Source organism: Micromonospora sp. NPDC049679, from assembly GCF_040659735.1.
In the GTDB taxonomy this organism is placed as follows: Bacteria; Actinomycetota; Actinomycetes; order Mycobacteriales; family Micromonosporaceae; genus Micromonospora_I.
The window spans coordinates 1-53,138 of the sequence record NZ_JBFANZ010000037.1; the positions used below are offsets into that span (position 1 = coordinate 1).

50 protein-coding genes are annotated in these 53,138 nt (G+C 71.0%); 30 read left to right on the plus strand and 20 right to left on the minus strand.

Annotation, left to right across the window (positions count from 1 at the left end; genetic code table 11):
- Positions 1-194 precede the first annotated feature (194 nt).
- The 5 genes from AB0J06_RS21080 (at position 195) to AB0J06_RS21100 (ending at position 5,935) form a co-directional block, all read left to right on the plus strand.
- Positions 195-1,133: a GNAT family N-acetyltransferase gene (locus AB0J06_RS21080; RefSeq protein ID WP_357430648.1), complete on the plus strand. Its 939-nt coding sequence runs from the start codon at positions 195-197 to the stop codon at positions 1,131-1,133.
- Positions 1,134-1,369: 236 nt separating this feature from the next.
- Positions 1,370-2,863 (plus strand): peptidoglycan-binding domain-containing protein, encoded by a 1,494-nt coding sequence (locus tag AB0J06_RS21085; RefSeq protein ID WP_357430649.1) that lies wholly within the window; start codon positions 1,370-1,372, stop codon positions 2,861-2,863.
- Entirely contained in the window at positions 2,860-3,618 is a 759-nt protein-coding gene (locus tag AB0J06_RS21090; protein WP_357430650.1) for an ABC transporter ATP-binding protein, read from the plus strand. The genes AB0J06_RS21085 and AB0J06_RS21090 overlap by 4 nt, the downstream gene beginning before the upstream one ends.
- A complete protein-coding gene (locus tag AB0J06_RS21095; RefSeq protein WP_357430651.1) occupies positions 3,615-4,856 on the plus strand; it encodes an ABC transporter permease in 1,242 nt (413 codons plus the stop codon). Before AB0J06_RS21090 ends, AB0J06_RS21095 begins: the two co-directional genes overlap by 4 nt.
- A 107-nt stretch (positions 4,857-4,963) precedes the next feature.
- Positions 4,964-5,935 carry a quinone oxidoreductase gene (locus AB0J06_RS21100; protein WP_357430652.1) on the plus strand — a complete coding sequence of 324 codons (972 nt, stop codon included), beginning with the start codon at positions 4,964-4,966 and terminating at the stop codon, positions 5,933-5,935.
- Here AB0J06_RS21100 and AB0J06_RS21105 read toward each other — a convergent pair whose 3' ends face one another.
- A complete protein-coding gene (locus AB0J06_RS21105) occupies positions 5,936-6,580 on the minus strand; it encodes a LysE family translocator (RefSeq protein ID WP_357430653.1) in 645 nt (214 codons plus the stop codon).
- Between the two features lie 127 nt (positions 6,581-6,707).
- On the opposite strand from AB0J06_RS21105, the gene AB0J06_RS21110 reads away from it, so the two are divergent.
- Positions 6,708-7,373, plus strand: coding sequence for a DUF5701 family protein (locus AB0J06_RS21110; RefSeq protein ID WP_357430654.1), 666 nt, complete (start codon positions 6,708-6,710; stop codon positions 7,371-7,373).
- Between the two features lie 14 nt (positions 7,374-7,387).
- A complete protein-coding gene (locus tag AB0J06_RS21115; protein WP_357430655.1) occupies positions 7,388-7,774 on the plus strand; it encodes a VOC family protein in 387 nt (128 codons plus the stop codon).
- Here the strand turns inward: AB0J06_RS21115 and AB0J06_RS21120 are convergent.
- The gene (locus AB0J06_RS21120; protein WP_357430656.1) at positions 7,758-8,693 is read right to left on the minus strand and encodes an alpha/beta hydrolase; all 936 of its coding nucleotides are present in this window, start codon (positions 8,691-8,693) and stop codon (positions 7,758-7,760) included. The genes AB0J06_RS21115 and AB0J06_RS21120 overlap by 17 nt on opposite strands.
- Before the next feature lie 94 nt (positions 8,694-8,787).
- On the opposite strand from AB0J06_RS21120, the gene AB0J06_RS21125 reads away from it, so the two are divergent.
- The 3 genes from AB0J06_RS21125 (at position 8,788) to AB0J06_RS21135 (ending at position 10,513) form a co-directional block, all read left to right on the plus strand.
- A complete protein-coding gene (locus AB0J06_RS21125) occupies positions 8,788-9,063 on the plus strand; it encodes a DUF2087 domain-containing protein (protein WP_357430657.1) in 276 nt (91 codons plus the stop codon).
- A 194-nt stretch (positions 9,064-9,257) separates the two neighbouring features.
- Positions 9,258-9,656 carry a PadR family transcriptional regulator gene (locus AB0J06_RS21130; RefSeq protein ID WP_357430658.1) on the plus strand — a complete coding sequence of 133 codons (399 nt, stop codon included), beginning with the start codon at positions 9,258-9,260 and terminating at the stop codon, positions 9,654-9,656.
- Positions 9,653-10,513, plus strand: a complete 861-nt coding sequence (locus tag AB0J06_RS21135) for a hypothetical protein (RefSeq protein WP_357430659.1) — start codon at positions 9,653-9,655, stop codon at positions 10,511-10,513. The genes AB0J06_RS21130 and AB0J06_RS21135 overlap by 4 nt, the downstream gene beginning before the upstream one ends.
- Before the next feature lie 170 nt (positions 10,514-10,683).
- Here AB0J06_RS21135 and AB0J06_RS21140 read toward each other — a convergent pair whose 3' ends face one another.
- Positions 10,684-10,947, minus strand: coding sequence for a hypothetical protein (locus tag AB0J06_RS21140; protein ID WP_357430660.1), 264 nt, complete (start codon positions 10,945-10,947; stop codon positions 10,684-10,686).
- Between AB0J06_RS21140 and AB0J06_RS21145 the strand changes: the two genes are divergently transcribed.
- The 5 genes from AB0J06_RS21145 to AB0J06_RS21165 all read left to right on the plus strand — a co-directional run bounded on the left by AB0J06_RS21145 (position 10,946) and on the right by AB0J06_RS21165 (position 16,038).
- On the plus strand, positions 10,946-11,326 hold the full coding sequence (locus AB0J06_RS21145) for an ATP-binding cassette domain-containing protein (protein WP_357430661.1): 381 nt from the start codon (positions 10,946-10,948) through the stop codon (positions 11,324-11,326). The genes AB0J06_RS21140 and AB0J06_RS21145 overlap by 2 nt on opposite strands.
- 508 nt (positions 11,327-11,834) lie before the next feature.
- Positions 11,835-12,461 (plus strand): GPP34 family phosphoprotein, encoded by a 627-nt coding sequence (locus AB0J06_RS21150; protein WP_357430662.1) that lies wholly within the window; start codon positions 11,835-11,837, stop codon positions 12,459-12,461.
- A 36-nt stretch (positions 12,462-12,497) separates the two neighbouring features.
- Positions 12,498-14,027, plus strand: coding sequence for an APC family permease (locus tag AB0J06_RS21155; RefSeq protein WP_357430663.1), 1,530 nt, complete (start codon positions 12,498-12,500; stop codon positions 14,025-14,027).
- Positions 14,028-14,047: 20 nt separating this feature from the next.
- A complete protein-coding gene (locus AB0J06_RS21160; protein WP_357430664.1) occupies positions 14,048-14,650 on the plus strand; it encodes a GNAT family N-acetyltransferase in 603 nt (200 codons plus the stop codon).
- A gap of 740 nt (positions 14,651-15,390) precedes the next feature.
- Entirely contained in the window at positions 15,391-16,038 is a 648-nt protein-coding gene (locus AB0J06_RS21165) for a C39 family peptidase (RefSeq protein WP_357430665.1), read from the plus strand.
- A gap of 45 nt (positions 16,039-16,083) precedes the next feature.
- Here the strand turns inward: AB0J06_RS21165 and AB0J06_RS21170 are convergent, their stop codons facing one another.
- Positions 16,084-16,794, minus strand: a complete 711-nt coding sequence (locus AB0J06_RS21170; protein ID WP_357430666.1) for a pentapeptide repeat-containing protein — start codon at positions 16,792-16,794, stop codon at positions 16,084-16,086.
- Between the two features lie 307 nt (positions 16,795-17,101).
- Here AB0J06_RS21170 and AB0J06_RS21175 point away from each other — a divergent pair, with 307 nt between their 5' ends.
- The 6 genes from AB0J06_RS21175 (at position 17,102) to AB0J06_RS21200 (ending at position 24,087) form a co-directional block, all read left to right on the plus strand.
- On the plus strand, positions 17,102-18,718 hold the full coding sequence (locus AB0J06_RS21175; RefSeq protein ID WP_357430667.1) for a DASS family sodium-coupled anion symporter: 1,617 nt from the start codon (positions 17,102-17,104) through the stop codon (positions 18,716-18,718).
- Complete coding sequence (locus tag AB0J06_RS21180) at positions 18,718-19,773, plus strand: tartrate dehydrogenase (protein WP_357430668.1); 1,056 nt, start codon at positions 18,718-18,720, stop codon at positions 19,771-19,773. Before AB0J06_RS21175 ends, AB0J06_RS21180 begins: the two co-directional genes overlap by 1 nt.
- A 521-nt stretch (positions 19,774-20,294) precedes the next feature.
- Positions 20,295-20,822 carry a hypothetical protein gene (locus AB0J06_RS21185; RefSeq protein WP_357430669.1) on the plus strand — a complete coding sequence of 176 codons (528 nt, stop codon included), beginning with the start codon at positions 20,295-20,297 and terminating at the stop codon, positions 20,820-20,822.
- 153 nt (positions 20,823-20,975) lie between these two features.
- Positions 20,976-21,476, plus strand: coding sequence for a MarR family transcriptional regulator (locus tag AB0J06_RS21190; protein WP_357430670.1), 501 nt, complete (start codon positions 20,976-20,978; stop codon positions 21,474-21,476).
- A gap of 96 nt (positions 21,477-21,572) precedes the next feature.
- Positions 21,573-22,568, plus strand: coding sequence for a glutathione S-transferase C-terminal domain-containing protein (locus AB0J06_RS21195; RefSeq protein WP_357430671.1), 996 nt, complete (start codon positions 21,573-21,575; stop codon positions 22,566-22,568).
- Between the two features lie 16 nt (positions 22,569-22,584).
- Positions 22,585-24,087: an LLM class flavin-dependent oxidoreductase gene (locus AB0J06_RS21200; RefSeq protein ID WP_357430672.1), complete on the plus strand. Its 1,503-nt coding sequence runs from the start codon at positions 22,585-22,587 to the stop codon at positions 24,085-24,087.
- Between the two features lie 127 nt (positions 24,088-24,214).
- Here AB0J06_RS21200 and AB0J06_RS21205 read toward each other — a convergent pair whose 3' ends face one another.
- Entirely contained in the window at positions 24,215-24,967 is a 753-nt protein-coding gene (locus AB0J06_RS21205) for an alpha/beta hydrolase (protein WP_357430673.1), read from the minus strand.
- Between the two features lie 24 nt (positions 24,968-24,991).
- Positions 24,992-25,309, minus strand: a complete 318-nt coding sequence (locus AB0J06_RS21210) for a hypothetical protein (protein WP_357430674.1) — start codon at positions 25,307-25,309, stop codon at positions 24,992-24,994.
- A 126-nt stretch (positions 25,310-25,435) separates the two neighbouring features.
- On the opposite strand from AB0J06_RS21210, the gene AB0J06_RS21215 reads away from it, so the two are divergent.
- The 5 genes from AB0J06_RS21215 to AB0J06_RS21235 all read left to right on the plus strand — a co-directional run bounded on the left by AB0J06_RS21215 (position 25,436) and on the right by AB0J06_RS21235 (position 30,825).
- The gene (locus AB0J06_RS21215) at positions 25,436-26,002 is read left to right on the plus strand and encodes a dienelactone hydrolase family protein (protein ID WP_357430675.1); all 567 of its coding nucleotides are present in this window, start codon (positions 25,436-25,438) and stop codon (positions 26,000-26,002) included.
- Between the two features lie 310 nt (positions 26,003-26,312).
- Positions 26,313-29,213 (plus strand): BTAD domain-containing putative transcriptional regulator, encoded by a 2,901-nt coding sequence (locus tag AB0J06_RS21220; protein ID WP_357430676.1) that lies wholly within the window; start codon positions 26,313-26,315, stop codon positions 29,211-29,213.
- A gap of 90 nt (positions 29,214-29,303) precedes the next feature.
- Entirely contained in the window at positions 29,304-29,597 is a 294-nt protein-coding gene (locus AB0J06_RS21225; RefSeq protein ID WP_357430677.1) for a DUF2218 domain-containing protein, read from the plus strand.
- Between the two features lie 25 nt (positions 29,598-29,622).
- A complete protein-coding gene (locus AB0J06_RS21230) occupies positions 29,623-30,489 on the plus strand; it encodes a class III extradiol ring-cleavage dioxygenase (protein ID WP_357430678.1) in 867 nt (288 codons plus the stop codon).
- Between the two features lie 135 nt (positions 30,490-30,624).
- Positions 30,625-30,825 (plus strand): hypothetical protein, encoded by a 201-nt coding sequence (locus AB0J06_RS21235; RefSeq protein ID WP_357430679.1) that lies wholly within the window; start codon positions 30,625-30,627, stop codon positions 30,823-30,825.
- 126 nt (positions 30,826-30,951) lie between these two features.
- On the opposite strand, the gene AB0J06_RS21240 is transcribed toward AB0J06_RS21235, so the two are convergent.
- Positions 30,952-32,265: a GDSL-type esterase/lipase family protein gene (locus tag AB0J06_RS21240; RefSeq protein ID WP_357430680.1), complete on the minus strand. Its 1,314-nt coding sequence runs from the start codon at positions 32,263-32,265 to the stop codon at positions 30,952-30,954.
- The gene (locus tag AB0J06_RS21245; RefSeq protein WP_357430681.1) at positions 32,262-32,477 is read right to left on the minus strand and encodes a hypothetical protein; all 216 of its coding nucleotides are present in this window, start codon (positions 32,475-32,477) and stop codon (positions 32,262-32,264) included. Before AB0J06_RS21245 ends, AB0J06_RS21240 begins: the two co-directional genes overlap by 4 nt.
- Positions 32,478-32,556: 79 nt before the next feature.
- Between AB0J06_RS21245 and AB0J06_RS21250 the strand changes: the two genes are divergently transcribed.
- Positions 32,557-33,723 carry a GGDEF domain-containing protein gene (locus AB0J06_RS21250; protein WP_357430682.1) on the plus strand — a complete coding sequence of 389 codons (1,167 nt, stop codon included), beginning with the start codon at positions 32,557-32,559 and terminating at the stop codon, positions 33,721-33,723.
- A gap of 74 nt (positions 33,724-33,797) precedes the next feature.
- Here AB0J06_RS21250 and AB0J06_RS21255 read toward each other — a convergent pair whose 3' ends face one another.
- The 8 genes from AB0J06_RS21255 to AB0J06_RS21290 form a co-directional block, all read right to left on the minus strand.
- Positions 33,798-35,738: a polysaccharide biosynthesis protein gene (locus AB0J06_RS21255; protein WP_357430683.1), complete on the minus strand. Its 1,941-nt coding sequence runs from the start codon at positions 35,736-35,738 to the stop codon at positions 33,798-33,800.
- A 213-nt stretch (positions 35,739-35,951) separates the two neighbouring features.
- Entirely contained in the window at positions 35,952-37,526 is a 1,575-nt protein-coding gene (locus AB0J06_RS21260; RefSeq protein WP_357430684.1) for a hypothetical protein, read from the minus strand.
- A gap of 30 nt (positions 37,527-37,556) precedes the next feature.
- Positions 37,557-37,766, minus strand: coding sequence for a hypothetical protein (locus AB0J06_RS21265; protein ID WP_357430685.1), 210 nt, complete (start codon positions 37,764-37,766; stop codon positions 37,557-37,559).
- Positions 37,767-37,928: 162 nt separating this feature from the next.
- Complete coding sequence (locus AB0J06_RS21270) at positions 37,929-39,134, minus strand: glycosyltransferase (protein WP_357430686.1); 1,206 nt, start codon at positions 39,132-39,134, stop codon at positions 37,929-37,931.
- Positions 39,135-39,483: 349 nt separating this feature from the next.
- Positions 39,484-40,599: an LCP family protein gene (locus AB0J06_RS21275; RefSeq protein ID WP_357430687.1), complete on the minus strand. Its 1,116-nt coding sequence runs from the start codon at positions 40,597-40,599 to the stop codon at positions 39,484-39,486.
- Positions 40,596-41,675: a hypothetical protein gene (locus tag AB0J06_RS21280; RefSeq protein WP_357430688.1), complete on the minus strand. Its 1,080-nt coding sequence runs from the start codon at positions 41,673-41,675 to the stop codon at positions 40,596-40,598. The genes AB0J06_RS21275 and AB0J06_RS21280 overlap by 4 nt, the downstream gene beginning before the upstream one ends.
- 274 nt (positions 41,676-41,949) lie before the next feature.
- Complete coding sequence (locus AB0J06_RS21285) at positions 41,950-43,554, minus strand: asparagine synthase-related protein (RefSeq protein WP_357430689.1); 1,605 nt, start codon at positions 43,552-43,554, stop codon at positions 41,950-41,952.
- Entirely contained in the window at positions 43,554-45,275 is a 1,722-nt protein-coding gene (locus tag AB0J06_RS21290) for a hypothetical protein (RefSeq protein ID WP_357430690.1), read from the minus strand. Before AB0J06_RS21290 ends, AB0J06_RS21285 begins: the two co-directional genes overlap by 1 nt.
- A gap of 290 nt (positions 45,276-45,565) precedes the next feature.
- On the opposite strand from AB0J06_RS21290, the gene AB0J06_RS21295 reads away from it, so the two are divergent.
- Positions 45,566-47,041 carry a polysaccharide biosynthesis tyrosine autokinase gene (locus tag AB0J06_RS21295; RefSeq protein ID WP_357430691.1) on the plus strand — a complete coding sequence of 492 codons (1,476 nt, stop codon included), beginning with the start codon at positions 45,566-45,568 and terminating at the stop codon, positions 47,039-47,041.
- Here the strand turns inward: AB0J06_RS21295 and AB0J06_RS21300 are convergent.
- The 4 genes from AB0J06_RS21300 to AB0J06_RS21315 all read right to left on the minus strand — a co-directional run bounded on the left by AB0J06_RS21300 (position 47,022) and on the right by AB0J06_RS21315 (position 51,346).
- Complete coding sequence (locus tag AB0J06_RS21300) at positions 47,022-47,615, minus strand: low molecular weight phosphatase family protein (RefSeq protein ID WP_357430692.1); 594 nt, start codon at positions 47,613-47,615, stop codon at positions 47,022-47,024. The two genes, AB0J06_RS21295 and AB0J06_RS21300, sit on opposite strands and share 20 nt — an antisense overlap.
- Before the next feature lie 404 nt (positions 47,616-48,019).
- Positions 48,020-48,352, minus strand: coding sequence for a hypothetical protein (locus AB0J06_RS21305; RefSeq protein WP_357430693.1), 333 nt, complete (start codon positions 48,350-48,352; stop codon positions 48,020-48,022).
- Positions 48,353-48,480: 128 nt separating this feature from the next.
- Complete coding sequence (locus AB0J06_RS21310; RefSeq protein WP_357430694.1) at positions 48,481-50,037, minus strand: glycoside hydrolase family 43 protein; 1,557 nt, start codon at positions 50,035-50,037, stop codon at positions 48,481-48,483.
- A gap of 211 nt (positions 50,038-50,248) precedes the next feature.
- On the minus strand, positions 50,249-51,346 hold the full coding sequence (locus tag AB0J06_RS21315) for an endo-1,4-beta-xylanase (protein ID WP_357430695.1): 1,098 nt from the start codon (positions 51,344-51,346) through the stop codon (positions 50,249-50,251).
- Positions 51,347-51,609: 263 nt separating this feature from the next.
- On the opposite strand from AB0J06_RS21315, the gene AB0J06_RS21320 reads away from it, so the two are divergent.
- Positions 51,610-52,632 (plus strand): LacI family DNA-binding transcriptional regulator, encoded by a 1,023-nt coding sequence (locus AB0J06_RS21320; protein WP_357430696.1) that lies wholly within the window; start codon positions 51,610-51,612, stop codon positions 52,630-52,632.
- 313 nt (positions 52,633-52,945) lie between these two features.
- Positions 52,946-53,138: BatC protein (locus AB0J06_RS21325; protein WP_357430697.1), on the plus strand; the 193-nt coding region annotated here is incomplete at its 3' end.

Consider the following 53,138-nt stretch of genomic DNA (forward strand, 5'->3'; position numbering starts at 1 on the left):
GGCCAAGCGCCTCGGCATCAAGTTCCGCGCCCAGAGCGACGCGGACATCGCCAACAACACACAGTGGGCGCTTCCCCGACCGGGGAAGCGCCCACTGGCGTATCCGCATCCGGAACGGCGGGCAGGTCCACCGCCGTGACGGCAGGCGGAAATCCGGCGGCGACTCTTCGTTGACGGCCGTATCGTCCCGGCTCATGACGTTGATCGTGCGCGAGTTCCAGCCGGGCGATGCCGGCGCGGCAGCCGATATCCTGCGGGCGGCCATGCCGTACTTCGTCATGACGCCGGAGACCGTGGCCTGGCAGGTCGCCAGCGGGCCCGCCGCACAGCACTACCGGCTGCTCATCGCGGAGGCCGACGGTGAGCTGCTCGGCATCTCCCGCACCGGCATCATGTTCGACACCAGCGTCCCCGGCCAGGCCTTCGCGAACATCAGCGTGCATCCCGCGCGGCGCGGCAGGGGAGCCGGCACCGCGCTACTGGCCGCCGCCGAGGAGTACGTCACCGGGCTCGGCGCGTCCGCCATCTACGCCTGGACCGCCGACGACGAGCAATCGCTCGCCTTCGCCGCGCGGCACGGCTACCGGCGCGGACGCTCCGCGCACTTCCAACGGCTGGACCTCGTGCAGGGGCTGCCTCCGGTGCCGCCCCTGCCGGAGGGTGTCGAGCTGCGGACGGCCGCCGACTTCATCGGCGACCCGGCCCCGATCTACGCCGCGGACGCGGAGAGCGCGCTGGACGAGCCGTCCGACGTCGCGGTCGACGCCATCACGTACGAGGACTGGCTCACCTATTTCTGGCATCGCCCCGACCTGGACCGCGATCTCACGTCGGTGGCGGTGGTCGACGGGGTCGTCGCCTCGGTGACGCTCGCCCAGACGGACGGCGGGAGCCGGTACTGGACCGGCATGACGGGGACTCGGCGCGCCTACCGTGGCAGGGGACTGGCGAAGCTCGTCAAGACCCATTCGCTGCATCGTGCCCGGGCCGTCGGCTACACCGAGGCCTTCACCAACAACGACGCCGGCAACGTTGCGATGCTCGCGGTCAACCGGTGGCTCGGCTACCGCCCGAGCGCCACGGAGTGGCGGTACATCCGCGAGCTGCCGGGTCCATCCACGTTCGCCGGATAGCGGCTGACGGGCGAGACGCCGGGCGTATCGTTGACTGCGTCGAGACCGCCGGCTCGCGTCCGTACGAGGCATCGAGCGCTGTGCGGGTCCGGACCGGCTGACCGAGGCGCGATCCAAGCTCACCGTCCTTGGTTGCGGGACGGGACGTGGAAGGCCGGCAACATGGATCTCTACGGGCAATGCTGAGAATCAGGCGGGTTCCTCGGCAATCACCTGACCCGGCAGACGACGGCGCCGTGGACGACGGCGACCGTGCCGCGGGGTCGACCAAGAGTCTTCGCTGGCGCACCGTGACGGGCGCGCTCGCCGCGATGGCGATCCTGGACGGGCGACGGGTTGACTGGCCACAACCGGGCACGGCGGGAAGCGATGCCGACACGACCCCGCAGCGATCCGCCACCACGGTTGCCCGGCGTCGGCTCGGCGCCGCGGTCCTCGCGTCGATCGTCATCACGATCGCGGCCATAGCGACGGCCTCGCAGCTCAGATCTCCGGCCCAGAAGGCAGCGGAGACCGCGCCGCCGCCGCGATCCGTGCTCACCGCGGCCGTGGAGAAGCGGGTCCTGACCGCCACGGTTGTGGTGCGCGGTCAGGTCGGCGCTGAGCAGACCGTCGATGTCGGCGGCCGGGACGGGACCGAAACGGCGCGGATCGTGACGGCGGTCAAGGTCAAATACGGTGACCGGGTGAACCCCGGTCAGGTCCTGATGGAGCTCTCCGGGCGCCCCGTTCTCGCGTTGCCCGGCGGCGTTCCGTCCTACCGCGACCTGCGTCCCGGCGCCACCGGCAGTGACGTCGCCCAGTTGCAGGCCGCGCTGGCGTCGCTCGGTTTCGTCAGCGACGACCGGGCGGGCACGTACGGCACGGGCACCAAGCATGCGGTGCTCGGGTTCTACCGGTCGAAGGGGTACGAGCCGCTACCGGCCAGCGAGGAGGACGACACGCTGCTGTCGCGGGCGCAGCAAGCGGTCACCGTCGCCGAGCGGAGACTGCGCGACGCGCGGATCGCCCTGGAACGCGCGCAGGGGGCGGGGGAGGCACGGATCGCGGCGGCCCGGCTCGCCGTCGCCGACCGTACGCAGGATCTGACCCAGGCCACGAACGAGCGCGACACGGTGGAGCGACGCACCGGTCCGATCGTGCCCGCCGCGGAGGTCGTATTTCTGCGGGGATTCCCGGGCCGGGTCGACGCGGTCGTCGCCTCCGTCGGCGCGCGGGCCAAGGAGAAGTCGTTGACGGTATCCGCCGGCCGGCTCGTGATCAGGGGAGAGCTCACGTCCTACCAGCGGGGCCTGGTGCGCAAGGGGCTGCCGGTGCGGGTTCTCGCCGACACTTCCGGGACGACCGCCGACGCGACGGTGCAGAGTGTGGCCGACACGCCGCGCCAACCCGAGGCGGCGACCGATGGCGCGGAGAACCGGCATGCCCAAACCGTCGGTGTCACCTACGAACTGCTGGCCGTGCCGCGCGGCACATTCGATCCGCGCCTCGCCGGGCAGGACGTTCGGCTGGCCGTGGTCGCCGCGTCCAGCAAAGAACCTGTCCTTGTCGTCCCCGTCGCCGCGGTCTCCGGCGGCCCGGACGGCAGGACATCCGTCACGGTGGTGACGGATGCCGAGCGCCGTCGCGTCGACGTGACCGCCGGCCTCGTCGGTGACGGATACGTGCAGGTGACGCCGCTTCATGGGCACGATCTCACCGCCACCGACCAGGTGCTGGTGGGCACGTGACCGCCCCCGGGCCGACCGATGCTGCCGCAGGTGACGCCAGGGCCCCCGACCGGGATCTCGTGTCGCCGCCGGTCATCCGCTTCGAGGGGGTCGCGCTGACCTATCCCGGCCCGCCGCCCGTCCACGCGCTGCGGCCCTGTGACCTCACGGTGCACCGCGGAGAGTTCGTCACCGTGGTCGGTCCCTCGGGCTCCGGGAAGTCAACCCTGCTCAACGTCGCGGGGCTGCTCGACCGGCCGTCGCAGGGGCGTTACGAGTTGGACGGGATCGACACGCGGCGACTCCGCGACCGGGAGCGGGCGGCCTTACGCGGGCAGCGGATCGGCTTCATTTTCCAGTCGTTCCATCTGCTGACGAACCGGACGGCCGAAGAGAACGTCGCACTCTCGATGCTCTACAACCCCGTGCCGAGGGCCGAGCGGCGCGCGCGTGCGCGCGACGCGCTGCGCCGGGTGGGGCTCGAACATCGGATGGAGGCGCTGCCCCGGACCATGTCCGGCGGCGAGCGGCAGCGCGTCGCGGTGGCCCGCGCTCTGGTCAACCGGCCGAGCCTGCTGCTCTGTGACGAACCCACCGGCGCGCTGGACACCGCCACGGCCGACGGCGTGCTCGAGACGCTGGACCAACTCCACGCAGGGGGAATCACCGTCGTCGTGATCACACACAACGTCGCGGTGGCCGGACGCGGAGGACGCACGATCGCGATGAGCGATGGCGTGCTGCGCGAGGAGTCGGTCGCGACGGTGACCCGATGAGACCGGGTAACCGACCAGAGACCGAGATCCGGCCGGGTCGTGTCGGCGCCCGGGACCTCGTCGCGGAGGCGCTCGCCGGAATCCTGCAGCGACCCGGCCGCTCGCTGCTGACGTCGCTCGGCACCGTGCTCGGCATCGCCGCGTTCGTCGTCGTGCTCGGCGTCACCGCGACCGCCTCCATCCAGATCAACAGCCGCTTCAACACCGTGACCGCGACCGAGGTCATGGTGGAGGCCGCCGGCAGTCCGGACGCGGACGTGCTGCGCGACCCCTTCCCGATCGACGCTGAGGCGCGTCTGGCCCGGGTCAACGGGGTGACCGGCGGCGGCGTGTACTGGACGGTGCCGCAGCGCGGGCAGGCCGTACCCGCGGCGTCGGTGGACGCCAACGCGGCCGGTGAGCAGATCCCCATCGTCGCCGCGTCGCCGGGGCTCGTGGCGGCCGTCAATCCGCACCTCGCGTCGGGCCGGGTCTTCGACGACTTCCACAACCGCACCGGGGCGCGGGTCGCCGTCGTCGGTTCAGCGATCGCCACCCGCCTCGGCGTCGGGTCGCTCGACTCGCATCCCGCGGTCTTCATCAACGGCATCGCCTACCCGGTCATCGGTGTGCTCGACCGCGTCGAACGCCTGCCCGACCTGATGCTGTCGGTCACCATCCCGGTCGGTTCCGTGCGCGCGATCGCCCCGACCCCTACCGGCGATGAACGGCCGAAGATGCTGGTCACGACGCGGGTAGGGGCGGCCCGACAGGTCGCGGACGAATTGCCGGTGGCGCTGCGCCCGGACGCACCCGACGCGCTGCGGGCCGTCCCACCACCGGACCCCGGCAGCCTCCGTGGGCCGGTCAGCACGGATCTCGCCGCGCTCTTCCTCCTGCTCGCCGGAGTCTGTCTGATCATCGGGGCGGTGAGCATCGCCAACACCACGCTGGTCGCGGTGCTGGAACGGGTGCCCGAGATCGGACTGCGTCGGGTGGTCGGGGCGCGCGGGCTGCACATCACCAGCCAGTTCCTTACGGAGTCGGCCGTTCTCGGGGCGCTCGGTGGACTCTTCGGATGCAGCCTTGGTGTGGTCACCGTCGTCGCCGTCGCGGCGTGGCGCGACTGGACGCCCGTGATCGAGCCGTGGACCGTTGTGGTGGCGCCGGTCATCGGGATCGCCGCCGGGTTGGCCGGGGGCGCCTACCCGGCGATCCGCGCCGGTCGGATCGAACCGGTCGAAGCGCTCCGCCGGTAGCCGCACGAGACGGTAGCCGCACGAGACGGTCGTCGGACGCGCCAACGCCGGGAGCGCCGGCTGGCGTATCCGGGGCGCGGGCTCACCTGATCAGGGAGGATGGCCGCATGCGCGCAGTGGTGGTGGAGCGGCACGGCGGGCCGGAGGTGCTGGCTGTGGCCGAGCGTGCGGATCCGAAGGCGGGCCCCGGTCAACTCCTCGTCGACGTGGTCGCCGCCGGAGTGAACTTCATGGACATCTACCAGCGCGAGGGACGGCCGCCCTATGCCAGCGGCGTGCCCTACGTGCCGGGGGCTGAGGGCGCCGGCTCGGTCGTGGCAGTCGGCGCGGAGGTCACCGAGTTCGCTCTCGGTGACCGGGTGGCGTGGACCGGGGTGCCCGGCAGCTACGCGGAGCAGGTCGTGGTGCCCGCCGACCGGGCGGTGCCCGTACCCGATGGGGTTGAGCTGGAGGCCGCGGCGGCCGTCATGTTGCAGGGGATGACTGCCCACTACCTGTGCCACAGCACCTACCCCGTCGCGGCGGGCGATGCGGTCGTGGTGCACGCCGCGGCGGGCGGAGTGGGGCTGCTGCTCACGCAGATGGTCAAGATCCGCGGAGGCGTCGTCGTCGGCACCACGTCGACGGCCGAGAAGGCGGGGCTCGCCCGGCAGGCCGGCGCCGATCATGTCGCGGGCTACGGGGACTTCGGGCGGGTGGTGCGGGACGTGACGGACGGCGCGGGCGCCGCGGTGGTCTACGACGGCGTGGGGCGCGCGACGTTCGACGACAGCCTGGACTCGCTGCGGCCGCGCGGTTACCTCGTGCTCTACGGGGCGGCCAGTGGACCCGTGCCGCCGCTGGAACTGCAGCGTCTCGCCGCGGCCGGATCGTTGTTCGTCACCCGCCCCACGCTCGGGCATTACATCGCCCGCCGCGACGAACTGCTGGGCCGCGCCCGGGCGCTCTTCACGTGGATCGGGCGCGGCGACGTGAATGTCCACATCGGCGGGACGTACCCGCTGGCGGATGCCGCACGGGCCCACGACGATCTGGGCGCGCGGCGGACGACCGGAAAGCTGCTTCTGCTGCCGCGCTGATCAGGCCAGTGCGGCGGCTCGGCTCCGGTCGGCGAGCAGCCGTACGGCGAGCGCCCCGAGCACGGACGCCATGAGCCAGCGCTGAAGGCGGAGCCATCCGGGCCGGTCCGCGAGCCACCGCGCGATGCGACCGGCGGCGAGCACGATCAGAGCGTTGACCGTCACCGCGATGGCGATCTGGACCACGCCCAGGATCAGCCCCTGGGTCGCCACGTGGGTGCGGGTGGGATCGATGAACTGGGGGAGGAGCGACACGTACAGCACGGCGATCTTCGGGTTGAGCAGGTTCGTGACGAGCCCCATCGTGAAGAGCCGGCGCGGCGAATCCGGTGCCAGTGGTTGGGCGACGAAGAGGGATCCCCTGCCGCGCAGGCTCTGCCACGCCAGCCAGAGCAGGTATCCGGCGCCGAGCAGTTTGACGGTCTCGTAGAGGAAGGGCACCACCGCGAAGAGCGCGGTCAGGCCGAGCGCGGAGCCGAGCAGGTAGATGAAGAATCCGACGGCCACCCCCAGCAGTGAGACGAGGCCGGCGCTCCGGCCCTGGGCGAGGGTGCGCGACACGAGGTAGATCATGTTCGGGCCGGGGGTGAGCACCAGCCCGAGTGCCACCAACGCGATGCCGAGTACGCCTGCCGGATCGACCACGGGTGCCCTCCACCGTCGGAAGCGTCCAGCGTCGCGGATCGGCACGGGGCCAGCGAGAGCCAATTCCGAGGTGGCGGTCCCGGCGTTACCCCGTACCCTGTACGTATAAATCGACGAAGGGATCCACGTGACCGCGACGCCGTTCGACGCCGGGGCAGAGTTCGACCGTCAGGTCCGTACCTTGCTCGACAAGGGATACCCGGAGTTGTGCGGGCTCGCGGAGGAGGCGCTCGTCGAGCTCGTCGCCCCGCTGCGGCAGACCGCCGTCACCCGCGCCGCGTCGCTGGCTCCGCCGACCGAGGCGCGCGTGCCGTTCGTGCTGGTGATCACGAAGCAGTTGGCGCCCGCCGGCCGCGCGATGCCGCTGACCGCGCTGAAGGGCAAACCGGGGTACGTGGACTTCGAGCCGGAGGACATCGGCCGCTTCGACGCCATCAAGGAGTTGGAGATCCCGGACGGCCCGGCGTACCTCGTCTTCGACATCGACCGCGGCGCGGAGACCCGCAACGTGACGCCCGACGCGGCGATGGTGACCATCACCGCGCAGGGCCGCACGCCGCTCACCGTCGACGAGGGGATCGCGTTCATCACGCACCATCCCGGGTCGTTGCAGAAGAACAACTGCTTCTCCCTGGTCGGCTCGCGCTGCGGCGACCGACGGGTCCCCGCGCTCTGGATCAGCAAGGGCGCCCCGAAGCTGGGCTGGTGCTGGGCGGGGAATCCGCACACCTGGCTCGGATCCGCGTCCTGCGACGCCCGTGCCGGGTCGTCGGCGGTGCCCGTGTCGGCGTAGGGGACGATGACCGGATGCCGCAACTGGGACTGGTCGCCCTTCTCGTCCGCGACTACGACGAGGCCATCGCCTTCTACGTCGACGCCGTCGGCTTCGAGCTCATCGAGGAAACGCCCCGCGATGACGGGTCGCGATGGGTCGTGGTCGCACCGCGCGGAGCGGGCGGGACCGCGATCCTGCTCGCCCGGGCGAGCACGCCGCGGCAGGCCGAGCGGGTGGGGGACCAGACGGGTGGGCGTGTCGGCATGTTCCTGCACACCGACGACTTCGATGCCGACTTCGCGCGGATGACCGCGGCCGGGGTGCGGTTCGAAGAGCCGCCGCGCCGGGAGGCGTACGGCAGCGTCGCTGTCTTCCAGGATCTCTACGGAAACCGGTGGGATCTCATCCAGCCCGCGTGACGGCACGGTCGAGGACGAAATCGCGGATCAGTCGCGCGACTGTCGCCGGCTCGTCGAGCTGCACCATGTGACCCGCGTCGGGTAGGCGGAGCGCCCGCACCCGGCCACCCTCGGCGACGAGCGCGTCGATCTGCGCGGTGATGCCGGCGACGAGCGCCGCGGTGAGTTCGCGCAGGTCCTCGGGGAGATGGTCGAGCGGGGGCGTACGTCCGCCCTGCACCACAAGGGCGTCGCAGGTCAGGTGCCGCAGGCGGCCGAAGGCGTCCCAGCCGGTGAGCGGCGCCATCATCGCGCCGACTGCGGCGGGACGGGGCCGGCGGGCATAGCGGCCGTCGGGCAGCGGCACGAGGCCGCGCCGGGCCGCCGCCTCCTCGTCGTTCGGGTCCCAACCGACCATGGTGGCGACGGCACGCGCCTGGGCGATGATCCGGTTGGCCTCGGGCGCGTCGACGCTCTCCGGGGTGGCCATCGCGACGTACCGGTCGATCTGCGCCCGGCGCCGTCGGGTGAACTCCTCGGGCGTGATGCCGGGGTAGAGCTCGGGCACCCCGCCGCCGAAGCCGTCGAGGTCGATCACGCCGGCGCAGTCGGCGTGCGTCGCCGCGTACTCGATCGCGATCATGCCGCCGAATGAGTGTCCGACCAGGTACGGGCGGTGGAGCCCGAGCTGCGCGATCACCGCGCGGACATCGGCGAGCAGCCCGGCCCAGGCGTAGTCGTCCCCGGCGGGCGGGTCGGACCGACCATGGCCGCGCAGGTCGAGAGCGACCAGGCGGAGCCCGGTGAGGCGCCGCCGCACCGGCTCCCAATCGACGAGGTTGCGATGGGCACCATGCAGAAGGAGCAGGTCCGGACCGTCGCCGCCGTGGTCGACGACGGCCAGTCGGCCGGCGTCGCCGGCCACGAACATCTCCCTCATGCCTCAGCCCCCCGCTGCGATGCGTCCGTCGTCGGGACGCACGCTAGCGCACGGCCTGCCGATAACGGCTTGTGCGGCTGGTTAGGTTGCGGGGGTGAGCGCTGATCACGACAAGGTCCTGCGGACCTTCCTCAAGGACGACCGGCTCGTCTCGATTCCGGCCAAGGCCGGCAAACGTCGGGTGCTGCTGGAGCACATCGTCCGCGCCTTCGAGCCGGGCGTCCGGCTGAGCGAGCGGGAGGTCGACGCCGTGCTGCGCGCCTTCTACGAGCCGGACTGGGTGTCGCTGCGCCGCTACCTGATCGACGAGGGGCTGATGGCGCGCGAGAGCGGCTGGTACTGGCGTACCGGCGGCTTCGTCGAGGTCTGATCGGCGCCGGCACGCCCGGGTCGACGACCGCTCCGAGGTCGCCGACCCATCCCCGTTGGCGGCACCGGACTCTCCGATCACAGCGGGGAGGGTAGGCGGACGCCTGTGAAGATTCTGCGAAGAAGTGATGCGGACGCTGCGCGCACGAACGTCACGCCCCCCGTCATACCTTCGCGTCCGATATGTTGTCCGTCGTGGACACTCCCGTACGGGAACCGACGTTCCTCATCCTGACCGCGCTCGCCCGCGAGCCGTTGCATGGCTACGGACTGATCACCGAGGTCGCCGCGCTCTCGGCCGGCCGGATCACGCTGCGGCCCGGCACCCTCTACGGCGCGCTCGACCGGCTCGCCGACGACGGACTGGTCACGATGGACCGCGAAGAGGTGGTGGACGGGCGGCTGCGCCGCTATTACCGGCTCACCGAGGACGGCGACGCGACGCTGCGCGCCGAGACCGAGCGGATGCGCCACAACGTCGAGGCGGCCACTGCCCGGTTGCGGGCGCGCGAGGAGGCCCGACAACCGGGAGTACGGCCGGCCGGTGCACGCCGCCGCGCCGCCACCGCCCGACCGGCGGGAGGCGTCGCGTGATCGCGCATCGCGACGAACTCGCCCGGCGCTACCGTCGGCTGCTCGGGTTCTACCCCGCGGACTACCGCTCTCAGCGCGGCGACGAGATCGTCGAGACGTACCTGGAACTCGCCGGCGCGGGACGGCGGTGGCCGAGCCCGGCCGACGCGGCGGATCTGTTCCGGGGCGGTCTGCGGCAGCGACTGCGGGCCAACCGTGCGCTCGGCCTCCTCGCTGGTCTGCCCATCGCCGCGATGCTGGCGCTCACCACCGCGACCACGCTCGCGGCGGTCTGGCTGCTCTGGGCCGAGATCGCTCCGACGACCCAGGGTTTCCTCCTCGATCCACTCGGTCCGTTCGGGTCGCTCGGCGCGCTGGTGTGGCTCGGGTGGCTCGCGGCCGGGGTCGCCGCCGTCGTGCTGCCCGCCCGGATCGCGCGCCGGGCGCTTTTCGCGGCACTGCTCCTCACCGTGGCGGTGATTCCCGCTTCCGCGCTCACGCCCTACGCCCGGCCGCCACTGTTCGTGTTGCTGCCCCAGTTCGCCCTCGGCGCGCTGTCGCTCGCGCTGCCACCGCGGCAACGGTGGTCCACCCGGCTGGCGCCCGTGTTCGCCCCGCTGATCGGCGCCGTCCTGGCCATCGGGGTACTCGAGTCGCGAGCACCCGGGTCCTACCGCTGGTACGCGGACGAGGTGTTGGCGGAGCCGCCGTCGTTCTTCTCCTCGCGGCGCTCGTCGTCGCGTCCGGGTTCGCGCTCGGGACCGACGGCCGCGGTCTCTGGGCACTGCTCGTGCTGCTCACGCCGATCGGGCTGCTGTCCGTGGGACCGCTTGCGATTGCGGTGCAGAATGTCGGCGCGCCCACGGCGGAGTGGGTGACCCTCGCCGGCACGGCCGTGGCCTCGGGCGCGCTGTCGGTCTCCGCCGTGCCACTGGGAATCGCGCTACGCGCCCGGTACGCACGCAGCCGCCCCGATCCCTGCCCGACCTGTGGTCACCGCCGTCGTTGACGCTCACCGGCACGCCCGGACAGGCGGTGGCGGACGTTCTCAAGCCGGGGCCGCGGCCGTCAGCTGGGCGGTGACACCGTCCGATAAGGAGAGTTGGCGGACGGCGAACCCCGCGAGCGCCTCACGGTGGGGCACCCGTGCCAGGTCCAGGTCGGCGAGGCCGAGCCGCCCGTACGCGGCGTGCAGCGCGGCCACGACGGCGCCGAGCGCGCCGGAGAGGTCGCCGAGTTCGGCGCGGTGGACGCTGGGGGCGGCGGGGAGGATGTCGCGCAGTCGGCGGGGGAGCCGATCGGGTCGCCGCATGGCGCGGGAGACGCAGGAACCGGTGGACAACCTGGACGTACGCATCCCGAGCGCCAAGGCGACCATCCGGGAGCTCTCCGGGGGGCAGCGGCAGGCGACCGCGATCTGCCGGGCCACGCACTGGGCGAGCAGCCTGGTGCTGATGGACGAGCCGACGGCCGCGCTCGGTGTGGCGGAGACGGCGAAGGTCGAGGAGCTGATCATGCGGCTGCGGCTGCGGGAGCGCGGCGCCGCCGTGCTGGTCGTCAGCCACAACCTCGACCAGGTCTTCCGGATCGCCGACCGGGTGGCCGTGCTCCGACGCGGCACGCAGATCGGAGTGCGCACCATCGCCGAGACAACCCGCAACGAGATCGTCTCGATGATCACCGGCGCCTAAGCCCCAACCCCGTCAACGCTCAACCCCGTCGATCAAGGACGTATGCGCACGGTTGGATCTCTATCCGTGTGAATACGTCCTTGATCGGCGGGGTTTTCCTTGATCGGCGAGAGTGTGACGCTCGTTCCGGCGCCGGTACGTCGCGGCGCTGACGCGGGCGGCCCGAGAGCCGTTGCCGCGCCATGGTGGATGACCGCCGAGATATCGAAATGTGTAACCGTATGGTCACAGGTTTTGTGTGATTCCGCGCGTACGGTCAGCGACATTGCCTGACGGGTGCGGTCGCCATCCCCTTGCGCGGCTGTCGCACCCCCACCCGCGGATCGGAGACGTGACATGGCGTCGCGCTGTCCGCGGTCGGTGACCGGAGTACGCGACGGCGCCGCCCGCATCAGCCATCACCGGGACGTACGCCGGCACGGACATGTGCCGGACGGCCCGCCCGAAGCCGCCGAGCCCGGGCCCCGACGGGGAAGCGCCGTCGCGTCGCTGCGTCAGAAGAACCGCCGTGCGCCTGGCTGACAGCTTCTACCTCGCCGCCCACCATGACGTGACCGGAAAACCCCGGTTGCACCACCGGGCGATCGCGTACGGCCTGGCTGCCGCCATTCTCGCCGAGTTGCTCTACGCCCACCGCATCCTGATCGACCGGGCCAGCGTGACCGTCGTCGACCGCACCCCACCCCCTGATCCGCTCGCCCGCACCGTGCTCGATCTGCTCATCGCCGAGCCCCAGCACACGAGGGTCCGGGTCTGGCTCGACTTCCTGTCGCAGGACTCCCGCGAGCAGGTGGGACAGCGGCTGTGCCGGGACGGCACGCTCCGCCGGGAGGAGTCGCGCCGGATGTGGCGCAGCGCCGTCGTCTACGTCCCCGTCGACATGAACGTCGCGGCCTGGTCCTCGATACGCCTCTCCACAAAGATCACGCGAGGCGAGGAGCTCACCGCCGGCGACGTCGCGCTCGCCGGGCTGATCGCGCAGACCGGCCTGGACACCCATGTGCTCGCCGGGGCGCCGCGCGCCGCCCGTGACTACCTGTGCCAGCTCACCGACCACGCCTGGCCGCCGCTGCGCGAGCTGCTGGTGCAGACCGGCATCGCCATCGGTGGCGGTGTGCTCAGCAACCGAACCTGACCCTCCATCCCCCTCGTCCCTTGTGGAGGAACACCCATGTCCGTCAGTGAGCAGACCCCCCGTGCCAGTGCCGTCTCCGCAGTGCTGGCGACCAGCCGGCTCGGCATCCCCAGCGTCGTGTTCTTCGTCATGGCCGCCGCGGCGCCCCTCACGGTGGTCGCCGGTGGCGCCACCACCGGGTACGCGGTGACCGGCATCGTCGGCATTCCCGTGTCGTACCTGGTTGTCGCGGTGATCCTCGCGCTATTCGCCGTCGGGTACGTCGCGATGTCCCGGCACATCGTCAACGCCGGCGCCTTCTACACCTACGTCAGCCGCGGTCTGGGCAGACCGGCCGGCGTGAGTGCCGCGTTCGTCGCCGTGCTGGCGTACAACGCCATGCAGATCGGCCTGTACGGCGGGTTCGGCGCGGTGCTCGCCGACTTCCTGGACGGACGGTTCGGCTGGTCGGTGCCCTGGTGGGGGTGCGCGCTGGTCGGATGGGCCCTGGTCGGGGCGCTCGGCGTGCTGCGGGTCGACCTCAACGGCCGGCTGTTGGCCGTGATGCTGATCCTGGAGATCGCGATCGCCGTGGTCTTCGATCTGGTCATGGTGACCCACCCGGCCGGGGGAGTGGTCGACTTCGCGACCCTGTCGCCGTCGCACATCTTCGCCGCCGGCATCGGCGCAGCACTGGTCACCGCGATCACCGGATTCGTGGGCTTCGAGGCGACGGTGGTGTTCTCGGAGGAGACCAAGGACCCGAAGCGGACGATCGCCCGCGCCACCTACATCTCGGTCGCGGTCACCGGCCTGCTGTACGGACTGTCCGCCTGGGCCATGTCCGTGGCCACCGGGCCCGACCGGATCGTGGCGGCCGCGCGTGCCGACGGCACCGGTCTGATGTTCAACCTGGTCGCGCCGCACGTCGGTCGGACCCTCGTCAACGTGGGGCATCTGCTCTTCATCACCAGCCTGTTCGCCGCGCTGTTGGCGTTCCACAACACCGTCGCCCGCTATCTGTTCGCGCTCGGCCGCGAGCGGGTCCTGCCGGCCGCGCTGGGCCGGACGAGTCCCCGCACGGGCGCCCCGACGCGCGGTTCCCTCACCCAGACGGTGCTCGCGCTGCTCGTGCTGGTCACGTACGCGGTTGTGGGCCTCGACCCGATCCTGCATCTCTTCTTCTGGGTCACCGTGACGGGCGGGCTCGGCGTGCTGATCCTCATGGCCGCCACCTCGGCGGCGGTGGTGGGTTTCTTCGCTCGTGACCGGCGCGGGGAGCCGCTGTGGCGCCGCCTGCTGGCGCCGGCGCTCGCCACGATCGCCCTGGTCACGGTCCTCGTCGTGACGATCGAGCAGTTTGCCACCCTGCTCGGAGTCGAGGCGACCTCGTCGCTGCGGTGGCTCTTCCCGGCCGCCTACGCCGTCGCGGCGCTCCTCGGCGTGGGGTGGGCGCTGCTGTTGCGCGTCGCCCGGCCGCGGATCTACGCCGTGATCGGACTCGGCGCGGCCAGCGCCACCGTCGCGGCTACGCCCCGGCCGGTGGTCCCGTCCGCCGCGCGCCCGGCCAGCCACGTCCGCGTCTGACGCAGGAAAGGAGCTTCCCGATGCGAAACCACCAGTCCCTCGCGATCCGCACCGGCACCACCGGCGACACCGACGTGATTACCGCGCTGCTCGCCGAAGCGTTCCTGACCGGGCCGGTCGCCGATTGGCTCGTTCCGGATCCCGGGGTCCGTCGCGGGATCTACCTCGCCTTCTTCCGACTCGAGGTCGAGCGGGCACTGCAGGCCGGATACGTGCACCTCGCGGTCGATCAGACCGCGGTCGCGCTCTGGCACCTGCGCATGCGCCCGCCGGCCGCGTCAGCCGATCAGCAGGGGCGGCTGGCCGAGACGTGCGGCCCGTTCGCCGACCGGTTCGCCGCGCTGGGCGCGATGTTCGCCGACCACCATCCGGCGGTGCCGCACCACTATCTCGCGTACCTGGCGGTCGCGCCCCCGCGACAGAACAGCGGCCTGGGCACGGCGCTCCTCAACCATCAGCACGCCGCGCTCGACAGGGCGCGCCTCGCCGGCTATCTCGAAGCCAGTCACGCCAACAACCGCCGCCTCTACCTGCGTCATGGCTACCGGTCGGCGGCGCCGTTCTTCCTGCCCTTCGACGGCCCACCTCTGTGGCCGATGTGGCGCGACCCTCGATCATGCTGAACCCGGACCCGACCGGTTGGTCGTCACCGACGTCTACCCAGTCGCCGTCCACCCGCGTGACCGGCAGCCCGAGCAGCTCGGAGTAGAACGGGCAGGAGCGGCGGATCGGGACAGTCGAACAGGACAGAGGACAACGGGCCGATCATTGCGCTCTCGCTTCGGATAACGCCGCCGTCAATGATGCGTCCGGGCTACGACTTCTGCGAAGAGTCGAGCACGCCTGATTAGATCGGCGCCGGACGCGTCTCGACCTCGATGGCGCCGTTGTCGTGCGCTGGAGCGAATGTCCTGTTACAGCCTGCGTGCGAGGTTGGCATGGCAGGCCCGTCGCCGAGTGTCGCCGGCGTCCGGGTTGCCGCAGAGGCGATCGCAGCTTAGCGCGGTTTTCTTGCGTGGGCCTGCGGGTTGTGGAATGGCTCGTGGTGAGTGGCGGTTATACCCTGCGTAAGCCTGAGCGGTCAGTGCGCGGGCTGTTTTCTTTCGGCCGCGATGTTGTGATTCGCGGCTGGTTTCTCCCCCGGTCGTTTTCTTTCCCGGGGCGCTGTTCTCGCGGCGGTTGTGCCGCGGAACGTCTTTTTTCTGAGGTGCGTGTGCTGATTGTTGCCGCGTGCCCCCGTACTAGAAAGGCACCCCTCGTGAACACGACTTTTACTCGTTGGATTTTTCAGAGCTCTGCTCGTAAGGCTGCTCTTGGTGTTGCTGGTCTGGCGTTGGCGGGTGGCGCGATCGCGGGTCCGGCGGTGAGTGATGCGCAGGCCTCGACGGTGAAGCCGGCGGCAGACGCGGCGCAGTCGGCGCACGGCGCGCAGGGCGGTGCGCACGCGTCGCAGGCGAAGCCGGTGAAGGTTGCCAAGCCGCTGGATGACATCGCCTCGAAGCCGGTGACGAAGTCGCTCAACCATGACTTCCAGTTGCAGCCCAACTTCTACTACTGTGGCCCGGCCGCGACGCGGATCGCGTTGAGCGCCAACGGTCACAACCTGAGCCAGGACGAGATCGCCCAGAAGTTGGGCACGACCGAGGCGGGCACGAACTCGGCCGTGGAGATCACCAAGGGGCTCAACGGTGTCCTCGGTGGCGACAAGTACAAGACGACGTCGATGGGCGATGACGTGACGCCGGAGAAGATGGACAAGCTTCAGGCCGACGTCGTGCACGCGCTCAACGATGGTCGTCCGGTGGTGGCCAACATCGCCGGGACCGCGTTCGACACCGACGGTGGCGTCCACTCCTACCCGGGTGGCCACTACCTGACCGTGGTGGGTTACACCGACCAGGGCAGGACGGTCGAGATCGCCGACCCGGCCAACCCCAACGGCACCATCACCTACAAGATGACCACGATCGAGCTGGCCAAGTGGATGGCCACCCGCGGTTACTCCGCCTGATCGGAGCAACCCGGACAACCACAGATCACCACGCGAAGGGCCAGCTCACCCGAGCTGGCCCTTCGCCGTATCTCTGATGACCGCACAGTCTGAGCGGCTGCGAACGGTGAGCTGCAGTTCGCGGACCGCCAGCGTGGCGAGGTGCGCGATCTGCGACTCCTCGATCACCGCGCCCCGCAGACTCGTCAGCCCGCGCCCGACCTGCCGCAGGTCGTTGTCGCGCAGGTCCGCGCCCGTGGTGTCGCAGTCGTCCACCTCCACCCCGGTCAGCCGGCACGACCGGGCGACCAGGCCGAAGAACCGACTCTGCACGAGAAGGGAATGGCTGAGGTCGCAACCCGTCACCGCCGCGGGGCCGGTGGTCCGTACATGGAGGAGGGTGGCGTGGTCCAGCCGGCAGTCCTCGAGGATGACGTTCTTCAGGGTGGTGTCGGCCAGTTGGAGGGCGGTGAGGCGACAGTCGACGAGATGACAACGCTCCATCATGACGCCGGTCAGCTTCGCTCCCGACAGGTTGACCCGATCCAGCCGACACCCGTACAGCGCGACGTCCCGCCAGTGCGTTTCGGTCAGGTCGACGCGTTCGACGTGACTCCGGCTCAGGCTGACACCACTGAAATGCGCTTTCGCCCAGGACTGGTCAGCGACGTACGCCTCTGCCAGGTCGCTCTCGGGCGTGTGGCCGACCGGATCGAGGCCCCCCGGGTCGAGGTTGGGGGTCAGGATCTCCTGGTCACCGATTCTTCTGGTCTTCATCGACTCACCATGGGGGGTTTGGGCGGACAAGGTGGGGATGATGCCGGCACCAATAATCTAACGACACTGATGTCGAAGCGTGTCGATTTCTGTGTGCCAAATTTGACGGCGAGTAACGACATGCTTGCACGGCGTACGCTCCCTGTCTTTCGTTGCAACGGTTTTCATCTGCTCCGGTCGCTTGCGCTCTGGGATCTCTCCATCGACAGTCGTAAACTTCATGAACGAAACTCCCCGTCGCGTGTGGCGCACGCAGTCGTTCCATCTGGCCGTCGGACCTTCCCGCGGAAAGACCGAGGAGCACGCCATGGTCTCCACCGACACCCCTTCCACCCCTGTGGCCAAGACCGATGTCGACGAGGCGCTGCTGGGCGGCGCCACCTACCGCAGCCTCGGGGAGCAACGCCTCTCCCCGGCGGAGGAGCGGTTCGAGAAGGGGCGGCGGACCATCGGGCTGGCGCTCGCCCCCCTGGTCTCGATCGTCTTCCTGGCCCTGCCGCTGGACATGAGGCCGAGCCAGCAGACCCTCGCGGGGGTGCTGCTCGGCGTCATCGTCCTGTGGGTCACCGAACCAGTGCCCATTCCGATCGGCGGGCTCATCGGCGTCGGCGCGATCGTCGTACTGGGGGTGGCGCCCGCCGCCGACGTGCTCGGGCCCTTCGGTTCATCGACGGTGTTCACGTTCATCGGCGCGTTCATCCTGGCCCAGGCGATGCTCAAGCACGGGCTGGCGCGGCGGTTCGCTTTCCGTGTCCTGTCACTGCCAGGGGTGGGCAGGACGACGGGGCGCGTCATCGTCGCCTTCGGCGTCATCACCTGCGCGTTGTCGGCCTTCGTCTCCAACACCGCGACCGTCGCGATGCTGCTGCCGACGGCGCTCGGCATTCTCGCCGTCATCGCGAAGCTGATGCAGGACCGCGGCATCGCCAAGGCCGACTTCGACCCGACGCGGCTGCGCGTCGGGGTGGCGCTGATGCTGATGCTCGCGTACGGCGCCAGCGTCGGCGGGCTGCTCACCCCGGTGGGCACGCCACCGAACCTGATCGGCCGCGCGCTGATCGAGGAGGCCACCGGCGAGCGCATCTCCTTCGCCCAGTGGATGGCCACCGCGTTCCCCATCTGCCTGCTCATGTTCATCGTTCTCGCCGCCGTCCTACTGCTGCTCAACAAGCCGGAGATCCGGCGCATCGACGGGGTGGCCGATTACGTCGCCGCCGAACGGGCCAGACTCGGTCCGCTCTCCCGCGCCGAGAAGAACACCCTGATCGCCTTCCTCGTCACCGTGACACTGTGGATCGTGCCGGGCATCGTGGCGCTGGTCGCCGGCAGCGACTCGGCCATCTACGACACCGTCAGCGGGCGGCTCAACGAGGGGATCGTCGCCGTGCTCGGCGCCTCCCTGCTCTTCCTGCTGCCGACGGACTGGAGCAAGCGCGAGTACACCCTGCGCTGGAGCGACGCCGCCCGCATCGACTGGGGGACCGTGGTGCTCTTCGGCACCGGCGTGATCTTCGGAGCGCTGTTGCAGAGCAGCGGGCTCGCCAAGACCATCGGCGAGGGCAGCGCCAACGTGCTCGGTCTGACCAGCGTCTTCGCGATCACCGCCTTCGCGGTGCTGCTCGCCGTCCTCGTTTCCGAGACGACCAGCAACACGGCGTCCGCCGCGGTGGTCGTACCCATCGTCATTCCGATCGCGGCCGCGGCGGGCGTCGATCCGCTCGTGCCCGCGCTGGCCGCGACGTTCGCGGCGTCGTTCGGCTTCATGCTGCCGGTCTCCACCCCGCAGAACGCGGTCGTATACGGTTCGGGGGTGGTGCCGATCACCAAGATGATCCGGTCCGGCGTCTCGTTCGACGTGCTGGGCGCGATCCTCATCCTGCTCCTTCTCCCGCTGATGGTCGCGGTCGTGGGTCTCGGTCGCTGATGGCCGCGCAACGCATCGCGGTCATCCCCGGGGACGGCATCGGCGTCGAGGTCACCGCCGCCGCGCGGCGGGTGCTCGACGCCGTGGCCGCGCGGCACGGCCTTGCGTTCAGCTACGACGAGTACGACTGGTCGTGCCAGCGCTACGCCCGCGAGGGCACGATGATGCCGGCCGACGGTCTCGACCGGCTCCGCGGCGCCGACGCGATCCTGCTCGGCGCCGTGGGCTGGCCGGGCGTGCCCGACCACGTGTCGCTCTGGGGCCTGCTGATCCCGATCCGCCGGGCCTTCCGGCAGTACGTCAACCTGCGGCCGATCCGCGTCTTCGAAGGCGTTGCCAGCCCCGTCCGCGGCGCGGTCCCCGGCAGGGTCGACTTCGTGGTGGTCCGGGAGAACGTCGAGGGGGAGTACAGCGAGATCGGTGGGCGGCTCAACCGCGGCCTGCCCGACGAGGTCGCCATGCAGGAGGCCGTCTTCACGCGCGCCGGGGTGACCCGGATCGTCGACTACGCCTTCACGCTCGCCCGCACCCGCCGCTCCTACGTCACCTCCGCCACCAAGTCCAACGGCATCGTCCACACCATGCCGTTCTGGGACGAGATCGTCGCCGAGCGCGCCGCCGAGCACCCCGAGGTGCGATCGGACTCGGAGCACATCGACGCCCTGGCGGCGAAGCTCGTGCTGCAGCCCGAACGCTTCGACGTCATCGTCGCGTCCAACCTCTTCGGCGACATCCTCAGCGACCTCGCGGCCGCGGTCGCCGGCAGCATCGGAATCGCGCCATCGGGCAACATCGACCCCACCCGCACGTACCCGTCGATGTTCGAGCCCGTACACGGCTCCGCGCCGGACATCGCCGGTCAGGGCGTCGCGAACCCGCTCGGCGCGGTGTGGTCGGCCGCCATGATGCTCGACCACCTGGGCCACCCGCAGGCAGCCGCCGACGTGATGGCGGCGGTCGAGGCCTGCCTGCTCGAACCGGGTACGCGGACCCGCGACGTCGGCGGGACGGCCAGCACCGACGAGGTCGTCGACGCGCTGCTGCGTCACCTGTAGCGCGTCGGCTGGACGAGCGTGTCCTGCTCGCCGTCGACGCGCATGCGGCGCGTCATGTCCGCCCTGCCATCGACACAGGGCCTCCTTGATGCGCGCGTTCTCGTCGAGGAGCGTCCGGGTATGGACGTTCTGGTCCGCGATCTGCTGGGCGGGGCGGAGAGCCGGTAGACGGCCCCCGGTTCGAGGCCGCGTTTCCGCCAGCCAACGACGTACGGGAGTTCGTGTTCGCGGACCACGGTCATCGTGGTGCCAGGGGCGTGAACGGCCGGGCGTTCGGGCAAGATCGAGGGGAAGCACGGCCGGGACGCGCGTGGTCGGCGGGCATGATGCCCGACCACCCGGACCAGCCGCAGGCAGCGCCGATCTGATGGCGGTCGAGCCTGCCTGGCGGGACCGGGTACTGCGGGCCGGCTGGTCACCTGCATGATCTCGCCATGGATTTTGCTCCCCTCGTCCGACCCGAGGAACTTCGGCCGCGCCGTGCCTGGTTCATCGTCGCGGCGCTCATCGGTGTCGGTGGCGTGCTCGCCGCGGCGGGGGTGATGCGGTTCGTCCTCGGCGCGGGAGGTGATCTGGGGCAGCGCGTCACACCAGGGCAGCCGGTCACGGTGCGCCTGTCGGCGTCGGACGGGAGAATCGTGTGGGTCAAGGAGACCGGCCAAGGACCCCCGGACGTCAGATGTGAGGCGTCATCCGTGGATGGCCGGGCGATGACCGAGTTGAGCAACGTCTTTCTGACGGGGGAGCGCGTCGAACTCGAGGTCGACAACGAACGGTGGCGCGGGCTCCTCACCGTGTACGCCGAGCCGGCCGGAAGGTACGAGCTCACCTGCGTGTCATCCGCGGCCGGTCCGGCACCGACCCTGTCGGTCGGTGATCATCCGCGGTTCTATGGTCCGCGCGACACGGCTCTCGGGACGCTGGCGGCGTTCGCGCTCGGCGGCCTCAGTGTGATCGCCGGCGGGGTGCTGGCGGTTGTCATCGCCCTCCGACGCGCTTCGCATCGGGCTCGGCTCGGGCAGCGGCGTATGGATACGCACAATGAATGACACCCCTGCGACGTGGTGAGGCTCTTCGTCTCCTGGCCATAGAGACACCAAACAGGCGCGGCAATCCGACCGCCCGTCGGGCGAACGTGGTGAGGCTCCACGGCATAGCTGACGCGTCAGATACTGTTAGGTCAGAGAAGCGAGGTGCAGGTGATGACGGAGCGGCGGCGGCCGGACCCGCAGCGGCTGGCCGCGTGGCGGGACTTCCTGCAGGGGCACAGCCGGGTGATGGCCGAGTTGGAGCGGGAGTTGCGCGCCGGAACGGGGCTCTCGCTCGCCCAGTACGACGTACTCCTGCGCCTCAGTGAGGCCCCCGATCAGCAGCTGCGGATGAGCGAGCTCTCCGCCGCCGTCCTCTACACCACCGGCGGCGTCACCCGGCTGATCGACCGGATGGTCGCCGCCGGTCTGGTCGCCCGCGAGCCGTCGCCAACCGACCGGCGCAGCGTGCTCGCCACGCTCACCCCGGCCGGCCGAGACCTGTTGACCCGCGCCGGGCGGCGCCACCTCGCCGGCATTCAGCGGCACTTCGCCGCGTTTCTGCCCGACGACGAACTGCCTCCGGTCGCGCGCTTCCTCGCCCGGCTCGCACGCGCGGAAACCGGCGAGCACCACGAGGACGCGCCGGGCGAGCGCGACGAGAGCACGACGTGACCCCGTACCCAGACCGAGGGTCCCGCACCGGGATCCGCCACGCACCAGGGCACCGAACCGTCACGGACGCCCGAGCTGCAGAGGAGACGTGAGCAGATGACCGACACGGACCAGACCGACGAGTACGTCCGGTCGCCGAACGCGTTCACCGACCGCATCACCGCGGACGGCTCCTCCGGCTGGCCGGTCGAGCCCGGTCGCTACCGACTCGTCGTCAGCCGCGCCTGCCCGTGGGCCAGCCGGGCGCTCGTCGTACGCCGGCTTCTCGGTCTTGAGTCCGCGTTGTCGCTCGCGGTCACCGACCCGATCCAGGACGAGCGGAGCTGGCGTTTCACCCTCGACCCCGACGACCGCGACCCGGTCCTCGGCATCCGGTTCGTCTCCGAGGCGTATCTGGCGCGCGACCCCGACTACGACGGCGGGGTGAGTGTGCCGGTGATCGTGGACGTGCCGAGCGGCAAGCTGGTCACCAACGACTACCCGGAGATCACGCTCAACCTGGAGACGGAGTGGACGGCGCTGCACCGGCCGGGCGCGCCGGACCTCTACCCCGCGCAGCTGCGCGCGGAGATCGACGCGGTCAACGAGGACGTCTTCCGCGACGTCAACAACGGCGTCTACCGGGCCGGGTTCGCCGAGTCGCAGGCTGCGTACGAGCGGGCCGTGATCCCGCTCTTCGAGCGGCTCGACGACCTCGAACGGCGCCTGGAAGGCCGCCGCTACCTGGTCGGCGACACGATCACCGAGGCGGATATCCGGCTTTTCACCACACTGGTCCGCTTTGACGCCGTCTACCACGGACACTTCAAGTGCAACCTGCGCAAGCTGACCGAGATGCCGGTGCTGTGGGCGTACGCCCGGGATCTTTTCCAGACCCCCGGCTTCGGCGACACGGTCGACTTCGACCACATCACGCGCCACTACTACCAGGTCCACCGCAACATCAACCCAACCGGCATCGTGCCGGTCGGCCCGGCCCTCTCGCAGTGGCTGATCCCGCACGGGCGTGAGGCGCTCGGCGGGCGCCCCTTCGGCGACGGGACCCCGCCCGGACCGCCGCCGGCCGACGAAACCCTCGCGCCGATCAACTGAACGGAAGTCGACCCACATGCCTGACCATGGTCATCCGCTGCAGTTCGGGGCCTTCGTCGTTCCCGACGCGGGCAACCCGGCCCGGACCGTCTCGCTCGCCCGCACCGCCGACACGCTCGGACTCGACGTCCTCGGCGTGCAGGACCACCCGTACCAGGCGGGGTTCTTCGACACCTGGACGTTCCTGTCGACGCTCGCCGCGCAGACCGAGCGCCTGATCCTCTTTCCCGACGTGATCAGCGTGCCGCTGCGCCAGCCGGCGGTGCTGGCCCGCAGCGCGGCCACCCTCGATCTGCTCAGCGCCGGGCGGGTCGAGATGGGGCTCGGTGTGGGGGCGTTCCCGAAGGGGATCGCGGCGATGGGCGGACCGGAACGCACGCCCGGCGAGTCGATCGAGGCGCTCGACGAGGCGATCACGATCATGCGGGCGCTGTGGACCCCCGGTGGGGGGCCGGTGCGGCTCAGCGGACGCTACTACTCCGTGGACGGCGCCGAGCCCGGCCCGCCGCCGGCGCACCCGATCGGCATCTGGATCGGCTCCTACAAGCCGCGTCTGCTCGCGCTGACCGGCCGCGTCGCCGACGGCTGGATCCCCAGCTCCATGTACGCCTCGCCGGAAGAGATCCGGGAGATGGCGAAGATCATCGACGCGGCGGCGCGCGACGCCGGACGCGACCCGGCGGAGATCCGCCGCTGGTACAACGTCGCCGGCAGCTTCACCAGCCGCGAAGGCGGGTTCCTGCAGGGGCCGTCGAAGCTTTGGGTCTCGCAGCTCACCGAGTTGGCGCTCACCCAGGGGATCAGCGCGTTCATCCTCGCGCCGGGGCAGGCCCCCGAATCGGACCTGCGCCGCTTCGCCGAGGAGGTGGCGCCCGCCGTCCGTGAGGCCGTGGCGGCGGCGCGCGGCACGACCGTGCCGGCCCGTGACGACCAGTCGGACCTGGCCCCCGCGGAGCGTACGACCGGCCACGCGATCGACCTCGACGAGTCGACCCGGCCGCGGCTCCCCAGGCACCCCGCCGTACGGCAGACCGGGCCGGGGCAGTCCGGCGCGGACGCACTGGTCTACTTCCACAACAACCTGCGCTCCGAGCTGGAGCAGATCGCCGGGGTGATCGAGCAGGTCGCCGCCGGACATACCAACCCGGCCGCCGCCCGATCGTTGATCAACCGGATGTCGATGCGGCAGAACTACTGGTCGCTCGGGGCGTTCTGCGCGTCGTACTGCCGCGTGGTCACGCTCCACCACACGATCGAGGACCAGCGGATGTTCGTCGACCTGCGGGACGCCGACGCCGAGCTGGGGCCGGTGCTCGACCGGCTGGGGGAGGAGCACGAGGTGATCGCCGCGGTGCTGACCCGCCTCGATGAGGCGCTCGTCAAGATGATCACCGATCCCGACGAGTTGTCCGTGGTGCGGAGCGAATTCGACCGACTCGCCGAGATGCTGCTGTCGCATCTCGACTACGAGGAGGAGGAGCTTCTCGGCCCCATCGCCCGACTGGGGATCGTGGTCTAGTCACGCCCGCGCTGAGGCGGCACGCGCCGTGACGCCCGCGGCGGGGAGCGTCACGTGTCGGTCGGACGAAAAGTTCAACGCGGGCCGCGGAGACTCAGGCGGCTCGGCGTCCCTCGGGCGTGGACCGTCAGCGATACGGGTCGAGGAGCCGCAACACCGCGTCGGGATCCTCGACGTGGGCATTGTGGCCGAGGCCGGGCAGGGTGCGGGTGGGCGCGGCCAACTCGGCGAGCTGATCGTCGGTGACCATCGGGTCGTGCTCGCCACGCGCCAGCAGCACCGGCGCCCCGACCGACCGCAGCAGGGCCGGCATGTCGGGGGCGCCGACGCCGAACGCCGCAGGGTCGAGGCTCAGTCGCCACGTCCCGTCCTCCTCGCGCAGCCCGGCGTCGACGGTGGGATCGTCGGGACCGAGCAGGCCCGCCAGACCGGACATCCGCAGGTACCGGCCGGCCGCCTCGTCGCGGGACGCGAACCACGTCACCGGCCGCCCGGCCAGCGCCTGCGCCTTCGCCAACTCCCGGTCGCTCCACGCGACCTTGATGCCGAGGCCGATGACCGCCTCGACCGTCAGCGCCCGCGTGCCGCCGGCCAGCGCCAACCCCACCACCCCGCCGAAGGAGTGTCCGAGCACGACCAGCCGGTCGTCGGGGTTGAGCAATGCCGCGATGGTGGCCGCCACGGAGTCGAAGGAGTAGTGCGCGAGCGGCGCCGACCCGCCGTGTCCCGGCAGATCGGGCGCCAGCCAGCGTCCCGGCCAGTGCCGAGCCAGCAGCGGGCGCCAACCGGCCCACACGTCACCGGTCGCGCCCATTCCGTGCAGCAGCAGGAGAACGCGCTGCCCGCTTCCCGCACCCTGTACGCGTACGGCGGCGACCATCTCCGAAGTCTGCCATCGATGGCTTCAGCCGGCGGCCGTCGCCCGCACGAGCCGGCGTCGCACGAGCCACGAGGTGCCCAGGCCGACGCAGGGCAGGGCGCTGGCCGCCACCATCAACCCCTGCTCGTGATCGAACCAGGTCTGCGCGGCGGCGATGCCGGTGAACATCACCGCGATGCAGAGGAACTCGCCGGCCATCAGTCGGGGAAACTCGATCGGCCGGCCGCGCCAGAGGACGGGCCCGGGGCGGCGGCCGCGGGCGAACAGCAGCGTGGCGATGCCGGCGTACGCCGCGGCACTGAATGCCGGTGCCAGGAGCGAGAACACGTCGCGCCAGTCCATGGCGGGGAGCGTACGACACGTCGGGTGGAGGAATGCTGTCCCATTTCCGACGGTCCGCCCCGGTCATAGACGGCGGTACGGGGTGGCAGCGTGGGCCCGCGCGGCGCGGTGCGGCACTATCGCGTCATGGCTCACATCGTGCTGTTCCATTCCGTGTACGGACGCCGGCCGGCCGTGATCGCCGCCGCGGAGCGTCTGCGGGCGGCGGGACACCACATCCGCGTGCCCGACCTGTATGCCGGTGAGACGGCCGACCGCATCGACGAGGCGTTCGTGTTGCGTGACCGGGTGGGCGAGGAGTTGATCGTGCGGCGGGCGCGGGAGGCGCTGCGCGACCTTCCTGCCGACGCCGTGCTCGCCGGCTTTTCCATGGGCGCGGGCATCGCCCAGCGACTGCTGCTCGAACGCCCGGACGCCGCGGCTCTGCTCCTGTTGCACGGCACCGCCGAGGCGCCGGCCCTGCTGCCGGACGGTCTGCCCGTGCAGCTGCACGTCGCGGAGGACGACGAGTTCGAACCCGCCGGTGACCTCGCCGTGTGGCAGAAGGGCATGGTGGCCGCGGGGGCGGACGTGGAGCTCTTCATCTATCCCGACGCCGGGCACCTGTACACCGACCCGCAGCTGCCCGACCACGAGCCGGCCGCCGCCGCGCTCACCTGGCGTCGCGCCCTGGACTTCCTCGCGTCGGTCTGATCCCGGCCGGCCGCGCCTGCCGAGGTGCCGGTAGTCGGCTCCTCGACCCCCGTTTTCGCGCGGTCGGTCGGATCGGTTGGTTCGCGGACGTCGTCACGTTCCCGGCGTTGCCCCGTCGTGCACAATCAACGTTTGACGATGCGTTGCTGTACGGGGGCGGAACGCGGTGTGCGTGCGGGTCTCTCTTGTCCGTGCGGGTGCACGCCGGCTGCCGCTCTCGCTCCTCTTCGAGAGGGTGGTGCTGATCCGTGTCCCCAGCGTCGCTGCCGACTGTCAATGCCGTGTCAAAGAGTTGTTGAGGGCGTCGAAGGTGGTCGCGAAACCGGAGGTCGGTGCGGAGTTCGAGCTGCTCGGATCGGTGCGGATCCGGGCGGCCGGGCAGAGCGTCACGGTCGGGTCGCCCAAGCAGTGCGTGGTGCTGGCGGCGCTCGCGATCGACGCCGACCAGCTGGTGCCGGTGGACGCGCTGATCGACCGGGTCTGGGGGCCCGCGCCGCCGGACGGGGCGCGCCGGAGTCTGCACACCTACATCGCGCGCATCCGCCGTCTCCTCGAACAGGTGGACGGGGCGCCGGCGCCGTTGCTGCGCCAGTCGGACGGGTATCTGTTGCGGGTGGAGCGCGACCGGGTGGACCTGCACCGGTTCCGGCGCCTGGTCGACGAGGCCCGCCGCGCCGCCAGCCCGGATCCGGAGCGGGCCCGGTTGTTGCGCGAGGCGCTGAGGCTGTGGCGGGGGGAACCGCTCGCGGGGCTGCCGGGGGAGTGGGTGCAGCGGGTCCGTCAGGGATGGCAGGGGCAGCGCCTGGAAGCGGTGGTCGCGTGGGCGCAGTCCGAGTTGCGGCTGGGTAGCCCCTCAGTGGTGATCGCACCCCTGACGGAACTGGTGGCCCAGCATCCGCTCGCCGAGCCGCTCACCGCGGAGCTGATGCGCGCTCTGCACGCCAGCGGGCGCTCCGCCGAGGCGCTGGACCGCTTCGCCGCCACGCGGCGACGCCTCGTCGACGAGCTGGGCACCGAACCCGGTGCGCAGTTGCAGGGCGTCCACCGGTCGATTCTGCGCAGTGGGGTGGAGACGTCACCGCCGGCGGCGTCGACCCTGACCGCGTCCGCCCCGACCCTGGCGGCGTCGAACCCGGTACCTCCGACCCCGGTGGCTCCGGCCACGACGGTGCTGACCCCGCTGACCGCGCCGCCGGCGCAGCTGCCCCTGGACATCAACGGGTTCACCGGGCGTCGCGAGGACCTGGACCGGCTCGACGGGGTGTTGGCGGCCGCCAGCGAGCAGCCCACCGCCGTGGTCATCTCCGCGCTGTCCGGCACGGCCGGGGTCGGTAAGACCGCCCTCGCCGTGCACTGGGCGCATCGGGTGGCGGACCGGTTTCCCGACGGGCAGCTCTATCTCAACCTGCGTGGCTTCGACCCCGGCGGTGCCGCGATGAGTCCGGAGGGCGCGCTGCGTCGGCTGCTGCAGGCGTTGGGCGCGCCGCCGGAGCGGATCCCGGAGGCGGTCGACGCCCAGGCGGCGTTCTACCGCACCCTCCTCGCCGGTCGGCGGATCCTGGTGCTCCTGGACAACGCTCGCGACGCCGAACAGGTCCGCCCGCTGCTGCCCGGTGCGCCGGGATGCCTCGCGCTGGTCACCAGCCGCGCTCAGCTGGCCAGCCTGGTAGCGGCCGAAGGCGCCCAACCCCTCGTACTCGACTTGCTGCCAGCGGCTGACGCACGCCGGTTGCTCGCCCGCCGTCTCGGCCCCGATCGGGTGGCCGCCGAGCCGGACGCGGTCGAGGAGATCATCACCTTGTGCGCGCGACTCCCGCTGGCCCTGTCCATCGTGACCGCCCGCGCCGTCACCCATCCCCGCTATCCGCTCACCGTCCTCGCCGAGGAGCTGCGCCGGGCGCGCGGGGATCTCGACGTGTTCAGCGGCGAAGATCCGACAACCGACGTACGCAGCGTCTTCTCCTGGTCCTACCGCACCCTCAGCCCCGCGACCGCACGCCTGTTCCGCCTGCTCGGCGTGCATACCGGGCCCGACGTGACCGCCGAGGCCGCGGCCAGCCTCGGCGGCGTGTCGGTCAAGCAGGCTCGTCCCCTGTTGGTCGGGCTGACCCGCGCGCACCTCGTCACCGAGCATCGCCCCGGGCGGTACCTCCTGCACGACCTGTTGCGCGCCTACGCCGCCGAGCTGGCCCGGCGCGTCGACCCCGAGCCCGACCGCCGAGCAGCGCTGCGCCGGCTTCTGGACCATTACCTGCACACCGCGCACACGGCCGCCCGCCTGATGGAGCCGCACCGCGAGCGGATTCCGCTCCAACCGCTGCCCAGCGCGGTCGCCACGACCGGACTCGCCGACGCCGGGCAGGCGATGGCCTGGTTCACCACCGAGCATCCCAACCTGCTGCCCGCCGTCGGGCAGGCGGCGGCGAGCGGGCTCGGGACGCACGCGTGGCAGTTGGCGTGGGTGCTGACCACGTACTTCCAGCGCGGCGGACACTGGCACGACCAGACGGCGGTGCAGCGGATCGCGGTCGAGGCGGCGGCCGGACAGGGTGACCTGAGCGGCGAAGCACACGCCCACCGGGGGCTGGCGCGCGCGCATTTCCGGCTGGGTCACTACGAGGCGGCCGAGTGCGAGCTGCGCCGCGCGCTGCGACTGGCCCGCCGTCTCGGCGACCGGACGGGTGAGGCGCGCGCTTACCAGAGCCTGGGGTACGTCTGCGGGCGCCGGGGCTGGCACGGCCAGGCGCTGCACCACGTGGAGCGGGCGCTTGCGCTCTTCCGGTCGGCGAACCATCGCAGTGGCGAGGCGGAGAGCCTGAACGGGGTGGCGTGGTGCCTCGGTCAGCTCGGTGACTATCCGCGGGCGGTCACCGTCGCCGAGCAGGCACTCGCTCTGGTCGCGACGATCGGAGACCCGTTCACCGAAGCCTCGACCTGGGACAGTCTCGGCTACGCGCGGGCCCATCTGGGGCGCCACCAGCAGGCGATCACGGACTACGAGCGCGCGCTGGCGCGTTTCCGGGAGCTCGGTGACCGCTATTCGGAGGCGGACGTGCTCGCCCACCTCGGCGACGCCCACCACATGGTCGACGATCCCCACCGCGCGCACGAGGCCTGGCGGCGGTCACTCGCGATCCTTGAGCAGCTGGGGCATCCCGACGCCGCCGAGGTGCGGACCCGGCTGCGGTCGGTGGGTGACCCGGTGCGGTGAGTGTCGGCACAGTCGTTGAAGGCTCAACAAATTGCGGGTACCGTTCGCGCTGTGCCTGATCGATCAAGCATCCGGTCCCGAGGAGCCGCCATGCCCGCCGCCACCGCAACCGTGCGCACCGATCGTCCGGCGCGCTACATCAAGCAGCTGGTCAGCCACATGGGGCGCAAGGTCCCGGGGGAGATCACCGCTGACGGGACGGGCGTGCTCACGCTGCCGGCCGGCGCGCGGGTCACCCTCACCCCGACGGACGGGGCACTGATCCTGCACGCAGACGCGACCGATCCCGACCTGCTCGCCGCCGTCGAGCAGGCCGTCGGATCCCACCTGGTCCGCTTCGCCACGCAGGAAGAGCTCACCGTCACCTGGCAACCGGTCGCCTGACCGCTCCGATCACCGAGGATCCACCATGACCACGTACGCGTACCCGCTCGACAAGCACCTTGCGACCGCGCTGCCGGCGACCCGCGGGCAGCGGGCCTGGACTCCCGAGGACGGCGCCCTGCCCGCGCTCTACCTCAGCCACGGCGCTCCGCCGCTGCTCGAGGAGACGGGGTGGATGACGCAGCTCTTCGACTGGGCGCAGGCCCTGCCCAAGCCGAAGGCGATCCTCATCGTCAGCGCCCACTGGGAGTCCGCGCCGCTGAGCCTGTCCGGCACGGCGGCCGGCACGCCGCTCGTCTACGACTTCGGCGGCTTCGCCCGCCGCTACTTCGAGATGACCTACCGCACGCCGGACGCGACCGCGCTCGCCCAGCGGGTCGCCGCGGCCATGCCCGACGGGGAGCCGGTGCACGAGCACCGCAGTCGGGGGCTCGATCACGGCGCCTGGGTGCCACTCAAGGTCATGTACCCGGCCGGGGACGTCCCCGTGCTGCAGATGAGCCTGCCCACCCACAATCCGGACAGGCTGCTCGACCTCGGTCGGCGGCTGCGCCCGCTGCGCGACGAGGGTGTCCTCGTCATCGGCTCCGGGTTCATGACCCACGGCCTGCCGTTCCTGCGCCGCGAGGACATCCGGGGCACCGCCAAGGCGCCGGGCTGGTCGCAGGACTTCGACAGCTGGGCCGCCGACGCGCTCGCCCGGGGCGACGTCGACACGCTGGCCGACTTCGCCCATGCCGCGCCGGGCATGCCCTACGCGCACCCGACGGTGGAGCACTACACGCCGCTCTTCGTCACGCTCGGCGCCGCCGATCAGCCCGACAAGCCGGTGACCACGACGATCGAGGGCTACTTCATGGGCCTCTCCAAGCGCTCCTTCCAGGCCGCCTGACCCGCGCACCACGCCCGCACGATGGACGGCTGGGACTTGGCCGGCCCGCCGGGGCGGAAACCGAAAACCGGCTGACGCGTTGGGTTGTATGCGGGTACACGTGGTGGACAGGCTCGACGACTGAGGGGGCTGGGCATGATCGAAAAGAAGGTCGAGGTCCGCGGGAAGATCGAGGTCCTGATCGACGGTCGGGTCACCGACGACTTCACCGCGGACGTGGACGACGCGGGCAGGATGCTCACGCTGCGTTGCCATGATCGCCGGGTGGTGGGCGCCTACGCGCTCGCCGACGGCAACCGTGCGCCGCAGAGCTACCAGCAGCCCGAGACCGACTGACGCCCACCGCGCCCCGGCCGCGGAGCCCTCACCGTCAGCGTCGAGTCGCCGCGCGTCGGCGTCGAGCGCGGCTGCGTGGGGTCGGAAGGGACGCCGCGCCTCGCCGGCTGCGGCGTCCCTTCCCGGTCAGTTCGACAGCCCGAAGACCCGCAGCGGAATCGAATTGCCCAACACCCGATCGCCCGCCGCGTTGGGGTGATAACAGTCGTTGCGCCACGGCGCGTAGATGACCGTCGGATCGGCCGGGTCCCTCAGCGCCGCGTCGAAGTCGACGACCGCGTCGAAGGTGCGCGACGTGCGGATCCACTCGTTGACCGCCAGTCGGGTCCGCTCCTGCGCGCTGCCCGCGGCGTTGCACATCGGCAGGATGGTCGCGCCGACGATCTTCTTCCCGGCGGCGTGCACCCGCCCGGCGATCTTCCGCATCGCCTCGATCACCTGGCTGGCGGAGGCGGAGGGGGCGTACGCGCCACCCCCGATGTCGTTGGTCCCCTCCAGCAGCACCACGTATTCGACGCCCGGCAGGGAGAGCACGTCCCGCTCCAGGCGCAACGGAGCCGGCGGCCCGCAGCACTGGTTCGTCGGGTCGTACGGGTTGGGCTGAACGCTCACCGTGTTGCCGCTGATCCCCGCGTTGGCGACGGAGAGCTGCCGCCACGGCGGGAGTTCGTTGATCCGCTCGGCGAGCACGTCGGTCCAGCGCGGGCCGCCACCGACCGCGCCGTACCCGTCGGTGATCGAGTCGCCGAGGGCGACGATGGTGCCCCGGGCCGGCGAGGTCGCCGCGATGGCGTCGACCCACCACAGCGTGCCGGGCCGGAACTCCCCGTACGCGGCACCGCTCTGGTCCGCGGTCGCGTCGCCCGGCCCTGCCGACAGGAACGAGCCGGGGGTCTTCGTCTCCGGCGGCGGGAAGGTGTGGTCGTTGACCGGCGCGCCCGGCGCGTACACGCTCACCGCCACGGGGTCGCCGGCCCGGACGACGAGCCGCACCGGGTCGCTCCAGACGCTCGTGCCCGGCGCGATCGTGACGTGGCGCGCGCCGCGGAAGGTGGCCACGCGTGCCGGGCCCGGCGCGAGCCCGGGCTGGCCGGCGCTCCGCTGGCGCCCCACGGAGACCGCCCGGACGGCCAGCGCCGTCGCGCCGAAGGGATTCGAGAGGCGTACGCGGAGGTTCTGCCCGGCGGCCGTCACGGTCAACACGTTGCGCACGGTGGCGTCGGGTGACGTGCCGTGAACGCCCTGCAGCGCCGATTCGGTGAGCGTGACCTCGCTTCGCCAGCCGCCGTGCGCACCGCTACCGGCCGCATGCGCGGTGCCGGGCGCGGCGAGAGCGACGACCAGCAGCGACGCGGCCGCGAACAGGCGCCCCGTGGCCCCACGGCGGTTGATGACCCCGCGTCCGCGTCTCGCCGCGCCCGGTCTTCTGATGTCTGTCATCTCGTCTCCCAGCTCGCGCCTTCGTCGCCGACGTCATCGATCATCAGGCGCTGGGGGGCGGGGCGGAGCTGTCGTGCGCCGGCGAGCGCCCAGCGCACGTTGATGAGCGTCGATCGGCAGGTTTCCGGCGTCGAGCGGGGGCCGCCGCCTTTCGCGGAGCCGCGCCGGGCGGTGACGTCGTACCCCAGTGGGCGCCCCGCCGCGCCGCGCACCGCCGAACTCCTCACGGACGGGGCCCGGCCGCCGATCATGACACCTGTGATGGCGATACGCGGCAGGGCAGGATTCCTTGTGCGACTCCTGCTCATCGCCGTGCTGCCCGTGTCCGGCCTCGGGGCCGTCCTCGGCCACCAGTTGCGCGACATCGTGCGCGAGGGCGCGATCGACGACGGCAAGCGGGTCGGCGAGCTGGTGTCGCGTCTCGGGCTGCAACCGCAACTGAAGCCCGCCGACTTCGCGCACGGGCTGGACCCGACGCGGTACGCCCGACTGGACGGCGCCATCCGGGCCAGCGGTGTCCTCGGCCGGGAGGTCGCCCGGATCAAGATCTGGAATGCCGACGGCATGGTCGTCTACTCCGATCACGGGTCGCTGGCCAACCGACGGTTTCCGAAGTCGCCGGGGCTGACCAGGGCGCTCGCCGGCGAGATGAACTCCGAGGTGCTGTCGAGCCTGGACGAGACCGAGCAGGCCAGCGAACGCGACTACGGCGAGGTCGTCGAGGTCTACATCCCGATGCGCTTCGCCGGCGACGCGGTGCCGCGCGGGGCGTTCGAGCTCTATCTGCCGTACGCGCCGATCGAGGAGAAGGTCAACGAGGAGATCCGCCGGCTGAACGTGTTCCTCGGCGCCGGCCTGATCCTGCTCGCCGCTCTGCTGGCCGGCGTGGCGGTGATGACCGAGCGGCTGCGCCGCCAGGCTGCGATCAACCGCCACCTCGCGCTGCACGATGCGCTGACCGGGCTGCCGAACCGGACGGTGCTCTACGACCGGCTCAACCAGGCGCTCCTGGCCGGCGACCGCAGGGGGAGCCCGGTCGCGCTGATCGCCGTCGACCTCGACGGCTTCAAGGAAGTCAACGACACGCTGGGCCATCAGGCGGGCGACCAGGTCCTGGTGGAGCTCGCCGAGCGGCTGCGCGGTCACGCGCGCGGGGCGGACACGGTGGCCCGCCTCGGCGGCGATGAGTTCGCGCTGCTGCTCCCGGAGAGCGACATCGCGGGGGCCCGGGAGGTGGCCGAGCGCATCCAGCACCGTCTGGAGGAGCCGTTGGTGGTGGCGGGGGAGCGGGTCCGTATCCGGGCCAGCATGGGGATCGCGGTGTATCCGCTGCACGCGATGCAGCCGCACACCCTGCTCGGTCGGGCCGACCTGGCGATGTACGCCGCGAAGCACGCGGCGCTCGGGGTGGTCGTATGGAACAACGATGTCGACCGGATGACCGGGGCGGCGGCGTGACCTGACCGGCCACCGCGGGTCGCCGCGCGGCCGTCGCGGTGGCTCGGGGCGACGGGCGTCGATCGGTCAACGGGTCATGGACAGCTCCCCTTGCGCGCGGCGCGCCACGGCCGCTCAGCCAGTCTGCCCGCTTCGGTCAGTTCTCCCTCAATCAGCGAACAGGGAGCCTGCCCGAGCGTGTGGCGCGGAGTCTGTGCGGGCTGGCGGCAGAGCCAGGCCAGCCGGTCCACGATCTTCTCCGGATCGTCGTACGGATCCAGCGCCCGGACCTCCGCCGGATCCAACGACGGCACCGGCACGTGCGAGATGAGCGGGTGCAGGGGTCGTACGTCCTTCTCGCCCTCACCCAGCAGGTCTTCGTGCAGCTTCTCGCCCGGTCGCAGTCCCGTGTAGACGATCCGGGTGGGGCGGGGCGCCTGCGCGGCCATCTGGCGGGCGACATCGTCGATCCGTACCGGCTTGCCCATGTCGAGCACCAGCGCCTCGCCGTCGCGTCCGATCGCGGCCGCCTGCAGCACAAGGTGCACGGCCTCCTGCACGGTCATGAAATAGCGGGTCACGTCGGGATGGGTGACGGTGATCGGAACCCCGGCCTCGATCTGGGCCCGAAACGCGGTGACGACCGACCCGCGGCTGCTGAGCACGTTGCCGAAGCGGACGCTCAGCAGGGTGCCATCGGACAGGGCTGCGGCGTGCGCGGTCAGGCGTTCCGTGATCCGCTTCGAGTAGCCCAGCACGCTCGCGGGGTTGGCTGCCTTGTCTGTCGAGATGTTCACGAACTTCGCGACGTCGCGGCACGCGTTGAGCACGGAAAGAGTTCCCCAGACGTTGGTCTTCACCGCCTCGCCGGGGTGCCGCTGCAACAGCGTGAGGTGTTTGAGCGCGGCAGCGTGAAAGACGATCTCGGGTCGACGTTCGGCGACGATCCGGGCGATCCCCTCCGCGTCGCACAGGTCGGCGAGGATCAGTTCCGGCCCGTCCAGCAGCGCGCGACCGGAGAGGGACAGCTGCAGGCTGCGCAGGGCGGACCCGTCCCGGTCGAGCATCATCAGCTCGCCGGGGCTGGCGCGCATGATCTGCCGGCACAGTTCGGAGCCGATCGAACCGCCGGCGCCGGTGACCAGGATCCGGCGGCCGGCCAGCGCGGTTTCGCTGGTGACCAGGTCGGCGACGACGTGCCGGCGGCCCAACAGGTCGGTGATCTCCACGTCGCGGACGTCGGCGACACTGATCCGGTGGTCGACCAACTCGCGCACGGGTGGCAGCACCTTGAACGTCGCGCCGGCGCGCACGGTCGCGTCGCGGACCTCGCGGACCAGCTCGGCGTCCGCGTTGGTGACGGAGAAGATCACCGTGGTCGCGTTGGTCTGAGCGATGGCGGTGGGGATCTCGCGCCGACCGCCGAGCATCCGTACGCCCTCGATCCGCAGGTGCCGCTTTTCCGGATCGTCGTCCAGCAGCCCGACGGGCAGGTGTCCGCCCTGCGGGTCGCTCACCATGGCCCGCAGCAGTCCCTGTCCGGCGGCCCCCATGCCGAAGAGCAGAACGGGTTTCGCCGAACGGGTGTCGGGGCGCAGGGACCGCTCGTGACGGTGCCGGTGTCTGGCGCGGGCGGAGAGCATCACGATCAGCGCGAGCGCGGCACCGACCACCGGCGTGCTCGCGGGCACCGGTCGAATGGTCATCGGCAGGATGGCGAGGAGCACGAGCGCCCCGGTGCAGGCGGCCGTGCCCGCGAGGGCGCGGACCTCCTCGAAACTGCCGAGGGGGTGCCGTCCGAGATAGGAACGGCGGAGTACGTCGACGGCGTTGTGGAGGATCGCGGCGATCAGGCCGACACCAATGATCTTCGCTATATGGCTACCGGTGAATCCGAATTCGAATCGTGTCCACGCTGCTACCACGAAACCGCCGATCCACGCTGCGGCGTCGTTTGCCAGAAGTGCTGCCGTACGCCGTCGGGTCTCTTTTCGGCGGTGTTCGCGTGTCGCGGCGGCGGGCGGGGTGAGCGGCATAAACGGGCCTCCATGGCGCGGTCGGTGTCGTCTGCGCCTGGCGTCGGCGGCGGCCCTTCCGTCAGGTAGTAAAGGCCTATCCTGTGGAATTCGACGCTGCGCTGTTTTTCACGTTTTCCATGTGCCGATCTGTCGGCGTGATCCGACCATCGTTGTGTCGTCGACTGAATTGCCGTATCGGTTCGTCATGCCGTTTGCGCCTGCGGCGTCCTCCTATCCGCCCCGCATCGGTGTTGCGACGGGCCGGAAAGGGCCGGCGTGCGCCGGGGAGTCGCGCGACGCCCCGTCGTTCGCGATCCGTCCCGTGCGCGCGGAGAGCGGGACGCGGGTCAGCGCCGCGCAGAGCACGATCGCGGCGGGCACCACCTGTTTGAGCGTGAACCATGCGACATTGTCGAGATCGCTTCCCAGAAACAGCAGCAGGCCCACGCAGAGCCCCGGTGCCAGCAGCTTCCTCGGCAGATGCGGGCTCCGGCGGGCGCGCTCGTAGTGGCGTCGCGCGAAACGCACAACGAGGCCGAGGAAGAGGAACGAGACCACGCCACCGAGCGGACCAAAGTTGAGGATGGCCTCGCCGGCGAGCCCGAAGACCCGCGACGATCGGCGGCCGTTGTCGAACGCGCCGGTCCCGTACAACATGTCGGTGCCGACCGCGGTCTTGTTCCGGGGACGTTCCGGAAGCATCGCCCGGGGTACGAGGAACGACAGGTCGCCGACATAGGTGATCCCGTACCCGGGCTCGGCCTGGCCCTGTCTCTGCCGGTAGAGCACGAGCGCCTGGACGTCGGCGCGTCCCAGATCGCCGAGCAGCAGGTTCGGTACGTCGCGGCCGGTCTGCGTCGACACCTGTCCCACGTCGCGCGCGCCCCGGGCGATGTCGATGACCTCCGTGCCGACGGCCTTGTAGAGGCCGCCCAGATACATGAAGACGCCGGCAACCAGTCCGCAGACCAGCAGGGCCCGTCGGGAAACGGTGAAGACGAGCAGGTGGACCAGGATCAACCCGAGGAGCACGGGCCACACCGTGTCGCTGCGGGAACCGCGGAGGCCGCCCGCGGCGAACTGCATGACGATCAGCCCGAGCAGCAGCAGGTACACGGCGGCGGGTTGTGCAGCCAACCGTTCCCGCCAACGGACGACGACAACGGTGAACAGCAACAGCGGAAAGGACTCGGCGATCACAATCAGCCAGCCGAGCCCCGCGAGCTGGGAGCGGTCCTGCGTGACGACCATGAGGTACTCCGCCGGACCGTCGAGCAGCATGACCAGCGCGCCGAAGGCGCAGACCGCTACGGCGCTGAGCCAGAGCCCGAACCTGACGAAGATCCGCGTGTTGACGGTCAGGGCGGGCCCCCGCGGGACCCGCGGAGCGGTCCGGGAGAGCAGCAGCAGGCGGTAGATGCACAGCCCGACCGCGTTGACGCAGGCCATCGCCCCCAACGCCTCCTGCCAGTCCGGCGGCGGCGCGACGTCGCGCGCCCAGTACTGCAGCATCACGTGCAGGACGGGCGCCAGATAGAAGAAGTGGAAGCCGAACAGGGCCAGCAGCGCCTGCGGATCGAAGATGTCGTACCGGCGCCGGACCCACCCGATCACGTCGACGCCCATCAGCACGCCGCAGATCGTGACGGGGACGATGGACCAGTGCCGCAGCCGCGGATCGATCAGCGCGAGCACGGCGCTCGCCGCGATCACCAGGTAACCGGAGAGGAACCAGGCCAGCGCATCTGGGCCGCGGGTATCCCCAGCCCCGCTCTTCACCGGTCGTTCCGTCTCACGTGTGCCCATGCGGGCGTCCTTCCGGTTGACACGCCCCGGTCACCGACCCAGGCTCGCCGCCGGCACCTTGCCGGCGGTGGATTGCCGTCGTTGGCGGAGCAGCGTCCAGGAGAGCAGGGGCAGTCCTCCGGAGGGCACGATGCAGGCCAGCGCGCCGCCGTGACCGCCCCAGACCGGGACGGTGGCGAGGAAGAGCCCGCCGCCCACAACGCCACCGCCGATGCCGAGCTGCTGGCAATATCTCCACATGCACGGATATCGGTAGCCTGAGCGTTCTACCGGACGCCGGTAGGTCGCGACGCAGTTCGCGCGGAGGCGCCGCCAATGTGCCGAATGGGTTGACGGAGGGCATTGACCGGCTGCTTGTGAGGGCGACGGTGGTGGATGTGACGCGCCATTCCCGACATCCGCTCATCGCGTGGGCACCGCGCTCGCGGTTCGTTCGATGATGTCCGCCACGCGAATGGCCGCGACGCGGTCGTCGAAGAGCCGCACCGCCCGCCGCCGTGCCTGATCGCCGCGGATGGCCAGCCGATCGCTCTCGAACTCCTCGTACGCAACGTCGAGCGCCGTTGCCAGGGCGACGGCGTCACCGCGCGGAACGACCCAGCCGTCGGCCTCGTCCAACGCCTCCGGCAACCCGTCCGCGTCGCTGACGATGCTCGGCACGCTCATCGCGCTCGCCTCACGGACGGCTCCGCTGCTTCCCGCGCCGCGCGCCGGACTGACATTCACGTCGGCGGCGCGGTAGTACGGGCGTACGTCCGGCAGGGAATCGAGCCAGGTGACGCTCGGGTTGCCGACCACGGCGAAACGCTCGACCAGTTCTGCCCGGTGCGCCTCGCCCGCCTCGCCCACTCCGCCGCCGACGATCAGCAGGTGCGATCGGGGATGCCGGGCGTGGAACGTCGACCACGCCTCGAGCAGTACGTCGTGCCCCTTGATGCAACGTCCCCTGTAGACCGACCGCCGCGGCGGGTAGACGTAGCAGATCAGGACGACGAGGAAGACGTGCTCGTCAACCCCGATCTCCGCGCGCGCCTTGGCCCGCGCCTCCGCGCGGGCGGGCGAGCCCGCGTAGCGGTCGCGCGGGGCCCAGGAGGGCCGGAAGCGCGCGAGATTGGTGCCGGCGTACGCGACGGGGCGCCGATCGGCCGGGCATCCGAGCTTCCCGTAGCGGGCGGAAACGTGCTCGGTGCAGCAGATCGTCGCGTGGTCCATGCGCCACAGCAGACGCTCGAGCCGTCGGCTGGCCGGGGAATCCAGGTGCAGCGCCCCGTCAACCCGGTGCACCCGGCGCACCCGCATCCCGAGCGTCGCGAGGCGGATGGCGAGCGCGACCGCGTAGGGGTGGTAGTAGACCACGTCGACCCCGAGCCCACGGATGGTCTGACGCAACCGCCACAGCCGTACCGGTCGCAGCCGGTCGGGCAGCGGCGCGGCGATCACCGGGAAGCGCCGTCCGGTCAGCGCGTTCGTCAGCTCGCCCGGCGCGGGGGGCGGGGGCAGTACCACCGTGACCTCGTGTCCGCGCCGGCGCAGCTCCTCGGCCAGCGGCGGTATCCACATGCCGCCGCGGTTGGGCTGCGCGATGACGGCGATACGCAACCCGGCCATGCTATCGGTCGCCCCGGCGTGCGCCAGCGGCGTCGGTTGGCGCGATGGGCGCGGAGGGGCGCCCCGCCTGCGCGGTGGCCGCCATGGTGTCGACCACCCGCGGCGTGTCGCCCCCGCGCGCGCCGTTGCGACGTCCTGTCATCGGCGCGCCGTCCCGGGCGTGGGCAGCCGCGGACGCCGGCCGCCCTCCGGCGCAGCAGGAACAGTGCGAAAGAGTCATGGGTAAGGGCTCCAGACGCGCGGAAATCAGTAGACGAATGGGTTCTATCGGATGAGTTCAAGGGCAAGGCGGCCATTCTGATACCGCCGCGCGGCCGACAAACGCGCCTCCGTCGTCGTCGCGCCGGTGCTACCGCGGCGTGGCGGGCAGCAGGTCCGCTTGATGGCCCGCGACGTAGTCGGCCATGGTGTCCATCCGGAGCGCCTGCCACAGCGCGGCCGTGCGTTCGTCGTCCAGATGCATCACGCTCTGGTCCCCTTCCCAGCCCGGGCCCTTCACGGGAGCGGTGATGAACCAGAGGCGTTGCGGCTTCAGCTTCGCCGCCTCCATCGCCAGTTCCCGCAACTCGTCGGTCTGGTATGAGTCGTCGACCGTCACGGCGCGGGTCGTCGCGTCGAGCAACCGGTAGACCTGCATGGGATTCTTCGCGGGGTCCGTTTTCGCGATGCCGGTGAAGACGGCGCGCAGGAAGTTCTGTTGCCGCCGGATCCGGTCGAGGTCACCATCGGGCAGGCCCGCGCGTTCGCGGACGTACGCGAGTGCCCCATTGCCGTCGAGGTGGTTGATGCCCTTGTGGAACGCCACGCCGCCCACGCCGGTGCTGGCGGCGGCGATATCGACCTCAACGCCGCCGAGGGCGTCGACGACCGAGCGGAACCCGGCGAAGTCGATGATCATGAAGTGATCGACCCGAACCCGGGTCAGCTGCTCGACGGTTCGGATCAGCAGTGGGAAACCGCCCAGCGGATACGCAGCGTTGATCTTATTCATCCCGTGATCGGGGATCTTGACCCAGGAGTCGCGCGGAATGGAGACCACGGAGGTCGAGCCGTGCACGCGGTCGAAGCGGATAAGCATGATGACATCGGTCCGTTGGTCGCCCGCGGTCGACTCGCGGTCGGTCGCGTCGAGCCCCGTGCTCTGACCCGTGGAGCGCAGGTCCGAACCGACCGCGAGGATCGTCTCCCCCTTGGCTGCCGCCGGGTCGGTCGTCGGACGGGTCGCCGGGTCAAGACCGTCGAAGGCGCCGTTGATGCGACTGATGCCGTTACTCAGGCGGGCGCCGACGAGATACACCGTGGCCACCGCCCCAACCCCGGCCAGGAGTATCAGCACGAGCCCCACCAGGCCAAAGCGGCGCAGCGCCCGCCCGATCCGGCCGCCCGGTCGTCGGTCGCGGACAGTGCTCCTCCCCGGACCAGGGATGATCCGCGTGGTCGAGACGTTGGTGTTCTGACTGCTCACCGCTGCGCTCCTTCTTTAACTAGCGATCGGGCGGGCGGTACGACATGGCGTTCGGCAATGCGAGGTAGGCGCGGTGGCGGCGGGGGTGCCGGCTTTTGCAGAAGCAGGATGATCAAGGTCAGGCCGACCAGCAGCGCGCCGATCACCGTGCTCACGGCGGGGAGAACGCCACCGGCGACGAGCACCGCGAGCAGGCCGGAGCCGGCCGTGGTGAGCAGCAGGAGGACCAGCAGCACATTGGGCCCGAGGCCGAAACCGACGTTCAGCTGGGACAAGCTCTCCTCCGCCCAGGCCCAGCCGTGCCGCGCGACGGTGACAACGACGGCGTCGACCGCCGCGACCGAGGTGATCAGCATCAGGATCGGCAGCCCGACGAAGGGATCGTGTCCGGAGTGGATGGTCGCGGCACTGGCCGCGATGAAGAATCCGGTGAACATCGCTCCGCTCTCGCCCATCGCGATCCGGGCAGGTGGGGCGTTGTGGAGAAGAAAACCGGCGCAGGCGGCCGCGAGGCAGAGCAGCAGCAGCGCCATCTCCGTCTGATCGGTCACGAAGGCGGACGCCGCGAGCGGCACCGCGGTCGCGCACGCCACAGTCGGCAGCACGCCGTCGGTGCTGTCGAGCAACTTGAAGGCGTTGGCGACCGCGATGACCCACAGGATGGTGAACACGAGATCGAGCCACTCGATCTCGATCAACCGGAGCCGCACCCCACCGATCACTACGGCGAACGCCATCGTCGCGTGCATCGCGGGGCCGATCGGCAGGCGGACCCGGCGCAGATCGCGGATGAAGCCGAGCAGGCTGATGGTGGCCGCCGCCGCCAGCAGGGTCGTGAGGCGCATGTCGAGCCTCCCGGTGATGGCGAGGGCCGGCAGCATCGTCCCCGCGACCACGACGGCGCCGCCGAGATACGGCACCAGTCGCCTCCGGGCGAAGGCGCGGTGCCGGGCGGGGCGGTCGATCAGGTCGTACCGCAGCGCGAGCCGGCGCGCGGGCTCGACGAGCAGCGCGGGAATCAGCAGTGCGGAGAGCACGGCGACAATCTCCGCACTCAGTGGACCGGGAATAGTCATGTCAACCCCTTGATACGGGCGCGTGTTAGCGCGCCCGATCACCAGAATCGTTGCCCCGCCGCGGCGGACGTTTTCGCGTCCTTTCCGCAGGGCGATTGCGAATATAACTGTTTATGAGTCTCTCGCAGGATAGAGGGCTATATCCGGCTGCGTCGGCAAACCCCGCTCTTCTCCGCTGAATGGACGGGCCGAATCGACCCGGCGAAGGATGACCCCGGCTCAAATCCTGGTTGATTCACGTTGTCTGTCGCTTTCATGTATGCGGTATTCGCATTCACTTTTCCGACCGTGCGGGGGCGCGGCGCCGGGCGGTGGTCAGGCGCTGCATCATCGGGACGATGTTCCAGCGCACGGCGCCGATCAGATCATGCGCGTGTTCGAGAGCCGTGTAGTCCTGCCGCGCCGCGTTCTCGGCGATCGCGCGGTCGAGGTCGTTGTCGCACTTCATCAGCACCGCGTCGAAGTCGCGGCGCACCGGCTCCAGCAGGTCGTAGCCGAACGACCGGTGCAGCCGCGCGAAGAGCGGTTTGTACAGCCGGGCCCGGTCGTGCAGCCCCGTCGAGTACGACATGGGGTTCTTCGGCCGCTGGCGGATGTAGTCCGGCAGGATGTCGGCGAAGGCCTCCCGCACGATCCACTTCTCCTGCCCCTCGCGCATCTTCAGATGCAGCGGCATCCGCATCGCCAGCTCGACGAGGGACGGATCAAGGAACGGCACCCGGGCCTCCACGCCCTGTCCCATGCTGATGCGGTCCACCCGCTGCAGTTCCGTACGGCCCAGGTTGCGGATCTTGTGGAGAAACAGTCGTCGCGCCTGGTCCGCGCCGACATCGTGATACATCGGGTAGCCGCCGAAGAGCTCATCCGAGCCGTCACCGGTGAGGACGACCTTGACACCGAGCTCGTGGACCCGCCGGAAGAGCGGAACCGACACCACGGCGTTGATGGTGTCGCCGTACTCGGTCAGTTCCCCCATCTGGATCGCGGTGCGGATGTCGGCGAGCCGGACGTCACGGGGACGCAGCTCGATCACCTCAAGGGGTACGCCGAGCTCGGCGGTGAGGCGGCGCGCGTACCGCAGATCGTCGCTGTCCGGCGTCCCCACGGTGAACGCGACGCAGTCGGGATGCATCTGCTGGACGTGCAGCAGGATGAGCGAGCTGTCCAGGCCGCCGGAGAGCACCACCCCGACGGTCAGGTCGGTGTCCACCCGTACCCGGATGCTGTCCTGCAGCGCGCTGCGGACCAGCTTGACCGCTTCGTCCGGATCCTCGATCGCCGCCTGACTCTCGCCCATCCGCAGCAGGTTGATGTACGGCGCCAACTCCGGCGCGAGCGGTGGCTCGGCCCAGCCATGATGACCCGGGCCGACCTCGTTGACCCGGGCGCCAACCGGAACCAGCGCCTTGACCTCGGAGGCGACGTGCAGGCAGCCATGGCGGCGTGACCAGTAGAGCGGCTTCACGCCGAGCGGGTCGCGGGCCAGGTAGACGCGGCCGGTGGGGCGCTCCACGATCGCGAAGGCGAACTCCCCGCGCAGGTGGTTGACCGCGTCCTCACCCCAACGCAGGAACGCCTCCATCACGATCTCCGTGTCGCTGAGGCTGCGCATCCGCTGCCCGGCACCCACGAGTTCGGCCCGGAGCTCGGAATGGTTGAAGATCTCGCCGTTGTAGCAGAGGAGCCACCGCCCGTCGGCGGAGAGCCACGGCTGCACCGCGCGCTCCCGGTCGACGATGCGCAGCCGTTGCGTACCGGCGAGCAGGCCCTCCTCCATCAGCGACTCCTCGACGTCGCCGCGCGGCGCCAGGGACGTGAGCATCCGGGTGAACGTGGCGGCGTCGGCGCCGGCGCCGACGACGAGAGCGATGCCGCACATCAGGCGTCACCGCCCAGCTCAGTGTCGAAGTCACGCCGCAGCTGGCCGATGGCCGTCGGACTGATGCACACGTGCCACACCTGCCCCTCGTCGATCACGTTGATCGCTTCCCGTTCCTGGTGTTCAAGAAGGACCAGCTCCAGCGCCCGGTGGGCGTCGAACCGGCGGAACCACGACATCTCGATGTCCATCCCGTAGCCGACGCAGTGCGAGCTGGGCAGCATCGCGGCATAGCCGAGAGCGCGGAGCCGGTGCTGATGCTCGATGCTGCGGGTGAGGCTGGTGACCCAGAGTGGCGGAGTGGCCGGTGGCGCGAGCCTCGCGAAATCGCGGGAGAGGCGGTTGAGCAGCGCGACGCTCTCCCTCCGGGCCCGGGTGAAGAGCAGCCCGGCGGTGCGCGGCGTCCGCCCGGTCCACACCCGGCGCTCCGCCGCCCGCGTCACCCGGCTCAACAGGGTCTGCGCCTGACGGCGGTAGCGGAACCGCAGCAGCCGGCGCCGCCGCAGCGGCTCGAGATCCACGAGATCGGTGGAGGTCAGCACGTCCGCGTCGGTGTCGTACGCGCTCGCGTCGCCCCACCACATCGCGTCGATGCGGGACAGCAGGTAGATCCGGATCAGGGCGCCCACGTCCACCGACGAACCGCGCGCGCCCCGGTGCTGGGCGCGCAGTTCGTGCACGATCTCGGCCGTCGTCCCGGCGATTCCGGCCGGCGTCGCGGTGACCACCGGCGCCAACTCGGGTTCGGCGATCCGCCCGGACACGATCGATTCGATCCGCTGCCGCTCCTGGGGAAAGGGGTGTGGCGCCACCTCCTTGAGCAGCTCACCGACCGCCGCCCGGTAGGTGGACAGACTCGGTACCAACGGCGTGATCCCGGTCGCCGGCTCCCACGCCGCCACGCTCAGGTCGCGCCGTCGGCCCTGGCCGGGCAGGCGCGGATCCGTGCCGTCCTTGCGGCCGGAGCCGCCGGTGCGCGACCGCCGCGGCGAGGCGGTCGGGGAGGCTGCCGCGGTACGGCCGCGCGCCGACCGCTCCGGCTGCGGGGGCGCCGGGGGTTGCGGCTCACCGACGGGCGTCGCGCGCCGGCGCGGGAGCCCCGCCGACGGCGCGTCCCGATCGCGTACGCGCCGGGCGACCGCCGACGTGGGCGCGACGAGCGGGCGCACCGTGGGGGAGAACCGCCGCGAGGCGGTCGCCGCGTGCGCACGCAGCACCTCCTCGGCCCGGGCCAGGGGCTCTCGCTCGGCGTCCGACCGCAGCGCGGGCGCGGCCGCCAGCCCGCGCCGTAGCGAGGTCACCGTCGCGTCCGTGCCGACGGAGCGACCGGGTACGGGGATCGCCTCCGCCGGGCGGTGCGGCTGATCCCATTCCGGCTCGTGCCGGAGCCGGTATCCGAACCGTGCGGCGAGGATGAGCAGCAGCGCGACGCTGCTGCCGATCACGGGGACGCTCGGTGGGACGGGACGGTTCGCCAACAGCGACAGGCCCGCGAGGAACACGGTGGTGGTGAGCGCGATCGTAGCCGCCACCGCCTCGAGCTCCGGGCGGCTGCCGAACTGGAGCCGTCCGACGGGGACCGACCGCAGCCGGCCGGCCGCGGCGTACAGGGCGGCCGAGACCACGGCGGCGAAGAGCGCACGGCCGAATTGCGCGAAGGTGAGTTCGAATTCATGTCCCGCTGATTCGGCGAATGTGAAGCCGGCGGACCAGGCCGTCACGTCATACAGCAAGAACGCGATGCGGCGTCGTCGTGGCTGCCAGATGTGCGAGCCGATATTTGTGCCGCGCATTGCGGACCGAGCAGCCGATTCCATACGTCGCCCTCAAGATCCTGCTTCGTGGTAGTGAGCCGTGTTGAGGGGATTAGGGTCGTCCACGGCGTTCAATCAACTACATTCGGTTAGGCGGCAAGTGCACGTGCTTTTCTCATGGTGCCGCATTCCGCGCGCCCCTTGTCACGGTTTCGGCTAGGTAAACAGATATTGCAGGAACGAGAGGTTAGAAGCTGATGGAATTTCGCAATCACCTTGTGGCGGTTCGTCAAAGGTGGTGGCTCGTGCTGACGGCGGTCGCGCTCGCACTTGGGATCGCCGGGTTCGTGACGATGCGCGCCGAACCGAAGTACGCGACGACCGTGACCTTCTTCGTCACCACCCCCAATCAGGGGGTGAGCGACGCCTATCAGGGTGGCCTCTTCCTGCAGCAGCGAGTCAAGTCCTACGTCGATCTGCTTACCAGTGACCGGCTTGCCCGGACGGTGGTCGAGAGCCGCAACCTGGGCCTCACAACGGACGAGGCGCAGTCGCGGATCACATCCCGGGTCCAGGCGGACACGGTGCTGTTGGAGGCGAGCGTCGTCGACGAGGACCGGGGGCGCTCGATGGAGCTGGCCAAGGCGGTATCGGCCCGCTTCATCGAACTCGTCCAGAAGATCGAGACGCCACCCGGTGCCGACCGGTCGGCCGTCAAGGTCGAGATCGTCGGTGGGCCGCGCCTCGACCCGCAACCGGTCTCCCCGCGTCCGGTCCGCGACCTGTCGATCGCGGGGGTCCTCGGCCTGCTGGTCGGCGTAGGACTGGCCGCGCTGCGCGGCATGACCGACACCACCGTCCGTGACCAGGCCGCTCTGGGGCGCGCGGCGGAGACCCCTCTGCTCGGTCTCGTTCCCTTCGAGAACGTTGCGAAGAGCTCTCCGCTCGTCGTCGGTGACGCCGCCCACTCGCCGCGCGCCGAGGCGATCCGGAAGCTACGGACGAACCTGCGCTTCGTCAACGTGGGAGAGACGGTGCAGGTCCTCGCCGTGACGAGCGCCATGCAGGGGGAGGGGAAGTCCACGATGGCGTGCAACCTGTCCATCACCCTCGCCGAGGCCGGCTGGCGGGTCCTGCTCGTCGACGCCGATCTGCGCCGCCCGCACGTCGCGGACTACATGGGGATGGAGTCCGGGGTGGGGCTGACCGACGTGTTGATCGGCGAGGTCGCCGTGGAGGACGTGCTGCAGCCCTGGGGTGATCTCTCCCTCTCCGTGCTGCCCAGCGGTTCGCTGCCGCCCAACCCCAGTGAACTGCTCGGCTCGAAGACGATGTTCGACCTGCTGACGACGCTCAAGCAGCATGCGGACATCGTCGTGGTCGATACCGCTCCACTGCTGTCGATCACCGACGGCGCGGTGATCGCCGCCCAGTGCGACGGCGCGCTGCTCGTCACCCGACGCGGGAAGACCTCCACGTCGCAGGTCACGGCCGCCGCGACCGCCCTACGGGCGGCTGGTGCCCGGCTCCTCGGGTCGGTGCTCAACATGTCCGCCATGCCGAAGGCCGACGCGTATCAGTACGCGGCGTACAAGGTGCCGACCACGCCGACGACGCCGATGCGCCCGCGCGTGCCCGCCAAGACACGACAGGCTGTCGCGCCGGCCCAGAACACGGGCCCCGGGGACGGCAGGCACGGTCGCGTGAAGAAGCTCAGCAAGACCGGGCGATAACCGCGGCGATCGGACGTAACGCCTGCTCGATCTGATTCGCGCAGAGGCGGAATTCGGCGAGTGGTTCGCCGAGCGGATCGGGCAGGTCGTCCGCCACGGGCGGGGCGGGCTGCACCAGGGCGCGGGCCCGACCGGCGGTCGAGACCAGATCGCGCAGCCTCTCGGTCGGCGGGCCGTCGGTCTCGACCGCCCGCCACCCGTGCTCCGTCGCCGCGGTGACGAGACGCGAAAACTGACGCAACGTGAAGGTGCGGCGGACCGTGCCGGGGGCGAGCGCGACACAGGCGGTACGTTGCTCGCGGGTCGCGGTGAGGATGACGCCAGCCTGCGCGAGCACTTCCGCCGTCACGGGACGACTGCGGAAGGGCGCGGGGTCCATCGAACGCTCGACGGCCAGTTTGGCGGCGTGCGGATGCATCGGATGACCTGGCACGGCGTGTGTGCCGGCACTCAACACCGGGAGCGAACCGACGTCGGCCGGCAGGTGTTCGGCCAGCAATTCGCGCGCGATGTATTCCGCCATCGGTGACCGGCACAGATTGGCGTGGCACACGAACAGGAGACCCCCGCCCATCCATATCCCCCTCGCCGGACTTGCCCCGGCCGCTCGATGTCCGTTCGTGAACATAACCTACGAGGTGGTAGACGACATTCTATCTACCGGCGCCCGAGATCGACGAGTCGGAGACACGTAACTGCTGGCGGCTCCAGATGCGGTGGGCGCAATCGCCCGCCCCGGATGTGGAGGCCTGCCAGCGGGAGATGGCGCACCCCGGCACCAGCCTTCGTCGCCACCGCGAACGCCCCGGTCCACATCGGCCAGCTGGCGGCCCGCCCGTCGCGGCGGGCAACTCCCGCCCCCCGTCCCGCGAAGAACCGCTGGCGACGGCGCGTCGCGAAGGCGCTCGCCGCGTCGGCGCAGCCCCGCGCGGCCGGCACCACGCCGCAGGATCTACAGCAACTCGTGTGCCTGGCCGTTCAGGCGGTTGCGCGTGTCCAGGACGAACGGACGTCATCGAAGGTCAGATCCGGCACCCCGTGGCGTAGCGGTGTGGGCACCGTGATGACCGCGTACTGGAAGTCCTGCGCGTCGGCGTGGTCCGTCGACGGCAGGTAACGGCGGCTCGCCACGGCCAGCGCCACCGTCTGGTCCGACACATCCTCGAGATTCGATTCCCCCGCGCGCAGGCGCGCGATTCGGCGATTATCCACGTCGACACCGACGACGTCATACCCGGTATCAACCGCGCGCATTGCGACGGGCGGCCCGACATATCCCTGTCCGACGATTACTAGCCGATTGGGAACCATGGGGGGATTCTGCGCGGTCGCGGCTGTCCACCGAGGCGGGTCGGTCAACTGCTGGCCCTCCTGGCACGGCTGCGGCCGAACGTCCCTTGTGGTACGACCTGGTCGGCTACGGGTTATGGCCGCGGGGGTCAGAAGTCGTGCAGCGCGGTGTCGTGGCCCTCGTAGTCGTACCAGTCCACGTGCACCGCGCCGGCCCCGGCGAACATGCCGATGACGCGGCCCGTGAAGCCACCGGCGACCTCGGTGGAGAGGTATCTCCCGTCGAGTTCGGCCAGCGGCAGGAACCGCCCGTCGTCCTCCTCCACGCCGAGGCGGACGACGTCGGGCTCCTGGCGGGGATGGTCCGGGCTCGGCGCCGAGGCGCGGGTCTCCACGCGCAGCACCGCGGGGCCACCGGGGAGCGGGCGCTCGCCCAGGGACTGTTCGAGTGGCCCGATCCGCGCCCGTACCCGGGCGGTGCGGCCGGAGATCTCGACCGCGTAGTGGTGCTGCTCGTCGAGGCGCACCGCCAGCCCGCCCCGGCCGTGCGCGACCTCCACCTTGGCCCGCACCCGGACATTGAGGTGAGCCTGTCGGCGGCCGACGAAGGTGACCCCGGGCTCGTCCAGTGAGCGCGCGCCGGGGCGGAGCGTGAGCCAACCCGGTCGTTCCGTCAGTGACACCCGCTCCGGGGCGCGCGAGCGCACCGAGATCCACTGTGGCGCCAGCGTGTCGGTCGCGAAATCGTCGCGTACCGGCGGCACCGGCCAGCGCGCGGGCGGCATCGCCGGGGCGCGCATCACCGGGTTGACCTCGCCGACGACCGGCCAGCCGTCGGTCCAGGTGACCGGGGCGAGGAAGGTCTCTCGGCCGATCACGTGCCAGCCGGGCGTCCCGCCGCGTGGGCGGACCCCGAGAAAGAGCAGCCACCACGAGCCGTCGTGCGCCCGCACGAGATCGCCGTGACCGGTGTTCTGGATCGGCCGGTCGGTGCTGCGGTGGGTGAGGATCGGATTGGCCGGACACGGCTCGAAGGGCCCGGTCGGCGAGGGTCCACGGGCGATGGAAATGCCGTGCCCACGTTCCGTGCCGCCCTCGGCGATCAGCAGATACCAGAGATCGCCGATCTTGTAGAGGTGCGGCGCCTCCGGGTACTGGCCGCCGGCGCCCGACCACAGCCGCCGCGGTGCCTCCAGCGCCCGCCCCGTCATCGGGTCGATGCGGACCTGTCCGATGCCGGCGAAGGTGCACCAGCAGTTGCCCTCGTCGTCCCAGGCCAGGTCGGGGTCGATCGCGGGCACGGCGGGCACGAGGATCGGCTCCGACCAGGGGCCGGCCGGGTCGTCGGTGGTGACGATCAGGGTGCCGCGGTGCGGGACGTTCGAGGTGATCAGCCAGAACCGGCCGTCGTGGTGGCGCAGGGTGGGCGCGTACACGCCACCGGAGGAGGGTGTGCTCTCCGGTAGGGGGAGTTGGGTCGGCCGGTCCAGCGCGTTCCCGATCTGTCGCCAGTGCACGAGGTCACGGCTGTGGAAGATCGGCACGCCCGGGAAGTATTCGAAGCTGGAGCACGCCAGGTAGTAGTCCTCCGCGACGCGGCAGACACTCGGGTCCGGATGGCAGCCACCGATGACGGGGTTGCTGAAGGTGCCGTTCGCGGAACTGATCGGATCCTCCGGGGGCTCGGGTGGGGGACGGGTCGGCATCCCGGCGGGACGCCGACCCGACCGTCGCCGGGTGCGGATCAGCGCTCGATGACCACAGTGGTCAGCGAGGGCCGCGGCGGCTCGATCGGCAGTTCCCGTCCGAGGGGACGGTCCGTCCCGATTGTCGCCGCCGAGTGGGTCTCATCGGTACGGTACGTGCTTGCGCGCGTACCCGCTGTCCGGCCACCGGGGGATGCGGGGTCCGTTCCGCTCACCGCGGGCCGCGGCGCGCGCCGCCCGCGGCGAGGACGAGGCTGGTGGTCACCGCGGCGTGCGCCGGTTTCGGCTGGAAGGACTCGTCGAGCAGGTTCGCCGCGCCCTGACCGGCGAACCAGCCCGGCACCCACGAGTACCTGTCGGTGAAGCCCCACACCGTGTACGACACGCAGCGGCGGGCCAGCAGGCACGCCTGCAGCAGGACGGTGTAGCCCTGCGCCTGGGCCTGCAGTTTCGTGGCGTCAGCGGAGAGCGGCATGCGGACGTCGACCTCGGTGAACGCCGTCTCGACCCCGAGCGCGTCGAAGCGCCGCAGGTTCTCCAGGACGTCACCGGGGAAGCCGTACTGCACGCCGAGGTGGCCCTGGATGCCGAAGCCGTGCACCGGCACGCCCTCGCTGCGCAGTTGCTTGATCAGGTTGTGGTACGCGTCGCTCTTGGCGTTGCGTCCCTCCACGTTGTAGTCGTTGAGGTAGAGCCGGGCCTGCGGGTCGGCCTGGTGGGCCCAGCGGAACGCGTCGGCGAGGTAGCCGGGGCCGAGCTTGCGCAGCCACAAGCTGTCGCGCAACTGGCCGTCGTCGGTGAAGACCTCGTTCGCGACGTCCCAGTGCCAGATCCGGCCCTTGAAATGGCGCACCTCGTCGAGGATGTGCTGGCGAAGGATCTGCCGCAGCTCGGCGGGGGTGAAGTCGGCGGCGGTGACCCAGGCGGGATTCTGGTTGTGCCAGACCAGCGTGTGCCCGCGCACCGTCTGCCGGTTGGCGCGGGCGAAGTCCACCAGCCGGTCGGCGGCGGCCCAGTCGTGCACGCCCCGCTGCGGCTCGGTCGCCTCCCACTTCATGGCGTTCTCGGCGGTGACGGTCGAGAACTCCCGCGCGACGATCTCGCGGTAGGGGGTGTCGGCGGCGAGCGCCGCCATGTCGACGGCGGTGCCGATCCGCAGGCCGGCGCGGGCGGCGAGGGCGCGCAGGGTCTGCCCGCCGGGGGTGGCGGGGTCCGGCGCGGCCGGGCGGGCGCTGGCGGCGAGCGGAGCCGCGGCGACCAGGGAGATGAGGATGGCGGTGGCGGTCGTGACGGCGCGGGTCACCTGCATGGAGACCTCCGGGGCTTCGGGGGCTTCGGGAGTTGGGGGGATCACGAAGGGCTCAGGAGCGCCGACCGCTGGCGGTCGACCGGTACTGTCACCGACAAGTTTCCGGAACACTTCCGTAACTTGTTGGGAACGCTAGGGTCCTACGGTCCGGGCAGTCAAGGCCGCGGCTGCGGCAAGATAACGGCAGGCTCCCTCCGGGGTGCCGCTTCGGCTATCGAAAGTGTTTCGGTCGTACGCTGGAGCCTCGACGAAGGAGCAGCCCCGTGACGGTCGACGAAGGACGCAGGATCACGATCACCGCGATCGCCCAGGAAGCCGGGGTCTCGGTGCCGACCGTCTCCCGCGTGCTCAACGGTCGCAACGATGTCTCGCCCCAGACGCGTGAGCGGGTCGAGGAGTTGCTGCGTCGGCACGGCTACCGGCGTCGGGCGACCCGCTCCCGCGCCGGGGCCAGCCTGATCGATCTCGTCTTCAACGACCTGGACAGCCCGTGGGCCGTCGAGATCATCCGCGGCGTGGAGGATGCGGCGCACGCGGCCGGGGTCGGCACCGTGGTGTCGGCCATCCACCGCCGTTCCGCCTCGACGCGGCAGTGGCTGCAGAATCTGCGTACCCGCGCCACCGACGGGGCCATCCTGGTCGCCAGCGACCTCGCCCCGCCGGTCCACTCCGAACTGCGCCGGCTCAACGTGCCGATGGTGCTGGTCGACCCCGCCGGGGTGCCGAGTCTGGACATTCCCACGATCGGCGCCACCAACTGGGCGGGTGGGCTGCGCGCGACGGAGCATCTGCTCTCGCTCGGCCACCGGCGCATCGGGTTCATCGCCGGATCGCCGCAGATGCTCTGCAGCCGGGCGCGGCTCGACGGCTACCGCGCGGCCCTGGAGGCCGCCGGGATCGCGGTGGTTGACGACCTCATCCGGCCCGGGGACTTCTACCACGAGTCCGGCTTCGAGGGCGCTCGCGCGCTGCTCGATCTCGACGAGCCGCCGACCGCGATCTTCGCCTCCAGCGACCAGATGGCGTTCGGGGTCTACGAGGCGCTGCGGCGCAGAGGCCTGCGGGTCCCGGACGACGTGAGCGTCGTCGGCTTCGACGACCTCCCCGAGGCGCGCTGGGCCTCCCCGCCGCTGACCACCGTCCGTCAGCCCCTGGCCGAGATGGGGTTGCTCGCGGCCCGGACCGTGCTGCGGCTGGCACAGGGGGAGCCGCTGGACACGCCGCGCATCGAACTCTCCACCGATCTCGTCGTCAGGGACAGCTCCGCCGCACTGCCCGGAGCGTGACGGGCGCCCGCTCGTGTTCCGGGATGTTTCCGGTAGGTCTTTGCCGTCGGCCGACGCGAATCCCGTGGCAACGCTTCCCCAGACGTTCCTGAATCGCCGTGCCGCCCTTGTGGCGTCCGGCCGTGACTCACTGGGTGGACTCTTACCGTCGCCCCGCCTGCCGCGTCCGCTGACCATGCGGCGGAGGGCGCGGGCCACCGGGTTTGGGCGTCGTGCACGGGGTACCCGCGTCCATGACGCCCCGCCGAGGCCGTCGAGGCGTCGCGGGACGGGGCGCCCGGATGCGGAGGCGGACCGGGGGATAGGGGGCACGATGCGACTCGACGACGACGACATCAGGACGACCGGAGGCGGTCGGCCGGGTGGCGAAGGCCCGGCCGACGGCGGCGCCAATCCCGCGGGCCGGGACGGGGGCGCGGACGGTGCCGCCCGGGACGAGGGACCCGCCGACGGCGGAGCCACCCCCGGTCAGCAGGACGGCGGCGCCGACGGAGGCGCCGGTGCGC

Excerpts from the sequence above, each read along its gene's own strand:
- AB0J06_RS21080 (WP_357430648.1), top strand. The coding sequence starts at position 195 with ATGACGTTGATCGTGCGCGAGTTCCAGCCGGGCGATGCCGGCGCGGCA.
- AB0J06_RS21095 (WP_357430651.1), top strand. The coding sequence starts at position 3,615 with ATGAGACCGGGTAACCGACCAGAGACCGAGATCCGGCCGGGTCGTGTC.
- AB0J06_RS21100 (WP_357430652.1), top strand. The coding sequence starts at position 4,964 with ATGCGCGCAGTGGTGGTGGAGCGGCACGGCGGGCCGGAGGTGCTGGCT.
- AB0J06_RS21115 (WP_357430655.1), top strand. The coding sequence starts at position 7,388 with ATGCCGCAACTGGGACTGGTCGCCCTTCTCGTCCGCGACTACGACGAG.
- AB0J06_RS21120 (WP_357430656.1), bottom strand. The coding sequence starts at position 8,693 with ATGAGGGAGATGTTCGTGGCCGGCGACGCCGGCCGACTGGCCGTCGTC.
- AB0J06_RS21145 (WP_357430661.1), top strand. The coding sequence starts at position 10,946 with ATGGCGCGGGAGACGCAGGAACCGGTGGACAACCTGGACGTACGCATC.
- AB0J06_RS21140 (WP_357430660.1), bottom strand. The coding sequence starts at position 10,947 with ATGCGGCGACCCGATCGGCTCCCCCGCCGACTGCGCGACATCCTCCCC.
- AB0J06_RS21155 (WP_357430663.1), top strand. The coding sequence starts at position 12,498 with ATGTCCGTCAGTGAGCAGACCCCCCGTGCCAGTGCCGTCTCCGCAGTG.
- AB0J06_RS21160 (WP_357430664.1), top strand. The coding sequence starts at position 14,048 with ATGCGAAACCACCAGTCCCTCGCGATCCGCACCGGCACCACCGGCGAC.
- AB0J06_RS21170 (WP_357430666.1), bottom strand. The coding sequence starts at position 16,794 with ATGAAGACCAGAAGAATCGGTGACCAGGAGATCCTGACCCCCAACCTC.
- AB0J06_RS21175 (WP_357430667.1), top strand. The coding sequence starts at position 17,102 with ATGGTCTCCACCGACACCCCTTCCACCCCTGTGGCCAAGACCGATGTC.
- AB0J06_RS21180 (WP_357430668.1), top strand. The coding sequence starts at position 18,718 with ATGGCCGCGCAACGCATCGCGGTCATCCCCGGGGACGGCATCGGCGTC.
- AB0J06_RS21190 (WP_357430670.1), top strand. The coding sequence starts at position 20,976 with ATGACGGAGCGGCGGCGGCCGGACCCGCAGCGGCTGGCCGCGTGGCGG.
- AB0J06_RS21195 (WP_357430671.1), top strand. The coding sequence starts at position 21,573 with ATGACCGACACGGACCAGACCGACGAGTACGTCCGGTCGCCGAACGCG.
- AB0J06_RS21200 (WP_357430672.1), top strand. The coding sequence starts at position 22,585 with ATGCCTGACCATGGTCATCCGCTGCAGTTCGGGGCCTTCGTCGTTCCC.
- AB0J06_RS21205 (WP_357430673.1), bottom strand. The coding sequence starts at position 24,967 with ATGGTCGCCGCCGTACGCGTACAGGGTGCGGGAAGCGGGCAGCGCGTT.
- AB0J06_RS21210 (WP_357430674.1), bottom strand. The coding sequence starts at position 25,309 with ATGGACTGGCGCGACGTGTTCTCGCTCCTGGCACCGGCATTCAGTGCC.
- AB0J06_RS21215 (WP_357430675.1), top strand. The coding sequence starts at position 25,436 with ATGGCTCACATCGTGCTGTTCCATTCCGTGTACGGACGCCGGCCGGCC.
- AB0J06_RS21225 (WP_357430677.1), top strand. The coding sequence starts at position 29,304 with ATGCCCGCCGCCACCGCAACCGTGCGCACCGATCGTCCGGCGCGCTAC.
- AB0J06_RS21230 (WP_357430678.1), top strand. The coding sequence starts at position 29,623 with ATGACCACGTACGCGTACCCGCTCGACAAGCACCTTGCGACCGCGCTG.
- AB0J06_RS21235 (WP_357430679.1), top strand. The coding sequence starts at position 30,625 with ATGATCGAAAAGAAGGTCGAGGTCCGCGGGAAGATCGAGGTCCTGATC.
- AB0J06_RS21240 (WP_357430680.1), bottom strand. The coding sequence starts at position 32,265 with ATGACAGACATCAGAAGACCGGGCGCGGCGAGACGCGGACGCGGGGTC.
- AB0J06_RS21255 (WP_357430683.1), bottom strand. The coding sequence starts at position 35,738 with ATGCCGCTCACCCCGCCCGCCGCCGCGACACGCGAACACCGCCGAAAA.
- AB0J06_RS21260 (WP_357430684.1), bottom strand. The coding sequence starts at position 37,526 with ATGGGCACACGTGAGACGGAACGACCGGTGAAGAGCGGGGCTGGGGAT.
- AB0J06_RS21265 (WP_357430685.1), bottom strand. The coding sequence starts at position 37,766 with ATGTGGAGATATTGCCAGCAGCTCGGCATCGGCGGTGGCGTTGTGGGC.
- AB0J06_RS21270 (WP_357430686.1), bottom strand. The coding sequence starts at position 39,134 with ATGGCCGGGTTGCGTATCGCCGTCATCGCGCAGCCCAACCGCGGCGGC.
- AB0J06_RS21280 (WP_357430688.1), bottom strand. The coding sequence starts at position 41,675 with ATGACTATTCCCGGTCCACTGAGTGCGGAGATTGTCGCCGTGCTCTCC.
- AB0J06_RS21285 (WP_357430689.1), bottom strand. The coding sequence starts at position 43,554 with ATGTGCGGCATCGCTCTCGTCGTCGGCGCCGGCGCCGACGCCGCCACG.
- AB0J06_RS21295 (WP_357430691.1), top strand. The coding sequence starts at position 45,566 with ATGGAATTTCGCAATCACCTTGTGGCGGTTCGTCAAAGGTGGTGGCTC.
- AB0J06_RS21300 (WP_357430692.1), bottom strand. The coding sequence starts at position 47,615 with ATGGGCGGGGGTCTCCTGTTCGTGTGCCACGCCAATCTGTGCCGGTCA.
- AB0J06_RS21305 (WP_357430693.1), bottom strand. The coding sequence starts at position 48,352 with ATGGTTCCCAATCGGCTAGTAATCGTCGGACAGGGATATGTCGGGCCG.
- AB0J06_RS21310 (WP_357430694.1), bottom strand. The coding sequence starts at position 50,037 with ATGCCGACCCGTCCCCCACCCGAGCCCCCGGAGGATCCGATCAGTTCC.
- AB0J06_RS21315 (WP_357430695.1), bottom strand. The coding sequence starts at position 51,346 with ATGCAGGTGACCCGCGCCGTCACGACCGCCACCGCCATCCTCATCTCC.